Origin of the sequence: Methylocystis sp. SB2 (assembly GCF_049817085.1) — a bacterium.
Classification (GTDB): Bacteria; Pseudomonadota; Alphaproteobacteria; order Rhizobiales; family Beijerinckiaceae; genus Methylocystis; species Methylocystis rosea.
In genome coordinates this window covers 2,245,544-2,303,214 of record NZ_CP187401.1, presented here as the reverse complement: position 1 = coordinate 2,303,214, position 57,671 = coordinate 2,245,544, and the positions used below count along the sequence as shown (strand labels likewise).

Here is a 57,671-nt window from a genome sequence, read left to right as displayed (position 1 = left end):
GACGCTTGCGGAGCTGGAAGGACGACGCCGGAGTGTTGCGGTCGAGTCATTGGCGCAAATCTAACCCGCGCGACGCGAAATTTCATCCGCGCCGGCGAGGGCGCGCGAAAGATACGCGACCATGAAGGCAGGCAGGCGCGGGTCGGAAAGCGACGTCAAGCTCGAAACCATATGCGCGTCCGCGAGTTCGGGCGCGCTTTCGGTCGCGATAAAGGCCTTCACCCTGGCGAGGAGGGCGTGCGACGGCGCATCGAAATCCAGCCTCCTGACGCAGGCGACGTGCTGGCGATCGAATATCGCCGTCCAGCCGGCCGACGCGTGCGCCTCCGAAGCGGCGAGGCCCGTCTCTTCAGCGAGTTCGCGCACAAGACTGCCGGCAAGATCGACGCGACCGCCCGAGACGACGTCGGAAGGGTCGGGGGTTCCGCAGGGAAAATAGAGCTGACCGGCGAATGAGTGGCTTGGCCCCATTTCACCGAGGAGATAGGCGCCGTCCGTCGCGCGCGCCGCCGGCATCGAGAAGCAATTGTATACGGCTTCGTCCGGCCAGCCGAATTCTCGCCAGGCAAGAAAGCTCGAGAAAGGCGTCTCGAAGAACGCCATGCGCAAGATGCGCGCGCCGTCTTCGCCGATCGCCCGCTCGACGCGACAGGCGAGCAGCACCGAGCCGTCGTAGAGCGCCGGATTGGCGCGGCGACGCTCCTCCCAATGGCGCTCGATGTCGACGGCGCGCTCCTCAACGAAGCCCCAGCGATGGTCGACAAAGCGACACTCGAGCCGATCGAAATCCACAATTTCGAGAGTCACGGGCGGACCGCTCCTTGGCCGCAACGACGCGCCGGGCCGTCACATCCGTACTCGACGCGACGGCGAGCGATGATCGCCGGATGTCGATTGGACTGACTGAATCGCATCGCACACGTCACGCGCTTTGTTACGCCTGCATCTGCAAAAGCGCCGTGCTGTCGCGAAATTCGACGATCTCGACAATGCGGCCGTCCTCGAAGCGCACGAAGTCGGCAAGCTGAACTTGGCCGCAACGGCCTGTGCCGCGATGTCGCCATTCGACGATCCGGCGCGCAGCGGCGGCGCCGCCATCGACGATGACCTCGGGCATGGCGAGTCCGAGTTGCTCGAACTCGACCTCGATGCTGCGCACGATGTTGATCAGCGCCTCTATGCCGCGATGTCGCCCGGCGTGCGAAACCGCCGCGCGGTCGCCAACGAATTCGCACACGACGTCAGGCGAACACAGCTCACGGAACAGGGCGATGTCGGGCGCGCATGAGAAACTGCCCATGGCGATCAACCGGCGCGCCATTTCATCGCGCGGCAGTCCCGGGCCGCGGGGATTGAGAATGTCGTCGAGGCTTTGCGGCAGGAAATCGGCGCCGCGGGCGACGCAACGATGATCCCGGAACTCGTACATTTCCGAAACGAGTCCATTCCGCCAGCGCAGAAAATGCGCCATGTCCATGCTGTGGATATGGCCGGTGGCGCGGTGGCGCCACCGGCTGATCCATCGCACCACGGTATTGTCGCCTTCGACAAGAACCGAGAGAACTTCCGCGTCGAGCGGTTCATAATCGACGTCGACGCGACGCAAATGGGCGCGCAGCGCATCGCGCCCGCGCCATTGTCCCGGCGGAAGCACGCCAAGTCGGGAGCAGCTGTAGTTCAACTCGACGTCTTCGACGAAATGTTCGATCAATGTCGAGACGTCGTACGTCATGCGGCTCCGTACAATCTCATGTACGCGCCGACGCGTTTCGCTCTCGATAACATGACTCGACCGCCCGCCCGGCCCGTGCATTCATCCCCCGCTATGGCGATGCATTTGTCGATGCGTGATGCGCCGACTGCGCCTCGGCGACGCCCCAAACCCGAGTGCGCGCTCGCCTTTTTGGGAAATCATTATGCGCTAATTGCGGTCCTTGTCGACCAACTTATTCTTGCCGATCCAGGGCATCATGCCGCGCAAGCGAAGGCCGACCTCTTCGATTGGATGCGCGTTATTACGCGCGCGAGTGGCCTTAAAGGAGGTCTGGCCGACTTTGTTCTCCAGCATCCAATCGCGCGTGAATTTGCCCGCTTGAATATCGTCAAGCACACGCTTCATCTCCGCCTTGGTGTCCTTGGTGATGATGCGCGGACCGGTGACATATTCGCCATACTCGGCCGTGTTCGAAACCGAATAGTTCATGTTGGCGATGCCGCCCTCATAGATGAGGTCGACGATCAGCTTCACTTCATGAAGACATTCAAAATACGCCATTTCCGGCGCATAGCCGGCCTCGACCAGCGTCTCGAATCCGGCGCGGATCAATTCCACGAGACCGCCGCAGAGCACGACCTGCTCGCCGAAAAGATCGGTTTCGCATTCTTCGCGAAAGGTCGTCTCGATGATGCCGGCGCGGCCGCCGCCGATCGCCGCCGCATAGGACAGCGCAATCTGCTTGGCGTTGCCGGAAGCGTCCTGATGCACCGCGATTAGGCAGGGCACGCCGCCGCCCTTGAGATATTCGCCGCGCACCGTATGGCCCGGGCCTTTCGGCGCGATCATGGCGACGTCGATATCCTTGCGCGGCTCAATCAGGTTGAAATGGATGTTGAGGCCGTGGGCGAAGAGCAGCAGCGCGCCCGGCTTCAGGTTCGGCGCCATCTCATTGGCGTAGATCTCGCCCTGAAGCTCGTCGGGCGTCAGCATCATGATGACGTCGGCCCATTTGGAGGCCTCGGCGACGGTCATGACCTTGAGGCCGGCGCCTTCAGCCTTGGCGGCCGAGGCGGAGCCGGGGCGCAGCGCGACCGCGACCCCCGCGACGCCGGACTCCTTGAGATTGAGCGCATGCGCGAAGCCCTGGCTGCCGTAGCCGACGATGGCGACTTTCTTGCCTTTGATCAGATTGATGTCGGCGTCCCGATCGTAATAAACGCGCATGTGCTCTGCTTCCTTGATGTGCGTGCGCTCTTGGGGAACGGCGCGCCCCGCGCGCCGTTGAATTCGCTGGCGGGCTCCTTCTACGCGGGCCGCCCGGCAAGGTCAAAATTCTCGAGCCTTAGATTGGATCGGGCCCGCGCGAGATGGCGGCGACGCCTGTGCGGGAGACCTCGACGAGCCCGATCGGACGCATCAGGTCGATAAATTCATCGATCTTGTGCGGTTTGCCGGTCAATTCGAAAATGAAGCTCTCAGTCGTCGCGTCGACGATGCGGGCGCGAAAGGCCTCGGCGAGCTGTAGCGCGAAGGTGCGGTGCTCGCCGCGACCTTTGACTTTGACCATGGCGAGTTCGCGTTCGAGCGAGCGCATCGACATGGTGAGGTCGGTCACCTGATGCACGGGGACGAGTCGCTCGAGCTGATGATGGATCTGGTCGATCGTCTCCGGCGCGCCGGAGGTCAATATGGTGATGCGCGAGAGGTGCTCGGCGTGGGCGACTTCGGCGACCGTGAGGCTCTCGATATTGTAGCCGCGGCCGGAAAACAGGCCGACGACGCGCGCCAAGACGCCCGGCTCATTGTCGACGAGCACGGACAGCGTATGCGACTCGACCTTGGCGTTCGGCGCGGCCGCGGAATAGGGAGACGGCGGAGAAGCAGGAGCGTTCATCTTTTTTCCTGGGCGGTCGGCAAATCGGCGGTCGGCGGTCGATTGCAGCGCTGCGACTGCCGATCGCCGAAACCCGACCGCCTAAACAAGCATCTTGCCTTTTTCGTCGATGACCGCGCCGATCTCTATCCCAGCGTCATCGGAAAGATCGGCGAGCAGCATGTCGTTATGCGCCTTGCCGGAGGGGATCATCGGGAAGCAATTCTCGACCTTGTCGACGACGCAATCGAAGATCACCGGCCCATCATAGTCGAGCATCTCCTGGATCGCGGCGTCGAGCGAGGCGGGATCTGAACAGCGGATGCCCTTGGCGCCGAACGCCTCCGCAAGCTTGACGAAATCGGGCAGCGCCTCGGAGTAGCTATGGGAATAGCGCCCGCCATGCAGCAGCTCCTGCCACTGGCGAACCATGCCCATATATTCGTTGTTGAGGATGAAGATCTTCACCGGCAGGCGATATTGGATCGCCGTCGACATTTCCTGAATGCACATCAGAATGGAGGCTTCGCCGGCGATGTCGATCACCAGCGAACCGGGATGCGCGAGCTGCGCGCCGATCGCCGCCGGCAGGCCGTAGCCCATGGTGCCGAGTCCGCCCGAGGTCATCCAGCGGTTCGGCTCTTCGAAATGATAATGCTGGGCGGCCCACATCTGATGCTGCCCGACCTCGGTGGTGACATAGACGTCGCGATCCTTGGTCAGCGCATAGAGCCGCTGCACCGCATGCTGCGGCTTGATCGCGGCGTCCGAATTGCGGAACGCCAGTGACTTGCGCGCACGCCACTCGTTGATCTTCGCCCACCAATCGTCGAGCGGCTGCTTGTCGGCGCTCATCGCCTCGGCGCGCCACAGGCGCACCATGGCTTCAAGCACATGGGCGCAATCGCCGACGATGGCGAGGTCGACCTTGACGTTCTTGTTGATGGAGGAACGATCGATGTCGATGTGGATCTTTTTCGAGCCCGGCGAAAAGGCGTCGAGACGTCCGGTGATGCGGTCGTCGAAACGCGCGCCGACCGCGATCATCAGATCGCAGTCATGCATGGCGTGATTGGCTTCCCAGGTGCCGTGCATGCCGAGCATGCCAAGCCAGTTTTCGCCGGACCCCGGATAGGCGCCGAGCCCCATCAGCGTCGAGGTGATGGGAAAGCCCGTCAGGCCGACGAGTTCGCGCAGCAGGGTCGAGGCTGCGGGTCCGGAATTGATGACGCCGCCGCCGGTGTAAAAGATCGGACGCTTCGCCGCCGCCATCATGCGCACGGCCTGCTGCATCGCCTCCATGTCGGCGTCGAGCTTGGGATGATAGGTCTTGTGCGCGGCGCTGCGCGGCGGGGCGTAGACGCCGCGCGCAAACTGCACGTCCTTGGGGATGTCGATGACCACCGGTCCCGGCCGGCCGGACGAAGCCACATAAAAGGCTTCATGCAGCACGCGCGGCAGATCGGCGATATTCTTGACGAGATAATTGTGCTTCGTGCAGTGGCGAGTGATGCCGACCGTGTCGCATTCCTGAAAGGCGTCGGAGCCGATGAGATGCGTCGGCACCTGCCCGGTGATGCAGACAAGCGGGATCGAATCCATCAGCGCGTCGGTGAGGCCCGTCACCGTATTGGTGGCGCCCGGTCCCGAGGTGACGAGCAATACGCCGACCTTGCCCGAGGAGCGCGCATAGCCCTCCGCGGCATGGGCGGCCCCCTGTTCATGGCGCACGAGAATGTGCTGCACCTTCTCCTGCTGGAAGAGCACGTCATAGATCGGAAGAACGGCGCCGCCCGGATAGCCGAAAAGAATTTCCACGCCCTGATCCTTCAGGGCTTCGACCACCATTTCGGCGCCGGACATTTCCTTCGACATCATCATTTTCCGTCTTGCTTCTCGCGGCGGGCGACTAGGATGTTTTTTGTCTTCGGGCAACAAAAAAGGCCCTCTTGGGGCCTTGGGTCAAGCGCCATTGGCGGAGGCCGGGCCTAGCCCAGCTCCATCCTTGGCGCTTCAAATACGAGAATTGCGCGCATTCCGCGTTCCGCCCTTTTGTTCACAGCCGACGTTACGGGAGGCGCGGCGGAGAATCAAGGGCGGAGAGCGACTCTTCAGCGGGCGATCCATCCGCCGTCGACAACGAGGAGGTGGCCAACGATGAAGCGCGCCTGTTCGGAGCACAGGAACAGCACGGCCTCGGTCAGCTCTTCGGCCTTGCCCATCCGCTCGATCGGAAACAGCTTCCCGGCCTGCTCGGGGCTGATGTGCTCCTTCTCCATCCATTGGTGGAAGACGTCGCCCGGCGCGTCGATCCCGCAGGCGCAAATGGCGTTGACGCTGATATTGTCCTTGGCGACCTCGAGCGCGACCGTCTTGGTCAGGCCGTCGACGCCGCCCTTGGAGGCGGCATAGGCGCCCTCTGCAGGGTTACCGGTGAGGCTGCCGGTGATCGACGACTGGTTGACGATGGCGCCGCCGCCGTTTTGGCGCATCTGCCGGATCTCGTGCTTCATGCAGAAGAACACGCCGCGCAGATTGACGTCGATGTGGAAATTGAAACCCTCTTCCGTTTCCTCGGCGATGGGCTTGAAGCGCACGACGCCGGCGTTGTTCACCGCACAGTCGAGGCGGCCGTATGCGTCGACGGTCTTCGCGACCATGGCTTCGACGTCCCGCTCGATCCGCATGTCGGCTGGCGTGAAGAGCCCCTCGCCGCCCGCCGCGCGGATCATGTCGAGTGTCTCGCGCCCGCCAGCCTCGTCGATGTCGGCAAGCGCGACCCTCGCCCCCTCGCGGGCGAAGGCGAGCGCCGTGACTCGGCCAAGACCTCTCGCCGCGCCCGTAACGAGCGCAACTTTCCCATCAAATCGAGCCATGAGCCTCTCCCAAGCCTGAGCGGAAGCTTTCACCCGCCGCCGTCGCGGTCAAGCTCGTGAGAGGATGTTGATCGAAGCGGTTAAGCCCCTTCCGCCGCCAGGACGCGCTTTACGCCTTCGTCCGCCGCCATCATGTCATGGTGTTTCTGAATGTTGGGGTATTTCGACAGCCCGTCCTCCAGCAGCGACGCGCCCCAGCGCTCCATCGGGAAAACATAGGCGTCGAGATAGCTCAATTTGTCGCCGACCAAGAAGCGGCGACCCGCAAGATGCGCGTCGACAATATCGAATTTCTTGCGCACCAGCGCCTTTGCGGCTTCGCGCACATTGTCGAACGCCTCCTTCTCCCGGGCGCGCGTATAGCGGTCCGGCAAAAACAACGGGAAAAAGGCCGGGTGGAGATCGCCGGTGATGAAGGAGGACCAGCGATCGGCCTCGGCCTCGTCGCGCGGCGACCCGTCGGGGGCGATCCCCGCCTGCGGGAAGCGGTCCGCGAGATAGCGCAGCACGGCCGCGGCCTGGGTCAGGATCCAGCCTTCGCCGGTGTCGAGCGCGGGCACCGCCCCCGCCGGATTGATCTTCAAATATTCCTTGTCGCCGAACTCGACCGCCTTGGTCTCGTAGGGTTCGCCAATCCATTCAAGGACAATATGCGGGGCAAGGGAGCAAGCGCCTGTATGGTAATAGAGCGTGAACATGGGGGCCTCCGGTTGTGGTGGTCGCTCTTAGAATAGGGCGGCGGCCCGCGTGAGGGTCGCGTCTACCCCTCGCCGCAGTCGAGAATCCAGGTTTTGTCGCAGAAGGCGACATAGAGGCGCTCCTGCCCGAGCGCCGCCCCGAGCTCGCCGGCCAGTTCGTTCAGCATCGCCTCGATCTGCGCGTCGGGAAGGCCGCCGAGATAGGCGTGCACCGCTTCGCCGGTGAGGATCGCGACCGGCTCGCGGTCGGAACCGACCGTGCCGTCGTCCTTGGGCCAGGCGTAGGTCACCTCGCCGCGGGTGAACATGCCTGAGAGCGCGGGCTGGCCCGCTTCGACGCGGCGGCGCATCCAGGCGTGCGCGCAGCGCACCGCTTCGGAAACGTCATAGACACGGCCCTCCGCCTCCCAACCCTCGCGCAGTCCGACGGTGATCCGGAAATCCCGCCGTGGCCCGCGTGAGCCGTCAACGAGGCGATAGACGCGCTTGTTCATGAGCGGAAGGTAAGGCGCCGGATGCGCGCAAGAAAGGCTGGCGAACCGAGATAACGCCGGGCGCCTATGGGTCTTCGAGAGCGCCCGTGGGCGATGTCGAACGCGATTTACCCTTTGTCGAGGTCGCGTGGGCGCGATGGCTGGTCAGCGCTTGCCCGTCCATGTGGACGCAAGCTTTTGCAGAGCCTTATCCGCTTCCTGCTCAGCCTCGCGCTTGGTCGCGTAGGAATGCGGGGAACGCAGATGAATCTGTGACCCCTCGCAGACAGTCCAACGGAACCGCTCAGCGTAGAGCGGGTCAGGCTCAATTCTGGATGTAAACAGATCTGTTTCGCGCATGGCTACATTATGCGCGCGGCCGCCTGTTTATTCCAGAGCGCTCACGAATGTCATAATCAAACTGTTCGGACGATCGCCGAGATCTCCCCGCCCTAACGCGCGCATTCTCTCCACGGAAGGCTCAAGGAGGCTCCAATGCCCATCCCCGTCTGGGTCCTGCTCGGTTTCGCGCTTTGGACGCTACTGTTGCTTTTTACGACCGTCGGCGTTTATCGCTGGAGCCGGATCTTGACCGGTCGCACGGCGATCTCCGACTGGCGCGCCGACGAGCCGCAAGGCGGCGAATGGTATCGCCGCGCTGTGCGCGCCCATATGAACTGCGTTGAGAACCTGCCCGTGTACGGCGCGATTGTCGTCGCGATGCTCGCCGCGCACGTCGCGAGCCCGATCCTCGATGCGCTGGCGATCATCATCCTTATCGCGAGGATCTGCCATAGCGCGGTTCATCTGCTCTTCGAGCAGACGAATGTCGTCGCCGCGATCCGCTTCGCCTTTTACTTCGCGCAGGCGATCTCAATGCTCGCCATGGGCGCGTTGATCGCGATTTTGGCGCAGGGGTGACGAGAAGCTTCAGTCTCTGAGCCGGAAGTTCATGAGAGCACGTGGGCGACAAGCGCAGGCATGACGCGGAGAAGTTGCGCTTCTTCGATTCAGTCGTCGCGCTTTTAGTTTATGGGCTCCGCCCCTCGTCGGCGCTCTTTGCGCCCTACTGCGCCGCCACCGGCGTGTGTCGCGTCTCGTCGCCGCGGCCGGCGAGCAATCCTTCGATGGAGATATCCTCGTCGAGTTCGTCCCAGTGCAGCCCTTTGCGGCTGATCTCGTAAGCGAGGCGCTGCGCCAGTGTCGCGTGCAGAAGACGGGGGAACCAAACGAGCGGCACGCCGAGCGTGCGCCCGTCGGACAGTTCAACCCACATGCTGTCGTCGTCAAAGCGCAGGGACTTAGCCGAAATGCTCATGCCAGGCCCTTTCTCTGAAGTGGCGCGATACTGTCGCCGCTACCCCTCCAGCAGCCGCCGCGCAATGACCTGCGCCTGAATCTCCGCCGCGCCTTCGAAAATATTAAGGATGCGGGCGTCGCAGAGCACGCGCGAGACCGGATATTCGAGCGCGAAGCCGTTGCCGCCATGAATCTGCAGGGCGTTGTCCGCCGCCGCCCAGGCGACGCGCGCGCCAAGCAGCTTCGCCATCCCTGCCTCGAGATCGCAGCGCTTGCCCTCGTCCTTCTCGCGCGCGGCGAAATAGGTGATCTGGCGGGCGACATGGATCTCGATCGCCATCGACACGATCTTGTTGAAGACGCGCGGGAAGGAGAACAGCGGCTTGCCGAACTGAATCCGCTCCTTGGCGTATTTCAATCCGAGGTCGAGGGCGCATTGGGCGACGCCAAGCGCGCGCGCCGCCGTCTGGATGCGGGCCGACTCGAAGGTCTCCATGAGCTGCTTGAAGCCCTTGCCCTCTTCGCCGCCGAGAAGGTTTTCGGCCGGCACTTCGAAATTGTCGAAGCCGATTTCGAACTCCTTCATGCCGCGATAGCCGAGCACTTCGATCTCGCCGCCGGTCATGCCCTTGGCGGGGAACGGGTTCTCGTCGGTGCCGCGCGGCTTTTCCGCGAGCAGCATGGAGAGGCCCTTATAGCCCTTCTCGTTCGGATTGGTGCGCACGAGCAGCGTCATGACATCGGCGCGCACCGGATGGGTGATCCAGGTCTTGTTGCCGAAGACCTTGTAGACGCCGCCCTCGAGCGTCGCGCGGGTGCGCAGGCCGGCAAGGTCGGAGCCGTTGTTGGGCTCGGTGAAAACCGCGGTCGGAAGGATTTCGCCCGCGGCGATCTTGGGGAGATATTTCTCCTTCTGCGCCTCTGTCCCGCCGACCAGGATCAATTCCGCCGCAATTTCCGAACGCGTGCCGAGCGAACCGACGCCGATGTAAGCGCGCGACAATTCCTCGGAGACGACGCACATGGCGATCTTGCCCATGCCGGAGCCGCCATATTCCTCGGGGATCGTCAGGCCGAAGACGCCGAGTTCGGCGAGGCCGGAGATGACGTCGAGCGGGATGTAGTCATTTTTCGAATGCCAGTCGTGCGCATAGGGCGTGACATTGGCGGAAGCGAATTTGCGCATCTCGCTGCGGATCGCCTCCAGCGTCTCGTCGAGGCCGGAGGCGCCGATGGTTTCGGCCGCCGCGTGGTGATCGATGAGTTCGGCGAGGCGGGCGCGGTTCGCCGGCGTGTTTCCGGAGAGGATCAGCCGGTCGACCGAGGCGGGACGGCGCGAAGCGATCTGCTGGCTTGAAAGCCCGAAATCGCTGAGCCGGACGATCTCGCCCTGGCTCATCGGAATGCCGCCATAGACCTGGGCGAGGAATTCGGCGAAGCCGATCTGGTTCAAAAGCTCTTCGGTTTCGCTATATGCGCCTTCCGCCGAGAGGCGTTCGGCATAGTCGATGAGTTCGCGCAGGCCCTGCACATAGGTCGCGAGCCAGGCGAGCCCGTGGGCCGCGTGCTGATCGGCCTCGAACAGATCATTGGCGATCTTGCCGTCGCGGGAATCGCGGGCGCGCACGCTGGCGAGCGCATCCCTGTAAAGCGCCTCGACGGCGGCGAGCGCCTCTTTCGCGTCACTCGTCCAATCGGCGGCTTCAAGTTTCGTCGCGACGGCTGCGGTCATTCTCTCTTTCCGGAAGTCAAGGCGCCCGTAGGCGCTGGGCGAATTTGCGCCTTACATGCCGCCATTTGGCCGGAGACGCAACCGGTCTGGCGGACGGCGGCGTCTCAGTCTAAGTTCGGCTTTGGATGGACACCGGAAGTTTTTGCGGACGGGATGCCACCTCGCGCCACACGCGGACCTTCAGGAAATGGCCGGGGTAGCGAGTCAACGCGAATATTTGACCTCGTCGAAAACATTCTCTCTGAACGCAATATCGATCGGACCGAGGGCGGCGGATGGGAATTGTCTGTAGTTTTCGCATTTTTTCGTTTGCACTGGCTTTAAGCATGGGCCCTGCGCTTTCGAGGGAAGCGGACTATGCCCGCCCTCAGCGCGAGGCGCGGGCCGTGTTCGCTGTCCTAGGTGTGAAACTCGAAACAACGACGAGATGTGAAATTGCGAAGGACTGGGAGCGAGAAAGCATTTCTCTAGACCTCGCGCGGAAATACCTGAAAGCGCAAACGACCTTGCATGCGGAGTTCATCGCTCCCGATTTTCCACTGAAAACAAATTCGATCCTGGACCCTAACAACGAATATGCGTCCGCCTTTTGCACGGCTGACGAGATACGTGAATTTTCCGCTACAACAAAACAGGAGATTGCATCATCTGAGATCGGCGCGCGGGGCACCGTCAATTCCAAAAAATACAGCTTCCCAGTCTTTGACTCCAAGTTTCAGCGGGCCGTTCTCATCGTAACAAGTGGAGGAACCAGCTATAAAAGAACTCCGACTGGTTTGTGGAGCTCAGGCTGGGAAGGGCATTCCGAGGCGATGGTTTTCGAAAAAACTCATGGACAGTGGCGGCTTGTTACAAATGCGCTGCTATGGACAAGGTAATTTTTCCCGAAGTAGCTTCCTACATTGCGCTGAGAATCGTTCGGGCGTGTATCATTCGGCTCAGTGGTACTGCTCTACAAGTCTGCGTAATTAACGCCCATGACAAAAAAACCCCTCGTATCTCTGTTTGGCGTTTTGACCAGGCTTACGCGCGATATGCTTGCCATCCGGGGACGTAACATCGGCACCCGGAAGACGACGATTTATCGCGGCGCGGCCCGGCGATAGCCGCGCAGGGCGAGCGCGGCGAGCAGCAAGGCCGGCAGCGCGACGCCGATGAGCGCGCCGGCATGTCCAGTCGGCGCGGGCCCCATCAACTCTTCATCCGCCTGCGTAAATTTCGGCATGGCCGCGTAATCCTGCGCCGTCAGCGCGGCGCCGGCCTTGGCGCGCGAAAGGAAGAACTCCCGCCAGTCGACGTGAAAGGCGCGGATGCGATCGAGAAAGGCGCGGTAGCGCGTCTCCCCCGAGCCGGCGACGTCCGCCATCGCCTGATAGGTCAGATAGGCCGGCGAGAGATAGCCGAGCCGGTCGGCCATATCGCGCTGGCGCGCAAGCTGCGCGTCATGCTCGGCGACGATCGCTTCGACGCGCTGAAACGCCGCCTCCTGCGTCGCCAGACGCCGCAACGTCGCCTCCTGCGGACCGCCGGCTGGCTTTTCCGCGTCGCCATGTTCCTGGGCGTAGCGCGCGAGCGAGGCGTCGCGGGCGCGGTCGGCGTCGATCGAGGCCGCCCGGGCCGCGAGCACCATGTCGGTTCGCGAGGGCGCGGGATGCGCGAAGGCGGCGATACTGTTGATCGCCGCCGGCAGGATCATGGTGATAGCCACCCAGGCGCCGATCAGCGTCAGCGCGTTGAAGGCGGAGCTCCGGCCGATCCCGTCGACCGCGGCGGCGAGCGCCGCCCAGAAGAGACCATAGAGCAGCACGACAACGAACAGCACTGCGAAGCCGGGCGAAGCGAGCCGCTCCCATCCCGCGAACATCCAGACGCCCGCCGCCACCGCCAGCAGCGTCACGGCGATCGGCGCGGCGACGCGCGCCGTCAGCTTGCCGGCGAGCGCGGCGCTGGGCCGGCGCGCCGAGGCCAGATTCATCGCCAGCGTTCCCTGCTCGCGCTCGCCGGCGAGCAGATTGAAGGCCATCGCCAGAACAACCAGCGGATAGACAAAGACGACGACGAAGGCGAGATCGGTCGCGCCCGACATCAGATTCGCCGGATTGTCGATCTCGTCGGCGAAGAGAAAACTGTCCTTCGAGCCGGTCGTCACCCGGACGGCGGGCGGCAGTAGATCGCTCTGACCGGTGGCGACGAGCGCCAAAGGCGCGGGCGCGAGCGCGGCGACCGCCGCGGCGGGGCCTCCGCCCATGAAGGCGGCGTTGCGCGGATCGCGATAGGGGGGCGGCTCCGGCGCGGGCTTTCCCTGCGTCTCACCCTGCTGCAATTGCGCGAGCGTCTTCTGGAGGTTTGTCAGGCGCTGCGTCTCGTCGGCGCGGGCGCCCGCGATCGCCGCCTGTTGCGCCGCAACGCGCGAGGCGCCCATGGCCAGCGCAAAAAGCGCGACGCCCGCCAAGGCGATGAGCGCGAACCAGATGGCGCCGTCGCGGCGCATCATGCGCGCCTCGAACCGCAAGCCTGCGAGAAAAGCGGAAGACATGGGCGCGCTCATACCGGCCGCAGACGCCGCGCCGCGAAGAGCGCGAAAGCGCAAGCGAGCGCGAGCCAGGCGAACAGGCCGATAATGGGGAGCGCGCTGTAGCCGAGGGCGAAGACCGCGCCGGGCGCGCGATAGGCGAAGGAGGCGATCTTTCGCCACAGCTCGGGTCCGGCGACGTAGCTATTGTCGTGGGCGAAATGGATGAGGTTGTCGCTGACCTGATTTTGGATGTCGCGCCGGTGCGCCTCGGCCGCCGTGGCGAAATCGAACTGGCTGCGGCTGTCGACGCCGGCGAAGGCCATCGAGATCGGCCGCAGCGCGAGCAGCGGGAACAGGAAGCCGGGCGCGGCGCGCAGCGCGTCCTGACGGTCGAAGGCCGACTGCAGCGCGCCGAAGTGGCGATCGAAGATCGCATAGCCGGCCTCGTCGTCCTTGCGCAGCGCGAGGCCGCGGAAGCTGACCGGCAAATCCTCGACGCGCGACACGCCGTATTTTTTGAGCGTCTCGTCGCGGAAAGCGACGAAGGCGGGATGGCTCTCGTCATGGCCGAATGTCTTCGCCTTGTCCTGCGCGATGGCGGCGCGAAATTCTTGCCATGTCGGCGTCGGCGCGAAGGCGCGCGCGGCGTCCGTGGCGAGGCGCGGCGCGAGAAAGGAATTGACGAGCCAGAAGGCGAGCAGCGTCACAAGCGCCGCGCGGGAGTTTCTCGCCAAAGCCGAAACGCCGAGCGCCAGAAAGGCGAAGCCCGCGAGATAGGCGGCATAGGCGGCGCCGAGCGCTGCGAGCCTAAGGAATTGATCGGCGAGCGACAGGCGTTCACGATCGACGAAGAAGACGAGCGCGAGCGCCGCGCCAACGAAGGCCGGCGCGAGCAGCGCGAAAATGGCACCGATGAGCGCCATCGCCTTGCCGGCGAGAATGTCGCGCGGCCTGGCGCCGACGCTGAGCAATTGTTTCAGCGTCCCGCTTTCGCGCTCGCCGGAGAAGCTTGCAAAGCCCATGAGAATAACGATGAGCGGCGCAATCGTCTGCAGGATGAAGGCGAGCGACAGCGAACCGAGCCGCGCGCCAACGCCGCCGTCGCGCGCCTGTTTGAACTGGGTTTCGTTCTGCTTATGCGCCTCGAGCCACACCGCGGAGCCGACATAGGCGTCGACGCCGGGATCGGCGAGCGCCAGCGGGCTTAAGGGCTTAAAGGCGTATTGGCCAAAATGCGCCGCCGCGTGCGGATTCTTGGCGCTCTGTCCGACCCAAAGCTCGCGATCGGCTTGCGCCGCCGCGTCGCGCTCGCGCAGGATGCGGGCGTTTTCGACATAGCCGAAGGCGAGCGCGGCGAGCATCAGCGCGACGACGAAGGCGCAGAGCCAGACGAGGCGCCGGTCGCGGAACAGCTCCAACCATTCCTTGGCGGCGACGGCGCGCACGACGCGCCAGCGGCTCTTCGCCGGCGCAGTCGCGGCGAGCGGGGCGAGAGCGAGATCGCTCACGCCGCCCTCGCGAAGAGATCGAGATAGGCGCGTTCCAGCCCGAGATGGTCGACGTCGTCGGCGCCAAAAACGGATGCAAGACGCCCCTGCGCCATGATGCCGATCTTCGTGCCGCATTGCTTGGCGAGGAAAAGGTCATGCGTGACCATCAGCACCGCCATACCGTCCTTGCGCAGCCGCTCGATCAGCGCGGCGAACTCATTGGCCGCGAGCGGATCGAGGCCGGAGGTTGGCTCATCAAGCACCAGCGCCTGCGCGCGCCTTGCGAGCGCGATGGCGACGCCGACCTTCTGGCGCATGCCCTTGGAATAGCCGCGCACGGGACGATCGAAGGCGTCGCTCGGCAGGCCGGCGGCGGCGAGCAGCAAGAGAAGCTCATCGCGCGGCGCCTCGGCCCCAGAGATTTCGGTGAAATATTGCAGATTTTCGAGGCCGGTGAGCGCGCCGTAGAGCATCACCTGTTCGGGGATATAGGCGAGACGCGCGCGCGCCGCGGAGGGATCAACCGCGGCGTCAATCCCGCAGACGAGCGCCTGACCTGCGGTCGGCGCGATGAAATTCAAGAAGAGATTGACCGTCGTCGTCTTGCCGGCGCCGTTGGGGCCCAGCAGGCAAAACACCTCGCCCGCCGGCACGGTCAAATTCAAACGATCGAGCGCCGGAGAGTCCGCGCCTTCGTAACGCTTGGTGAGATTGCGCGCTTCCAGCATCGCCGCTCCGCCTTGCAGCCCCCGACACACGGCGCGCGTGGCCCGCGCCTGCATCGAGTATGATCTCTGGGTCGAGACTGCATCTTTGCATCAGAGCCGTCAAGCAACGCAGGCCGCGCAATTGACTTGAACCGTCGCTGTCGCCCCCTCATCCTGCGTCGGAGTCAATCTACAAATAAGTCGGATCGGCGGCCGCGTTTTCGCAAGTCCAGATGAGAGAAGACTGATATGCATTCGCTCCTCCTCTTGCCGATCGACTATTTTCTTGCCGCATGGTTTGCGATGACCGCCGCCTGCACGCTCTACGTCGCCATCGACGGCTACAAGAATCCCGAACCGGTCGTGATGAAGTGGGGGTTCATTCTCGTCACGCTCTATACGGGACCTTTCGGCCTTCTGCTTTATGTCATCGCCGACAAGGAGCCGCGGCCCGGGGCGCATGAGCAATTCGTGCGGCCGCTGTGGAAGCAGGGCGTCGGCTCGACGATCCATTGCGTCGCCGGCGACGCGACAGGCATCATTCTGGCCGCCGTCATCGTCGCCTGGATGGGCCTGCCGATGTGGCTCGATCTCATCGTCGAATATCTCGCCGGATTCGCTTTCGGCCTCTTCATCTTTCAGTCGCTGTTCATGAAGGAAATGATGGGCGGCTCCTATTGGGAGAATGTGCGGCGCAGCTTTTTTCCTGAATTCATCAGCATGAATTTCATGATGGCCGGCATGGCCCCGGTCATGAGCTTCCTGATGATGGGGCATGACATGCGCGCCATGGTTCCCACCGAACTCATCTTCTGGGGAGTCATGTCGCTTGGCGTGATGGCGGGCTTCGCCACAGCCTATCCCTCGAACGTCTGGATGGTCGCGCAAGGGATGAAGCATGGGCTGATGACGGAGCGAAAGGCCGGCATTCAACCTGAGAAGAGTGAGAGCGCCGAGTCGACCGAACGCGGCGCCCGTCATCCGCATCACGATCACAATGGGCATGCGGACGCGGCCGAAGAGACAGCGCCGAGTCACGCGATCGCTTCACATGCTGTCGGTCACGCGGCCTCCATGCATATGCATGCAACGCCGGAGGCGACAAGCGCTCAGATCGCAGCTTTCAGCCTGACGTCACTCGTTCTTCTCGCCACCGGCATGCTCGCGCCCGCCAATTGGGTGAACATGGGGCTATCTGCGCATGAGGTGGGCGGTCTGATCATGCCGCCCGGAATGCTCATGTTTCGAGACACAACCGCGGAAGCGATGCGCGAGATGAGCTTCGCGGATTCGCGGCTCGTGCGCGCGCGTTTTCCAATTGACGTCCGCGGCGATCGGGAGCTGCCTTTCACGATGGACGACGGCGTTAAGGTCTTCGAACTCACCGCGTCCGTCATCCGCTGGAGCATCCTCCCCAACGTCGCCGTCGACGCCTATGCGTATAACCAGCAGATACCCGGACCACGCATCCATATTCGTGAGGGCGACCGGGTCCGAATAAGGGTGCGCAACGACTTGCCGGAAGGCACGACCGTTCACTGGCACGGGCTCATTCTGCCGAACGCCATGGACGGGCCGAGCGAAATCACGCAACCGCCGATTCCGCCGGGCGGATATTTCGACTACGCGTTCACGGCGCATCAGCATGGAACTTATTTTTATCATCCGCACGCAGAACCGGATCGAAGCCAGGCTCTCGGCCTCTATGGCGCGCTCATCATCGACCCCGCAACGCCCGCCAAGGAGGTCGCCGCCGACCAGGAATATGTCATGCAGCTGCAGGAATGGCTGTGGCGCGAAGGCCTGACTTTTCCGGCGATGCCAATGGACGGCATGCAGCCGAATTACTTCACCATTAACGGCAAGTCATTTCCGTCGACGGACACGATCCGCATGAAGCTCGGAGAGACGCTCAAAGTGCGCTTCGTCGGCACCAACAACGGCTTCATCCACCCGATGCATATTCACGGGGGACCATTTGAAGTGGTGGCGCGCGACGGCGAGACGCTTGCCGAAAGCGCGCGCTATCTCGCCGACACGGTCAATGTCGGCCCCGGTCAGCGCTATGACGTCATCTGGACGGCGCGGCGACGAGGGAAGTGGCTGATCCATTGCCACATCCCTCATCACACCAGCAATGACAACACCGAGACGAAAGGCGGCGGCGGGCTGATGGCGATCATCGAGGTCGAGTAGCTCATCGACCGCCGCAGCGCTCTACTTCTGCTTATAGGCGTCCGTCACATCCTCGACCGTGCGCAAGCCCGGCTTTGGCGACATCACCAGCACCGCCATATTGCCCGGCGCATGTTCGTTCTTCCACATCTTGGTGTGGGCGAGAGGAATCTTCTCCCAGGAGAAGACTTCCGACATGCAGGGGTCGACGCGCCGGTCCAGGACGAAGCGATTGGCGGCCGACGCCTGCTTCAGATGCGCGAAATGCGAGCCCTGGATGCGCTTCTGGCGCATCCACACATAGCGGGCGTCGAAGGTGAGGTTGAAGCCGGTCGTGCCGGCGCAGAACACCACCATGCCGCCGCGCTTCACCACGAGGCAGGAGACTGGGAACGTCTGTTCGCCCGGATGTTCGAAGACGATGTCGACGTCCTTCTTGCCGGTGATGTCCCAGATCGCCTTGCCGAAGGCGCGGGCGTTCTTGGTCCATTCATTGAACTCGGGCGTGTTGACCTTCGGCAACTGGCCCCAGCACTTGAAGTCCTTGCGGTTGATGACGCCCTTGGCGCCGAGCGACAGCACGTAGTCGCGCTTGCTCTCGTCCGAGATGACGCCGATGGCGTTGGCGCCCGACGCGGCGCAGAGCTGCACGGCGAACACGCCGAGCCCGCCGGAGGCGCCCCACACCAGCACATTGTCGCCGGGCTTCAATTGATGCGGCGCATGGCCAAAGAGCATGCGATAGGCGGTCGCGAGCGTCAGCGTGTAACAGGCCGCCTCCTCCCAGGTGAGGTGCTTCGGGCGCTCCATGAGCTGGCGGTCCTGGACGCGGCAGAACTGGGCGAAGGAGCCGTCCGGCGTCTCATAGCCCCAGATGCGCTGCGAGGGGGAGAACATCGGATCGCCGCCGTTGCACTCCTCGTCGTCCCCATCATCCTGGTTGCAATGGATGATGACCTCGTCGCCGACCTTCCAGCGCTTCACCTTGGAGCCGACCGCCCAGACGATGCCCGAGGCGTCGGAGCCGGCGACGTGATAGGGATTCTTGTGGACGTCGAGGGTCGACACCGGCTCGCCGAGCGACGCCCAGACGCCGTTGTAATTGACCCCGGCCGCCATCACGAGCACCAGCACGTCGTGGCTGTCGAGCTCCCAGGTCGGCAAGACCTCGAGCTGCATGGCGGTTTCCGGCGGCCCATGCCGCTCCTTGCGGATCGCCCAGGCGTACATGTTCATGGGAACATGCCCGAGCGGCGGAATCTCGCCCATCTCATAGAGGTCTTTCTTCTCGCTCAAGGTTTCGTTCCCTCCGACTTTGAATCTTGCGCCGATAAAGTTCCGGCGGAGCTTATAATAGGGCGAACGCGCGCTTCATAGCGCGAAATTCCTATGGATCGGCAAGTGTTTCCGATAGCTGCAGGAAGCCTTTCAGCGCCGGCGCATTATTTATCTGCGCTTGGGGGCAGAAAGAGACACGATGGAAACCGCGCCCGAGATCGATTTCATCGACATGGAGCCGCGCCCGGAGTTGGGCGCCAAGATCGTCGCCAAGCTGGCGCAGCTGGAGAAGGTTTATGGGCGCATGACCGCCTGCCGCGTCGTCGCCAAGGGGCCGAGCGGCCATCATCGGACGGGCGGCCAACATCATTTCACGATCTACATCGCGCTCCCCGACGGTCGGGAAGTGTCAGTCGAGCGCACGCCCGACGCCGACGAGCGCTTCATGGACGCCGAGTTCGCCCTCAACGACGCCTTCAGGCGGGCGCGGCGGCAATTGCGCGATCAGTCGCGCCAGATACGCGGCAAGATCAAGCATCACGAGACGGCGCCGACGGCCGTGGTGAAAAGCGTCTTTCGCGCCGACGGCTTCGGCTTCCTCGAAAGCGAGGATGGACGCGAGATTTATTTTCACCGCAACAGCGTGGCCGAACCCGGCTTTGACGCGCTCGAAATCGGCGAGCGGGTCGAGTTCCTGGAAGGCCAAGGCCGGGAGGGGCCGCAGGCCAGGCGCGTGCAGTCGCTGAACGAGATGGCGCCGCGCCCGACCTCGCAATAGGCGCGGCCCCTAGGACCTGAAACTCAGGAAGGCCGGGTAAGCGGGGTTCTCTGGCCGGAGGCAGCGCCATGCCGCATAAGTTCAAGCCCGGCGATCCTGTCAGCTGGAAGACATCCCAGGGAGTGACGACCGGCAAGGTCGTCAAGAAGGTCACGGCGCGGGCGCGCGTGAAAGGCCATGTCGCCGAGGCGAGCCCGGACGAGCCACAATATCTGGTCGAAAGCGGCAAGACGGGCGCCCGCGCGATCCACAAGCCAAAAGCGCTGAAGAAAGATGAGCGCTGACTCGACGCGTGCGTCAACTTACTCAAGCCGCCATATCACTCAATGGCTAAGTAAAATATCGGGCGGGCGGCCGCTGGGATTTCGGAGGGCTTACCGCCAATTGCGCCCGTCTTCCTCCGGCGCTGGCCGCATGCTAAGCGCAACGGCGGAGGAGAGGCTATATGAACGACATGTCCGCCCCGCGCCGCGACAAGCCCTGGATGTTTCGCACTTACGCCGGCCATTCGACGGCCAGCGAGTCCAATAAGCTCTATCGCTCCAATCTCGCCAAGGGCCAGACGGGTCTCTCCATCGCCTTCGATCTGCCGACGCAGACGGGCTACGACTGCGACCACATTCTCTCGCGCGGCGAGGTCGGCAAGGTCGGTGTGCCGGTCTCGCATCTTGGCGACATGCGCGCGCTCTTCGACGGCATTCCGATCGGCGAGATGAACACGTCGATGACCATCAACGCCACCGCCGTGTGGCTGATGGCGCTCTATATCGCCGCCGCCGAGGAACAGGGCGCGCCGCGCGCAAAGCTGCAGGGCACGACCCAAAACGACATCATCAAGGAATATCTGTCGCGCGGCTCCTACGTGTTTCCGCCGACGCAGTCGCTGCGCCTCACGCAGGACCTCATTCTCTTCACCACGAAGGAATGCCCCAAGTTCAATCCGATGAACGTCTGCTCCTACCATCTGCAGGAAGCGGGCGCGACGCCGTCGCAGGAATTGGCCTATGCGCTCGCGACCGCCGTCGCCATTCTCGACGGCGTGAAAGCCGCGGGAATGCCCGAGGAAGACTTCGCGCAGGTCGTCGGCCGCATCTCCTTCTTCGTCAACGCCGGCATGCGCTTCGTCACCGAACTATGCAAAATGCGGGCGTTCGCGGAGCTTTGGGAAGAGATCACGCGCGAGCGCTATGGCGTGAAGGACGAAAAGCTCCGCCGCTTCCGTTACGGCGTGCAGGTCAATTCGCTCGGACTGACCGAGCAGCAGCCCGAAAACAACGTCTACCGCATATTGATCGAGATGCTCGCCGTCGTTCTCTCCAAGAACGCACGCGCCCGCGCCGTGCAGCTGCCGGCCTGGAACGAAGCGCTCGGCCTGCCCCGCCCCTTCGATCAGCAATGGTCACTGCGCATGCAGCAGATCATGGCCTATGAAACCGACCTCCTGGAATATGGCGACATTTTCGACGGCAATCCCGAGATCGCCCGTAAGGTCGCCGAACTAAAGGCCGAAGCGAAAGCCGAACTCAAGAAAATCGAAGAACTCGGCGGCGCGGCGGCGGCGGTCGAGATCGGCTATATGAAGGGCAAGCTCGTCGAAGCTAACACCGCGCGTCTCGAGTCGATCGAAGCCGGCGAGCAGATCGTCGTCGGGGTCAACAAATTCACCGGCGGCGAGCCGTCGCCGCTCGCCTCGGGCGACGACCAGATCATGGTCGTGCCCGAACATGTCGAAGCCGAGCAGATTGCGCGGCTGAAGGCCTGGCGCGAAGCCCGCGACCAGAAGGCCGCCCAGGCCGCGATCGAAGAGTTGGCGCGCGCCGCCAAGGAAGGCCGCAACATGGTCGAGCCGTCCATCGCCGCGGCGAAGGCGGGCGTGACCACCGGCGAATGGGGCAATGTTTTACGCGGGGTGTTTGGGGAATACCGCGCGCCGACGGGCGTCTCCTCGACGGCGCGTCAGGTCGGCGGCGCGCTCGACGCCGTGCGCGGCGAGGTCGAACGCGTGTCGCAAAAGCTCGGCAAGCGGGCGAAATTCCTGGTCGGCAAGCCGGGCCTCGATGGCCATTCCAACGGCGCCGAGCAGATCGCAGTGCGCGCCCGCGACGCGGGCTTTGACGTGATCTACGCCGGCATCCGCTCGACGCCGGCCGAACTCGTCGAGGCGGCGAAGAAGGAAGGCGCGCATTGCATCGGCCTCTCCATTCTTTCAGGCTCGCATGTGACGCTCGCGCATGAAGTGATCAAGCTGATGAAGCAGGAGGGCGTCGACGCGCCGCTGGTCGTCGGCGGCATCATCCCGCCGGCCGACGAAAAGCTTCTGCGCGAAGCGGGCGTCGCGGCGGTGTATACGCCGAAGAACTACGACCTCAACGCCATCATGACCGACCTCGCCCACATCATCGAGAAGGCGGCGGTATGAGCAGGCGCTTACCTTTCCGCGTCATGCCCGCGCTTGTCGCGGGCATCCACGCTCCCCCATTTGGTCGGGCTACCGCATAAGCGCGGTCAACTTCGTGGATGGCCGGGACAAGCCCGGCCATGACGCGCGCATTGATGGGCCCCGGCGGATTGCTTTGGGCAGCCCCGGACTTGTGCCGCGCGCTGCGCTTGCGCAATAACCGACTTACAAGAACTAGCCCGGAAGTTTAATGACCGCCGCCGCCATCGCCCGAACCGATTTTTTCAGCCGGGAGCGAACTGTCGCCGCGCCGACATTCAATCGCTGGCTCGTGCCGCCGGCGGCGCTCGCCATTCATCTCTGCATCGGCATGGCCTATGGCTTTTCCGTCTTCTGGCTGCCGCTGTCGCGGATCATAGGGGGCGCGCAGCCGAAGGAATGCCCCGAGACGCTCGGTCTTTTCGCGACGCTCGTCGCCACTGACTGCGACTGGAAGATCAGCTGGCTCGGGTGGACGTTCACGCTGTTTTTCATGTTTCTGGGCTCCTCGGCGGCGGTCTTCGGCCATTGGCTGGAGACGGCCGGACCTCGCAAGGCCGGACTCGCGGCGGCCTGCTGCTGGTGCGGCGGCCTGCTGATCTCGGCGCTCGGGGTCTATCTGCATCAGATCTGGATGCTCTGGATCGGCTCCGGCGTGATCGGCGGCATCGGCTTGGGGCTTGGATATATCTCGCCCGTCTCGACGCTCATCAAATGGTTTCCCGACCGGCGCGGCCTCGCGACCGGTCTCGCCATCATGGGCTTTGGCGGCGGCGCGATGATCGGCGCGCCTCTCGCCGACCGGCTGATGGAATTCTATGCGACGCCAGCTTCGCCCGGCGTCTGGCAGACCTTCGTCACGCTCGCGGCGATTTATTTCGCCTTCATGGTCGCCGGCGCGCTCAGCTATCGGGTGCCGCCCGAAGGTTGGGCGCCGGAAGGATTCACGCCGCCCACGGCGGCCAAGAACGCCATGGTGACGCATCGTCATGTGCATCTTGACGTCGCATGGAAGACGCCGCAATTCTGGCTGCTCTGGGCCGTGCTCTGTCTCAACGTCTCCGCCGGCATCGGCGTTCTGGGCATGGCCTCGCCGATGCTGCAGGAAGTCTTCGGCGGCAGGCTGATCGGCCTCGACATGGGGTTCGATCAGCTCAACGCCGATCAGAAAAAGCAGATCGCGGCGATTGCGGCGGGCTTCACCGGCCTCTTGAGCCTGTGCAACATCGGCGGGCGCATCGGCTGGGCCTCGGCCTCCGATAAGTTCGGCCGCAAGATCACTTACGCGATCTTTTTTGTCGTCGGCATCGTGCTGTATTCGGCCGAGCCCTTCGCAGCTAAGGGCGGCATGGTCGGCGTCTTCGTCCTGCTCTTTGCGGTCATCATCACCATGTATGGCGGCGGCTTTTCCACGATCCCCGCCTATCTCGCCGACATTTTCGGCACGCATCATGTCGGCGCCATCCACGGCCGGCTTCTGACCGCCTGGTCGACGGCGGGCGTGCTCGGACCCGTGCTTGTCAATTACATTCGCGAATATCAGCTGAGCGTCGGCGCGCCGCGCGAGGCCGCCTATAATCAGACGATGTATGTGCTCGCGGGCCTGCTGCTCTGCGGTCTTGTCTGCAATCTGCTCGTGCGGCCCTGCGCCGAGAAATATTATATGAGCGATGAAGAGGTCGCGGCGCAGAAACACGTCACGGTCGCAGAGGTCGTCAAGGAAGAAGACGAGACCCACGCAGACTTCGAAGATTTTGTCGAAGAAGGGTTGGACCCCGCCCCGACCGACGTCGATCCGCCGGTCGCCGGGCGCGCGCCGCCCGGCTCAAAGGGCGGGCCGTTGCTGCTGGTTTTCGCCTGGGCCGCGGTCGGCGTCCCCCTCGCCTGGGGCGTCTGGATCACCCTGCTCAAAACCGCCACGCTGTTTCACTGATCTGGTGAAGGCGCGCGAAATACCTTCCCCTTGCGGGGAGGTCGGCGGGCGCAGCCCGCCGGGTGGGGGCTTGGCGTCCCAGATCGAGTGGATCTGACCCCACCCGCCCCCGCTTCGCGGGGCCACCCTCCCCGTAAAGGGGAGGGATACGCAAACGCACAGGCGTCGCGCGATTGCCTGCGCCGCGCCTTGATCGGGGCCGGCTTGTTTGCCAAAAGTCGGAGTCGCTTGGCGCCTTCGTGATTCGTTGCGGGGCCGACAAACGAGACGAGGGCCTCTATGGCGACCGCTTGCACGAATGGGCTCGACACCGGTTTTGTCGATCTCGGCTATATGAAAGTCGCCGTTCTTGGCGTGGTGCAGGGCATCACCGAGCTTCTGCCGATCTCCTCCACCGCGCATATGCGCATCGTGCCGGCGCTGCTCGGCTGGAAGGACCCGGGCTCCGCCTTCTCCGCGGCGATGCAGCTCGCGGCGCTCGCCGCCGTCGTCAGCTATTTCTGGAGCGACATTCGCGCCCTCGCCGAAGGGTCGGTACGGGCGCTCGTAAGGCGCGATTTCAACGACTGGACGTTTCGCTTCGTGGTCTGGATCGCGCTCGCGACCGTCCCGATCGGCATCGCCGGCCTCGCGCTGTCCCATACGCTCAACACCTGCGGCTCGCCACTACGCACGCTGCCGGTGATCGGCATTTCCTGCATCGTGATGGCGGCGCTGCTCGCCATCGCCGAACTCTATTGCAATCACAAGCGCACGCTCGAACATGTCAGCCTGAAGGACGCGATGATCGTCGGATTCGCGCAGGTGGGCGCGCTCATTCCGGGCGTCTCGCGCTCGGGCTCGACTCTAACGGCGGCGATGTTTCTCGACCTGAAGCGGGAGGAAGCGGCGCGCTTTTCCTTCCTGCTTGGCCTGCCGGCGATCGCCCTTGCGGGACTGAAGGAGCTGTGGGAGCTGCATAAGGCGCAGCTCGATTTCCATGGCTGGGCGGTGCTGACGCTCGGGCTTTTCGTCGCCTCGATCTCCGCCTTTGTCGCAATCTGGGGCTTGCTGCGGATTCTCGAGCGCTTCTCGGCCTGGCCCTTCGTCTTCTACCGCGCCTTCATCGGAATCGTGCTGCTCGTCGGCTTCTACGCAGGCTTTTTGGTCTAATACGAATTCCGTCGACCCCTGCACTGGGTGTCATTCCCGACAGGCCGAAGGCCTGATCGGGAATCCAGAGCCGATACAGGAGTGCTGGTCTGCTCTGGATTCCCGATCGCGCTTCGCGCGTCGGGAATGACGTGAGAAGGTTCAGAACGAAATAGTTTGAGGCGCCCTTCCTCATGGAAGAGAGCAGGTCACTCCGCCGCGATGCGCAAACGCTCGCGCGCCTCTGCCCGCAGATCGTCGATCGGCGTAAGCCGGCCCTTGGCGTCATAGTGCCAGAAGGTCCAGCCGTTGCAGGCCGGCAGGCCTTGCGCCAGCGCTCCGGTCTTATGGATCGAGCCGACGAAGCCCGAAAGCGACAGCGCGCCGTCGGCGCGCACCACCGCGCGATGGCGACGCTTCGCGTCAACGAGCGTCGCGCCTGGCGCGATGAGTCCTGCTTCAACGAGGCTAGCAAACGCGATGCGCGGCTCCGCGCGCTTCGACGGGGCCGTCGCGAGCGTTTCATGCGGCAAGGGTTCGATCGCCGCGATCCGCGCGCGCGCCGCAGCTCTGTAGTCGCCGTCGCGCTCGATGCCGAGCCAATCGCGGCCTAAGCGCTTGGCGACGGCCCCGGTCGTCCCCGTGCCAAAGAAGGGATCAAGCACCAGATCGCCTGGCTTCGAAGCGGCGAGAATGACACGCGCGAGCAGCGCTTCCGGCTTTTGCGTCGGATGGGTCTTGCGGCCCGCGTCATCCTTGAGACGCTCGGTCCCGCCGCAGATCGGCAGGAGCCAGTCGGACCGCATCTGGCAATCTTCGTTCGCCGCCTTCAGCGCCTCGTAATTGAAGGTGTAGTTCTTGGCGCTTTGGTCCCGCGCCGCCCAGATCATCGTCTCATGGGCGTTGGTGAAGCGACGGCCGCGAAAGTTCGGCATCGGATTATTTTTGCGCCAGACGATGTCGTTCAGGATCCAGAACCCGAGATCCTGCATGATCGCGCCGACGCGAAAAATATTGTGGTAGGAGCCGATCACGAAAATCGTCGCCGACGGCTTCATCACCCGGCGCGCCTGCGCAAGCCAGCCGCGCGTGAAGGCGTCATAGGCGGCGAAATTCGCGAATTTGTCCCAGTCATTGTCGACCGCATCGACGAGACTTTGATCCGGGCGATGCAAACGATTGGCGAGCTGCAGATTATAGGGCGGATCGGCGAAGACGAGATCGACGCTCTCCTGCGCCAGTCGCTCCATCGATGCGACGCAGTCGCCGCACAGGATTTCGTTGCGCGCCGTCGCGCGGAGCGGCCCTTCATTTGTGCGCCCGATACGCGTGACCTGATTTCGGGCTTTGAGGCGAGCCGCCCCGACGCGCGCGCTACGCATGAACTGAACACCATCAACGCAACCAACATGCGAGATAGTGAAGCAGGGAGGTAAAGGGGGCGTTTAGATTGGCAAAATGCAGACGTCTCTTTTTCGAACGGAAGTCTTAAAGAAGTAAAAAGGTTATCGAATAGTTGACGAGGCCTCACGCCTCGCGGACGGGCGCGAAGCTGACGCGGTGCGCCGGGCTCGCGCCGTGCAGCGCCAGCGCATCGAGGTGACGCTGCACGGCGTAGCCGACATTGGTCTCAAAACCATAGTGCGGATAGTGGACGGCGAGGCGGCGCATCATGGCGTCGCGCGCCACCTTGGCGACGATGGAGGCGGCGGCGATGCTGAGCGCCGTCGCGTCGCCCTTGATGATCAGCTGGCAAGGACAGTTGACCGGCGGCCGGTCGTTGCCGTCGATGAGAAGATAGGCCGGCGTCTGGGAGAGGCCGGCGACGGCCCGCGCCATCGCCGCGAGCGTCGCCTGGCGGATATTGATGCGGTCGATCTCGGCGGGGGCGACGAAGGCGACGCTCACGGCGAGCGCGCTGGCCATGATGCGCTCAAACGCTTCTTCGCGCTGCGCCTGGTTCAGCGCCTTCGAATCATCGAGGCCCCGCGGCCGTCGTTCGGGATCGAGAATCACCGCCGCCGCCGCCACCGGACCCGCGAGCGGCCCGCGTCCGACTTCGTCGACGCCGGCGATCGGCCAGACGCCTTTGCGGCGCAGCTGGGCTTCCAGTCGAAAATGGGGCCCCTTGGCCGTCACCAACGCTCCCCCCGGGGCGACTCGCTAGGGTTCTGCGCGACAGTGGCGTCAGCGCAGGACCGCGCAGCGAATAAAGCGCGGCGGGCGGGCGGCTGGCAACCGGAAAGACGGCGTTTGCGGCGGCGTCCAAAGAATTCTCGGCCCGCGAGAGTGCGATAAGCTCGCCGGAGACCAGCCTAAGATGGGCTCAGAAGAGGTTGAGCTGCTGCGGCGCGCGTCGGGGCGGCTCGAACAGATCCGTTCGCAATCTTGTTTTCTGCGCAAAACCGAGCCGGGCGGCCGCGAGCTCAAAACGCCGGCCGATCATCCAGGCGTAGGGCCCCTCGCCTTTCATGCGGGTCCCGAAGGACGCATCGTAAAGCTTGCCGTCCCGCGTCGAGCGCACGAGCGCGAGGGCTCGGCGGGCCCGGTCAGGAAAATGCGTCGCCAGCCATTCGGTGAAGAGATCGCGCAATTCGAGCGGCAGCCGCAGCATCACATAGCCCGCTTCCCGAGCGCCGGCGGCGTGCGCACGCGTCAAGATCCGCTCGATCTCGTCGTCATTGATGGCGGGAATGATCGGCGCCGTCATCACCGCCGTCGGCACGCCGGCGGCGCTGAGCTTCTCCAGCGCATCAAGCCGCAGTTCCGGCGTTGCGGCGCGCGGCTCCATCAGGCGCGCGAGCTTGCGTTCGAGCGTCGTCACCGAGATCGCGACCTTCGCGAGGCCCTTGGCCGCCATTGGCGCGAGCAGATCGAGGTCCCGCAGCACCAGCGCGGATTTCGTCACGATGCCGACCGGATGATTGGCGCGCGCCAGCACTTCGAGGATCGAACGCATGATTCGATGGCTCTTCTCGGCGGGCTGATAGGGATCGGTGTTGGTGCCGATGGCGATCGTCTTGGGGACATAGCGCGGCGCCGATAATTCGCGTTCGAGAAGCTGCGCCGCGCCTTCCTTGACGAAGATCTCGGTCTCGAAGTCGAGGCCCGGCGAAAAGCCCATATAGGCGTGCGTCGGCCGCGCGAAACAATAGACGCAGCCATGCTCGCAGCCGCGATAGGGATTGATCGAGCGGTCGAACGAAATGTCCGGCGAATCGTTCCTGGTGATGATCGTGCGCGGCTTCTCGACGTGGAAATTGGTCTTGAGCGCCGCAAGGCTCTCCAGCGAGCCCCAGCCGTCGTCGGCCTCCTCGCGGGTCTCCTTTTCGAAACGGCCGCTGCGCTTCGACAGCGCGCCGCGTCCGCGCCGGCGATCGGCGTCGATGAGGGCCGCAGCGTCGATCGGCTGCGGCGCGCCTTTGATTTCTACCGATGCCTGAGCCGCACGCCCCATGTTCGCAACCTTTGCCCGCCGCTGTCGCGAGCTTCGCCGTAGTAGAAGGCTAACCACAAAGAACATATACAGAACATTTGAGGGTCCGCAATAGTATGTTCGAGCCGGGTGGTTATGCCCCAGCTCGAGCCTTGAACCAGTCGGCAGGTAGGCTTGATTTATTCGATTCACTCCTAGTATCATATATAGTATTATGGATCGCAAGAAGCTGGACAAGCTTTGGCAGGAACTGAGCGCTGCTAAAAGTTCTCCGCAAACCGCGGACGATCTTCAGCGTCTCGCGCTGAGGCTCGGTCGCCGTGAGCGAACTGGAGGTAGACACGGATCAATGTGGGTCACTGATCATTTCCCTCATCGGCCGTTTCCTATTCCAACCCACGGAAACAAAGCGGTGTCGATTGGCGTTCGAAAAGTGGTGCTAAACGCTCTAGAGGCAGACGCCGCAGCTTGGGAGGACGCTCTGACGAATGAGGAAGAAGAAGATAAGAATGGAGCGTAAAATGGAGCCGCATGATCTTCTAAAAAAACCGTATGCGCGCGTTGTTGTGCCGGAGGCTGACGGTTCCTTCACGGCCGAAATTATCGAGTTTCCCGGCTGTGTAGCCACTGGTGACACTGCGGCAGAAGCTGTTGCCAACGTAGAAGAAGTCGCTCTCGACTGGATCGACGCTACTCTTGAACAGGGGCAGGACATTCCAGAGCCTCTGGATCGCGCGAACTACAGCGGAAAACTGGTAGTACGCATGTCGAAGGGACTGCATAAGCGTGCCGCCCTTGCGGCTGAGCGTGATGGAGTGAGCCTAAACCAATTCATTGTTACCTGCATCGCCGAACAAGTTGGGACGCGGGCAAGACCCGTTGTGGTGTACACGCAGCCGCAAATATTCGCCTTTCACGTAGGTACCGCGCCTGCGCTCACCGCGACGCCGGGTGCAGTTGCGACCTGCGGTCAATTGGTACCTCAACAGATGGCCGCAACTACGGGCCAGCAACTAATAAACTTGCCGATTCAAAATCGCCGGGAGAGGGAACAGGCCCATGCCTGAGGTCACTCAGTACACTTTTAAGTACCCGGAGGTACTTGAGGCCCTGATAAAGAAAGCTGGACTTCGTGAAGGTCGATGGCAGCTCATCATGACGTTCGGTTTGGCGGGCGTAAACGTCGGGCCTACCCCAGAAGAAATGGTTCCGGGAGCCGCAATCGCAGTCGCCAGCATTGGACTTACGAAGGCAACGCCGGAGTCCCCGGAGGCGCTGGTGTTGGATGCTTCGGTTGTTAATCCCGCCTCCAAATAGCTTTGCTGCTGGGGATCGCGACATCGAGATTCGCTAAGTTCCAGTGAACCTTGACAGGCTAAGCAAGGCAAGGATTCGCAGACGATCCAGAAAACTCGAACTGATCCGCTATCCACGAACGGAGAAAGCGCGCCTCGGCGCGTTCCCTCGGGGCGCTCAGGCGCGTCCACGCCCTCATCGCACCAGAATGTTTTTGAACTGCCACGGATCGCTCTCGTCGATGTCTTCCGGGAACAGCCCGGGACGCCCCTCGAGCGGCGTCCAATCCGTGTAGTAGCCCTTCACCGGGCCGAGATAAGGCAGCTGCACTTCGAGGCAGCGCTTGTAGTCGACCTCGTCGGCTTCGACGATTCCCGCCTGCGGATTTTCCAGCGCCCAGACCATGCCGGCGAGCGCGGCGGAGGACACCTGAAGCCCCGTGGCGTTCTGATAGGGCGCGAGATCGCGCGTCTCCTCGATCGAGAGCTGCGACCCGTACCAATAGGCGTTCTTGGCGTGGCCATAGAGCAGCACGCCGAGCTCGTCGATTCCATCGACGATTTCATGCTCGTCAAGAATCTTCCAGCTCTCCTGCATCTTGCCGGCGGCGCCGAACATCTCGTGCAGAGAAAGCACGGCGTCGTCGGCGGGATGATAGGCGTAGTGACAGGTCGGACGATAGATCGCCTGACCCTTATCGTCGCGCAGGGTGAGATAATCCGCGATCGAGATCGACTCATTGTGCGTGACGAGGAAGCCATATTGCGGCCCCGGCGTCGGGCACCATGAGCGCACGCGCGTATTGGCGCCGGGCGACAGCAGATAGATCGCCGCGCCGCAGCCGGAGGGATGCGTGCGGCCGATGTCGGGCAAAGATTTCTCATGCGTGCCCCAGCCGAGTTCGGCGGGCTGCAGACCCTCGGAAACGAAGCCTTCGACCGACCAGGTGTTGACGAAAACATTTCGCGGCTTCGGATCGCGCGCGCGCTGGGTGTCGCGTTCGGCGATGTGAACGCCCTTGACCCCGAGCTTTTGGGCGAGCACGCCCCATTCGGCGCGCGTCGCCGGCTCCTTGTCGAGCGCGCCCGTGTCGCGCGCGATATCGACGAGCGCCTGCTTCACGAACCAGGAGACCATGCCGGGATTGGCGCCGACGCAGGAAACCGCCGTCGATCCGCCGGGATTTTTGCGGCGCTCTTCGAGCACCGTCTCGCGCAGGGCATAATTGGTGCGCGCTTCATTGGACATGGTCTTGTCGAAGTAGAAGCCCGGCCATGGCTCCACCACCGTGTCGACGCACAGCGCGTTCAATTCGCGCGCGAGTTTGATGATCGCGAGCGAGGAAACGTCGACCGAGAGATTGACGATAAAGCCCTGGCCTTCGCCCTTGGTCAGCAGCGGGGTCAAGACTTCGCGATAGTTCTCCGGAGTCAGCCTGGTTTTGAGAAAAGCGATGCCGCGCTCGTCGAGCAGACGGCGATGCGTATCGACCGGGTCGATGACGGTGAAGCGCGATTTGTCGAAATCGAAATGGCGCTCGATCAGCGGCAAAATGCCTCGGCCGATGGAGCCGAAACCGATCAGCACGATCGGACCAGTGATTTTGCCGTAGTTTGGCCAAGTCGACATGAGGCGCAGCTCCCGAGAAAGTTATTGCGCTGCGATAAAGCAAGCGTGGACGTATTAATCAAGAGCTTGAGCGAGCGCCGGCGGCGCGCTTAATGTGGCGCCGCCCGGGCCGGGCCCTAGTTTGAGATAAATCTGCAGTAGAGCGTCTGTATGGAGCGTTCGACAGAACCAGCGAGAACATCCGCGCGCGACAGCGCGCAGGAGTCCGCTTCCGCCAATGCGCCAGCGGCGATCAAGGCGAAGCCAATCGAGTTCTCGGACGATGAAACGCTCGAGGACGCCGCGGTAGAAATTTTCTCCGCTTCGCTCGAACATTTCCTTGCCAATGTTCCGCTTTTGCAAACTTCAAGCGCGCTTGAAAGCGTGCACCAGATGCGCGTCGCCTTGCGACGCCTGCGGGCGGCGATCGGCCTGTTGCGGCCGGCGCTCGCCGGGCCTTCGCTCGAAACTGCGGGCGAACGCGCCAAAACTCTTGCGTCCGTCCTCGGTGGGGCGCGCGATTGGGACGTCTTCGCCGCGGCCTTGAACGCCGATCCACGAGAGGCGCTTGGCGACGATCCGAGCTTTCATGCGCTAACGACTCCGTCGGGGCGTTTCGCGACAAGGCCTATCGCGCGGCGCATGAAGCGGTGTCTTCGGACGCGACGGCGCAGTTCATTGAAGACTTGCGCCTGACGCTCGAACGGCGCGACTGGGAGGTCCAGCCTGAGATGCGCGCGCGGGGCTCCGCATGCACATTCGCCGCGCATGCCTTGACTCGGCTGCGGAAGCGGCTGTTGAAGAAAAGCAAAGGTCTTGCGACGCTCTCGGCCGAAGAGCGGCATAAAGTCCGCATCGCGCTGAAGAAGGCGCGCTATGGCGCAGACTTTTTTCGAAGGCCTTTTTGAAGAACGCAAAGCCGCCCGCGCTTATTTGCGCGCGCTCGGCGACATGCAGGACCAGCTGGGCGTCTTCAACGACATGGAGGTCGCCAACGGCCTGCTCGACCGCATCGACGCGGAGAATCCGGCGGCCGCCCGAGCTTCGGGCTTTATTCGCGGCTGGGTGGCGCACGGGGCGCGCCAAGGCGGCGATCACGCCAAAAAGAGCGAGAAGCGGCTCAAGAAGCTCACGCCGTTTTGGACAACATAGTTTTTCATGATCCATCGGCCCCTCGTCCTTCGAGACGGCCTCTTCGAGGCCTCCTCAGGATGAGGGGCCTTGGGGTTCTGGCGTCTTGGATAATGCAAACGACATGTTGGGTAAGCGGTCCTCATCCTGAGGAGCCGCCGAATGGCGGCGTCTCGAAGGACGAGGGCCGCGACGCCAAAGCGCGCTCCCCCATTATCTCGACGGTGGTGGCGCGGCCACACTTCAAACCAAGATCGCGGCGTTTCCGTCGATGCGTCCCTGCAGGCCGTTGGGCAGGCGCGGATTGGGCAGAATGTAGCGCCCGCGCTCGCGCACCATTTTTGTCACCGCCGCGAAATCGAGCTTGCCGGAGCCCAGAAGCGGCACATGCTCGACGATCATGACCTCTGCCGGAATCATCAGGTCGGATGCGCCCTTCGATTTGGCGTAGGCCTGGAAATCGGCGCGCGTCGCGTCCTTCTGCTGCGTGATGAGAGTGATCCTCTCGCCCTTGCGCGGATCGATCTCGGTCGCCGCCGCCGACAGCGCGTTTGGCCAAAGTTCCGCCGCCAGCTGTTCGATCGCCGCGAGCGACACCATCTCGCCGCCGACCTTGGCGAAGCGCTTGGCGCGACCCTTGATCGTCACATAGCCCTGCGCGTCGATGGTGACGATATCGCCCGTGTCATGCCAGCCGTTCTCCGTCGGCTGCACCACCCCGGGCTTGTCGATCTTGAGATAGCCCATCATCACATTCGGCCCCCGCACCAAGAGCCTGCCGCCGTCTTCCACGCCGGGAACGGGCTCGAGCCGATGTTCGATCCCCGGCATCAGGCGTCCGACAGAGCCGAATCTGTTGAACATCGGCGTGTTGAGCGCGAGGACCGGCGACGCTTCCGTCACGCCATAGCCTTCAAGGATGCGTACGCCGAACTTCTCCATCCATAGATCGCGCGTCGATTGCTTCACCGGCTCGGCGCCGGCGACGACATAACGGATCGACCGGAAGTCATAAGCGTGCGCGGGGCGCGCGTAACCGGCGAGAAAAGTGTCCGTCCCGAAAAGAATCGTGGCGTTTGAGCCGTAAACGAGTTCCGGCACGATGCGATAGTGCAAGGGCGAGGGATACAGATAGATCGGAACGCCGGAGGTGAGCGGCAGCGTGAAGCCGACCGTCAGACCGAAGGAATGGAACATCGGCAGCACGTTGAAGACCTTATCCGTGCGTCCGAAGTCGATGCGCGCCGCGGCTTGGGCGGCATTGGCGAGCATGTTTCGATGCGACAGCGCCACGCCCTTCGGCGCGCCTTCCGAACCCGAGGTGAAAAGGATCGCCGCCATCTCCTCAGCCTTGCGCGGGGCGACGGGTTTGCGGAGCCGCCTGAAGGCGTCCAGCCTGTCGGCGAAGGAGATGCGCGTGCGAATATCTTCGAGATAGACGAGCGCAACTTTCTCTTCGAGCGCAGCGACGAGCTTTTCGAGCTTGGCTTTCTCGATGAAGCCGCGCGACGTCAGAATCGTCCTCGCCTGCGCCGCCTCGCAGCCCGCCAGAATATTGGCGGCGCCGGCGGTGAAGTTGATCATCGCCGGCGTGCGGCCGGCCGAAATGACCGCGAGGAAAGCCACTCCCGCGCCATTGGCGTTCGGCAGCATCAGTCCGATCGCATCGCCCGTCCTCCCGATCGCGGCGATCTTGCCGGCGAGCGCGCGCGTCCCGATCAGCAGCCTGCGATAGCTGAGCTTGCCGGCGATCGGGTCTTCGAGAGCGACGCGCGACAGCCCGTGCGTGCGCGCGGCTTCAACGACGGCTTCAAAAAGCGTGCGGTCGGCGTTGGTCGCGCGGAAGACGAGATCCGACATGATCTGATAAAGCGCCGCGCCGGCCGCCATCCGCCGCGCCTTGCCTTTCAGCGCGTCATCGACCGTCAGGCGGATCGGTTCGAGCACGGTGAGCGTGAATTTCGGAAACCAGCGCCGGCGCGCCTGTTCGCGCGTCAGCCGCGAGAACATCGTCGCCTCGGCGCCGTCGATGTGCACCGGGACGACCATCGCGCCCGATTTCTCCGCGATCAGCCCCGCCCCGTCATAGACTTTCATCAGACTGCCGGTGACCGTAAGCCGGCCTTCCGGGAAGATGACAAGCGGGTTTCCGTCCTTGACCGCATTGATGAGCGCGCGCGCGCCAAGCGGATTGGCTGGATCGAGCGGGATCACGCGCATGAATTTCAAAAACGGCTTCGCCCACCATGTCTTCGAGATCGCGCGGTCAACGGCGAAGACCGGCTGCTTTGGCATGACGGCGAAAATCGCCGCGGCGTCGAGAAAGCTCACATGGTTGAGCGCGACGATCGGATTGGGTCCCGCCTTCTCGAAATTCTCGAGTCCCTTAACCTCGAGACGGTAGAAGGCGCGAAAATAGATCGAGAGCAGATCCTGCAAAGGCGACGCGACGACCGCCTTGAGGATCCAGATCGAAGCGACGAGCGCGACGACGGCCAGGCCAATCAGCAGCGCCGCGAAAGAGACGCCCAAGCTCTGCAGACCCGCAACCCCCACGCCGCCGAGCGCCATGAAGGCGGCGTTCTGCACATTCACGGCGGCGATGGTGCGGGCGCGCTGCTGAGGCGCGCTCTGCGCCTGAATGGCGGCGAAGGACGGAACGATCATCAGCCCGCCCGCGAGCGCGAGCAGTGAAAGATCGATCGCGGCGCGCCAGGCGAGCGGTTGAGCGAAATAGGCCTGCGGCGACAGCGCCGTAGCGGCGGCGGGCGCATTCGAAAGCAGCAGCGCGAGGCCAAGGTCCGCGGACGTAAAAGCGACGAGCGCCGCGCCGACGGCGGAGGGCAGCAGCACGATCTTGCCCTTGAGCAGGAAGGCGGCGAGCCCCGATCCGATGGCGATGCCCACGGCGAACAGCGCCAGATGAATGCTGACGAGAATCTCCGCGCCATGCAGCGTCTGGGTGATGAGCGAGGGCGTCAACGACATGGCGACGGAGCCGAACAGCCAGAAGAGGCTCGTCACCACGGCCAGCCGCCGCAGTTCTTTTTGACCACGCAGATGCCGCAGCAATTTGAAGGTTGAGCGGAAGACGTTGGCGTCGATCGCAAGATCGGGATCAGCGCGCCGCGTTGGGGGAATCAGCCACGCCGCGCCAAGAGCCAGCGCCGCGACGCCCATGACTCCCGCGGCGAGGATCACCCCGTCGCCGACATGCAACGCCATGCCGCCGGCGACCGTGCCGCTGAGAATGGCGAAAAAGGTCGCGCTCTCGACGAGCGCATTGCCCGCCGGAAGTTCCTCGCGCGTCAGATGGTCGGGCAAGATGCCGTATTTGACGGGACCGAACAGCGCGCCGGTGACGCCGAAAAGAATGAGCGCGCCAAAGAGCGTGGGGATATTGGCGAACAGAAAACCGGTCGCGGACAATGCCGCCACGGCGATCTCCGCGACGCTGAGCCAGCGCACGACGCGCGCCTTGTCATATTTGTCGGCGAATTCGCCGCCGATCGCCGACAGAAGAAAGAACGGCGCGATGAAGGCCGCGCCGGCGAGCGTAACGAGCGACGCGCCGCTCTCGGCCGCATGCGCCAGGATCAAGAGAACCAGGGCGTTCTTCAGGAAATTGTCGTTGAAGGCGGCGAAGAACTGACGCCAGAACAATGGCGCGAAACGCCGAGAAGCGAGAAGCGAATGCGTCATGTCGAAGCTTCCGGGAGGTGCGTCGTGACTTTCGCCGATCACCCTTAAGGATCGGTCAAACCGGACGCGTTGCAATGGGCGTGGCGATCGGCGTTGCAATCGGGTCGAAGGTCAGCCTTTCGCCATGAACTATGTTCAATATGGAGAATGCAGCGCTTTCGCTCTGCCGTCAACAAGAAAATGAACGGTGTTCACGCCGAATTGGGAGACGCCCTTGAACGAGAAGAACGCCGACGCGGGAGCCGACCGCCGGACGCTATTGCGTGACCGGCTTATCGACATCGCGCAGGAAACAGTGGCGGCGCAGGGCCTCGACGGACTTAAAGCGCGCGATCTCGCCGCCGCGGCCGGTTGCGCCCTCGGCGCGATCTATACCGCTTTTCATGACCTCGACGAGCTGATCCTGCGGGTCAACGCGCGCACGCTGGCGCGCCTGGAGCTCGCGCTCGACGCGGCCTTCGTGGACGCAGAGGCGGAGCAGGCGCTCGACGCCATGGCGCGGGCCTATCTGAGCTTTGCGAGAAAAGAGGAGCCGAGCTGGCGCGCGCTGTTCGAGCACCGATTGCCCCCTGGCGCACCCGTGCCGGCCTGGTATGCGGACGACCGCAACCGCCTGTTCAGCCGGCTGGACGCGCCACTTGCGCAACTGCTGCCAGGCAAGGACGCGACGGCGCGCGCCGCGCTCGCGCGCACACTGTTTTCGGCCGTGCATGGAGTCATCGCGCTAGGACTCGAGGAGAAGATCGCTGAGACCCCGCCAAAGTTGCTGGATGAGCAGCTCGGCGTGCTGATACGACTTCTCGCAGCGGGACTGATGATGGAGTCGGCCCGCTTGATTTGAGCCGCGCGAGCTGACATAGGCGCGCATGGCTTTCATTCTGCTGTTTGCGGTAGCGACCTGGGCGGGCGCGCAGAATGCGCTTGCCGGCGGCGGCTCGTTCCTCACGCTTCCGGCCCTGATGTTCACAGGCATGGACGCGCTGGCCGCCAATATCACGTCATGCGCGGCGCTGTTTCCGGCGCAGGTCGCGACCGGCTGGACCGGCCGCAAACTGGCGAGGGGCGCCAACGGGCTTTCGCTGCGCACGCTGTTCGTCATCAGCATCGTCGGCGGCGCCGTCGGCGCGGCGGTGTTGCTCGGCACGCCGCGCGGACTCTTCGCGCGTCTCGTGCCATGGCTCGTGCTCTTTGCGACGGTGGTCTTCGCCTGGGGCAGTTTCTTCCGCAAGCCCGTCGAAACGCATAGCCATCTCGGCACGCCGCGCGCAGCCCTCGCGCAATTTCTGATTTCGGTTTACGGCGGCTATTTTGGCGGCGGCATCGGCTTCCTCATGGTCGCCGCGCTGACTATGGCCGGACAGGGCGTGCGCGTCGCCAGCGCAACGAAAAATGTTCTGGCCGGCGTCATGAACGCCTCCGCCGTCGCGATCTTCCTGTTCTCGCCGGATCTGCACTGGCCGCAGGCGCTGGTGACGAGCGTGGGCGCGACGATCGGCGGCGTCGCCGGCGCCCGCCTGATCCATCACATCGACGAAAAAATCCTGCGCATCTTCATCGTCGTGGTCGGCGCGGCGCTGACCGTCGGGCTCTTCCTCAGAGCGCCATAATCCCGGGCGCCCGACGCGTTCAGCGCGTCGTGGCCGCCCCGCCCGCCATCGCCTTTTCGATCTCGGGAATGAGCGTCGTCGCAATGGCGGAAGGCGTCAGCGGTCCGACGAATTTATAGGCGATCGTTCCGTCGCCCTTGATCACGAAGGTCTCGGGCACGCCGTAGACGCCAAAGTCGATCGCCGTGCGGCCGGCAGGGTCGACGCCGACGCGCGCGAAAGGATTGCCGCCCTCCTCAAGGAAACCTAAGGCCTTGGTCGTTTCATCCTTGTAGGAGAGCCCGTAAAGCTCGACGCCTTTGGCCTTGAGCGCTTGATCGCCAGCGATCGCCATGAGCGCCGAATGCTCCTGTCGGCAGGGTCCGCACCAGCTCGCGAAGACATTGACAAGACTCACGTGACCCTTGCGCAAATCTTCGGTCGAGAGACCGGGAACGCCAGCCAGTCCTTCAAGCGCCGGCAGATCGAAATCGGGCGCCGGCTTGCCGATCAGCGCCGAGGGAATGCGCGAAGCGTCGCCGGAGAAGAGCCGCACAAGGAAGACGAGGGCCAGCAACGCGAAGAGCGCCAGCGGCAGAAAGCGCAGCGCCGAGCGCGGCGCGACGGCGTCGCTCACGCGCCTTCTCCTTCATCGCGCGCCCCAGCCGCGCCAAAGCGCGCCAGCGCCGCGCGCAGGCGGCGATAATCGAGGACGATGCGCAAGGTCACGACGCCGAGCGTCGCGGCCGTCACGCCATAGGCGGCGGCGATATAGAACCCGTGGCCGCTCATTCCGCCGCCTCCATGCTTTCGTCTCCGGCGACTTCGCCGGCGCGGACGGCCTGCATCGACAAGCGCGCGAGGCGCCGGCGCAAGATTTCATTGCGGACCGCCATGATATGCAGCGTCGAGAACAACAGCGTCGCGGCGAGCGCCATGACGATCAGTGGCCAAAGCATCGATCCGGAGATCGCCGGTCCGTCGATGCGAAACACCGAGGCCGGTTGGTGCAAGGTGTTCCACCAGTCGACCGAATATTTGATGATCGGAATGTCGATGGCGCCGACGAGCGTCATGATGGCGGCGATGCGCGCGCCCCGCGGCGTGTCGTCCATCGTCTGCCTGACGGCGATGAGACCGAGATAGAGAAGAAACAGAACCAGCATCGAGGTGAGGCGCGCGTCCCACACCCAGAACGTCCCCCACATCGGCTTGCCCCACAGCGAGCCCGTCACGAGGCAGATGAAGGTGAAAGCGGCGCCGAGGCTCGCGGCGGTTTTCTGCGCCGCGTCGGCGAGGGGATGACGCCACACTAGAACGCCGAGCGACGCCGAGGTCATCACGATATAGGCGAAGATCGCCAGCCAGGCGGACGGAACATGGATGTACATGATCCGCACGGTTTCGCCCTGCTGATAATCGGGCGGCGCCGTGAAGGCGCCGTAGAGCCCGATCGCGAGCAGCAGCGCCGTGGCGCTTGAGAGCCACGGCAACGCGCGTTCTGCGAAACGCAGAAAGCGCGTTGGATTAGCGTAAGTGGACAGAAAGCTCATCGACCGCCGGAAACTCCCGCCGACCGTCTAAGCCCCACGGCCATCACCGTCAATTGGCGGCCTTTGACGGCGGCTTGGTCGTGTCCTTGGCGACTTCCTTGGACTGTTCGGCGAGGATCTGCGCCCTCGGCTTGCCGTGCAGAAGCTCGACCGCGGCCGTGAGCTGCTTGTCCTTCGCTTCATCCGGCGGGACATAGGCCTGCGAGCCGGTCTTTTCCTCGTCGCCCGTCTTGAGATGGCCCTTCAGCGACGCTTCGCCCTTGGTGTCGTCCTTGCCCTTGAGCTCGTCCGGCACGTCCTGCAGGATGATCATGTCGGGATCAATGCCCTTGGCCTGGATCGTGCGGCCGGACGGCGTGTAATAGCGCGCTGTCGTCAGCCGCAGCGCGCCGCTCGAGCCGCCGAGCGGGATAATCGTCTGCACCGAGCCCTTGCCGAACGAACGCGTCCCGATCAGCGTCGCGCGCTTGTGATCCTGCAAAGCGCCGGCGACGATCTCGGACGCCGAGGCCGAGCCGCCGTTGATCAGCACGACGACGGGCTTGCCCTTCGACAGATCGCCGGAGCCGCGGGCGTTGTAGCGCTGGGTTTCATCGGCGTTGCGGCCGCGCGTCGACACGATCTCGCCCTTGTCGATGAAGGAGTTGACGACTTGGATCGACTGGTCCAGCAGGCCGCCCGGATTGTTGCGCAGATCGAGGATGTAGCCCTTGAACTTATCCGCCGGGATCTCCTGCTGCGCCTTCGCCATGGCGGCGCGCAGGCCTTCCGCGGTCTCTTCATTGAACTGGGAAATGCGGACATAGGCGATGTCGTCGCCCTGTTTACGCGAGCGCACGGATTTGATGTGGATCTCGGCGCGAACCAGTTTGACCTCGACCTTGTCCTTGTTCTTGCCGCGGAACAGCGTCAGCTTGACAGGCGTGTTGATCGCGCCGCGCATTTTGTCGACGGCCTGATTGAGGGTCATGCCCTGCACGGTCTCGTCGTCGATGGCGCCGATGAGATCGCCGGACATGATCCCGGCGCGAGACGCCGGCGTGTCGTCGATCGGCGTGACGACCTTCACGAGCCCGTCTTCCTGCGTGACCTCGATGCCGAGGCCGCCGAACTTGCCCTCGGTCTGCGTCCGCATGTCCTTGAAGGCCTTGGCGTCAAGGTAGCTCGAATGCGGATCGAGCGAGGTCAGCATGCCGTTGATGGCGTTTTCGACGAGCTTCTGCTCATCGGGCTTTTCGACATAGTCGGCGCGCACCTTGTCGAACACGTCGCCAAACAGGCTGAGGTTCTTATAGGTGTCGGCGGAAGCGGCTTGAGCCGGAGCGCCGATGACGGCGCGCGCCTGCTGGCCAAGCGTGGCGCATCCCGCTCCAATTGCTATTCCTGTGGCGATAAGGGCTGTTTTGCGAATCATCCGCCGACCTTCCGACTGTCTGACTTTGCCCACCATGGGCCCGAGTCGATTGACGCTCCGTCCTTGCGGAACTCAACATAAAGAATGGGTTGTTTCGCGCCGATTGCGATGGTCGCCGCGGTTTGCGCGGCTCCGTCTCCCATGCTGGCTATCGGCTCACCTGCGAGAACGAACTGTCCCACGTTCACATTGGTGCGACTCATGCCGGCCAGGACCACATAATAACCGCCGCCGGCGTTAATGATCAAGAGTTGTCCATAACTTCGGTAAGGCCCTGAAAAAGCGATCCATCCGTCGCAGGGGGCGATAACCACCCCATTCTCGCGCGCCGCGATCGACAGGCCCTTCTCCTTGCCGCCAAAACCGTCGGGCGCGCCGAAACGCCGCACCACCGATCCCGCCGCCGGGGCCGGCAGGCGGCCTTTAAGATCAATGAAAGCGACGGCGGGCGCAAGTCGCGCCGGATCTTTGAACGGCGCAGACAACGCTTTCAGCCGCTCTCGCTCTGAAAGCATCGCTTGAGCTTTGGCGCGCTCGTCGTCGGCCTTGCGCGCCGCCTCCGCCGCGCGCCGCGCCGCCGCGCTGTCCGCCTCCATGCGCGAGATCAGGTCCTTGAGGCTTGTGGCGCGCTGCGCCAGCGTGCGCGCGCGCTCCGTCTCCGCCTGCAGGGCGCTTTGCGCGGTGGAAAGCGCCTCCTGACGTTCCCCGATCATCGGCGCGAGCCTTTCGCGCTGAGCGGTGAGACTCGCCTGCTGCTCCGCGAGGCGTTCGCGCTCACGCCGAACGCCATCGCGCACCTGCTCGAGTTCCGAAAGATCGTGCTGCAGCTGGCGCGCTTCAGCGCGCATTTGCGGCAACAGGGCGCCGAGCGCGAGCGATGCCCGGACGGCCTCGAGAATCTCGTTCGGGCGCGCGATCAGCGCCGGCGGCGGCTTACGGCCCATCCGCTGAAGGACGGTTAGGATCTCCATGATCAATCCGCGGCGGCTCTCGAGCGAAGAGACGATCTTGCGCTCATTCTCGGTGAGGGCCGAAAGCCGCTCTTCGATTTCAGCCGCGCGCCCTTCCGTCTCCTGCAGCCGCAGCGTCGATTCGATGAGCGCGCCATTCAGTCGTTCGCGCGCGGCGGCGTGATCGACAAGCTGCTCTTCAAGTCGACGCGCGCGCTCCTGTGCGGCGCCCATCGTGTCTTCGACGCCGCGCAATTCTTGTTGCTTCGACGAGATGTCCTTGGCGTCCGGACCTTGTTGTTCGGCATGCGCGGAAAATGCGACAGAAATCGCAAAGAGCGCCGCAGAGATGAGCCCGCGCTCCGTGGCTTCGTTACCCGCCATGCTCGAAACGCTCATGTCCGTCCGCGGCATCAATTTCGCCCGGAGGCCGATATGCGCCGGGAATCGCGTCCACATTGCGGCAAAGCCCGGCGAGGATCGCGCCGGCGCGGCGCGAATCAAAGAGCGCGTCGACCGATTCTGGCAGTCTGCGGCGCCAGTTCAAGCGTTCGCGATCGGTGCCGGGCAAGTTGATCGCCTGCGTTTCGCCCGCAAGGTCATCGAGTTGCGCCATGGCGAGTAAGGACGGCGTGCGCGCGATGAACGCATGAAGCGCCCGAGCCAAGGCGTCGTCGAAGTCGCTTAATGCGTGATGCGCGCCGTCGATCAGCGCCTGTGCGCAAAGCGCGTCGAGAAGCGCGTCCTTTTCCGCGCGGCGCGCGGCGCGGGCGGCTTCGGCCGTGTCGGGCGCGATCAGCCCCAGGGCTTCCTTCTCGGCGATGTCCGCCGCCGCCCACCAGCCTTCGAGCGTCGGCAAGTCATGCGTTGAAACGCAGGCCATGGCTTTCTTCGGATAGTGCGTCGGCGACGCGAAGCCCTCGCCCGAACGTTCGAACCATAGAACCCGGTAGCTCAGCACGTCGGCGTGTTCGATCCGCTCGCGGAAGCCCCATGGCGCCGTGCCGAGATCTTCGCCGACGACGACGCATTGCGCGCGTTGGCTTTCCAGCGCGAGCTGACCCATCAAGGTCTCGAACGGATAGCTGAGATAGGCGCCGGCGGCGGGCTTTTCGCCGCCCGGTACGACGAAAAGCCGCGCGAGGCCCATGACGTGGTCGATGCGCAGCGCGCCCGCATGGCGCATGTTGGCGCGCAGCAGCTCCGCGAAATCGGCGCCGCCGTTTTTTTCCATTTCGATCGGATTTGGCGGCGGCAAGCCCCAATTCTGGCCCTCCCGACTGAAGGCGTCGGGCGGCGCGCCGATCGAGAAGCCGTCGACGAAACTTCCCGCGCGGCTCCAGCTCTCGGCACCGTCGGGCGCCGCGCCGATGGCGAGGTCGCGGCAAAAGCCGAGCGACAGGCCGGCCGCGCGCGCGTCCTGCACAGCACGCGCAAATTGCGCGTCGGCGAGCCATTGCAGAAATTGGTGAAATTGGACGCGCGTCGTATGTTCGCTGGCGAAAGAAAATAACGCCGCGGCGCTCGCCTCGCGAAGCGCCTGCGGCCAATTCCGCCAGCTTTGGCCGTTGCGCGCCTCGCTGATCGCCTCAAAGACGCAGAAGCGCGCGAGCGCCGCGCCGCCCTCGGCGACAAAGCGCGCGAATGAGGCGACCGGCGCGGCGTCAGGCTGGCGGCGCGAGAGATCAAGGAAGATTGCGAAGGCGCGTTCGAGCGCCGCCATCTTCAGCGCATGCACACCCGAATAGTCGACATCGGCGGCGGCGCTGAGAGCGGCCGCGGTCCTCTCGTCGAAATCGATCGGCGCGCCGAGCATGCGCCCCAATCCGGAGACATCAATATAGAGCGAATCGAGGAACCGCCGGTCGGACGGATAATACGGACTGACGCGCGTGCGATCTTGCGCAAACAAGGCGTGCAACGGATTGATCGCGATGAGCGCAGCGCCCGCCTTGGCGCCGGCGCGCGCGAGTTCGCTAAGCGTCGAGAAGTCGCCAATTCCCTGATCGCCCTCGCGGCGCACGGAATAAAGCTGCGCGGAAAGACCAAATTCGCGGCGCGCGTCGTGAGGCAAAAAGCAGCCCGGCGGCGCGACAGTGAGCGCACAGTCTTCGCCGCTCTCGAGCGCTATTCGATGACGACCAGCGGGAAGCGGCGGCAGACGCGCCTCGACGCCGTCGCACCGCCGTCCATCCAATCCGCGCCATGTGACCGGCGCCGCGTTTTCCGCACGCAGGGCGATGCGCGAACAGCTTCCGTCTTTGTGCGTGACGACGATCCAGCCTGGCGTGCGTCCGTTGCATGCGGCGAGCCGAAGCGTGAAAGGCTCGCCCTCCCTAGCCGACAAACTTGCTGGAAGGGCCCGTCTGTCGCGAAAGTCGGAAAGCCGCGCCAGACTCTCGCGCGCGTCGCTGAGGGTGCCGGCCGGAAAGCCGAGTTGCGCCAGCAGCGCGCAGATCGTCTCGCGCGGGACGTCGTGCAGCGCGCCTTCGACGTCGCGCCATTGTCGTTCAACGCCGGTCGCCTCGGCGAGACGGGAGAGGATGTCTTCCGATGCGGGGGCAGACGACCAGCGCGATATCCGACTTTCCTCGACGAGAAGCGCAACCGAGCGCGGCGCGACAGAGATGCCTCCTTCGACGTCTTCATCCGCGTCGTCCTTCGCCGAATTAAACGCCAATTTCCAGCCGTGATTGTCGCGCGCGGACGGCGGGCGCACGATGATCTCGTCTGGACCACGATGCAGAATGATGAGAACACGATCGCCTTCGGCATAGAGCGCCGCGACAAGCGTTTGCGCCTCGTTGTCACGCCAGTCCTCTTCGCGCAGCATCGCGCCGTCAGGACGCAACCATTCGACGTCGGGGATGAGCGAAGCGTCATGCGGCGCGCCCTCGAGAAATCGATCTTCGCGCAAGGCTGCATGTCGCTTGCGCAGCGCGATGAGCTTCGCCGTCGTCTCGATCAGGTCTTCGTCGGCGCGCGCCCAATCAATCCATGAGAGGGCATTGTCCTGCGCATAGGCGTTGTTGTTGCCGGACTGCGTTTTCCCAAGTTCTGAACCCATCGCAAGCATCGGCGTCCCGCGAGAGAACAGCAACGTCGCGAGCAGATTGCGCGCATCCCGCGCGCGCGCCGCATGGATCGCGGCGTCTTCGCTCTCGCCTTCGACGCCATTGTTCCAAGAAAGATTGTGGTTTGCGCCGTCGCGGTTCTCTTCGCCATTCGCTTCATTGTGCTTATGCGCGTAGGAAACGAGATCCCGCAACGTGAAGCCGTCATGCGCCGTGATGAAATTGACGCTGCGTGACGGGCGCCTGCGCGCAAACACATCCTGCGAACCGGAAAAGCGCGTCGCGAGCGCGGCGACGCCGCAGGGTTCCCCGCGCCAGAAGCCGCGTGCGCTGTCGCGATAGCGATCGTTCCATTCGGCGAAAGGCTCGGGAAAGTCGCCGAGCCGATAGCCGCCTTGGCCCATGTCCCAGGGTTCGGCGATGAGCTTTAAATCTCGCAGCACGGGGTCTTGCAGGAGCGCCGACAGCAATGGCGCGTCGCGATCAAACCCCGAGCGGCGACGCGCGAGCGTCGTCGCCAGATCAAAGCGAAAGCCGTCGACGCCGCCATAGACCGCCCAGGCGCGCAGCGCGTCCATGATGAGCCGCACGACAGGCGCGCGCGCGCAGTCGAGAATATTGCCGCAGCCGGAGTCGTTCACATAGCGCGCGCGGTCGTCGGCGAGCCGGTAATAGCTGGCGTTGTCCAATCCTCGAAACGAGATGGTCGGCCCGAATTCGTCGCTTTCGCCGGTATGGTTGAAGACGACGTCGACAATGACTTCGAGCCCGGCGTCGTGGAGCCTGGCGACGGCTTCGCGAACTTCACGCCAACCGCCCGGCGCGAGGCGCGGGTCGGGCGCCATCATGGCGATGGGATTGTAGCCCCAGTAATTGGAAAGGCCGAGTGGCGGCAAATGACGCTCGTCGATCCACGCCGCGCAAGGCAAAAGCTCCAGCGTCGTAACGCCGAGCCGCGTCAGATGCGCGATCGCAGCGTCATGCGCGAGACCGGCGAAGGTCCCGCGCAGATGTTGCGGAATGTCGGGATGGGTGGCGGTGAAGCCCTTGACGTGAAGCTCGTAGATGATCGTATCGCGCCAGGGATGCTTTGGCCGCAGCGACTCCGCAGGGACTGGCTTCGTGACAATGGCTTTCGGCACATGCAGGGCGCTGTCGGCGCGCGCCGTCTCGCCATAGGCGAAGAGCGACGGATGAAGGGAGAAGGCGCGATCGAGCGCCAGCGCATAAGGATCGACGAGCAGTTTCGCCGGACTGAAGCGATGGCCCGCCTCCGGCGCATCAGGTCCGTAAGCGCGAAAGCCATAGCGCTGGCCTTCTTTGAGGCCCTCGATATGGCCATGAAAAACGTCGCCGCTGCGCGCGGGCAATTTTATACGGGCGATCTCCTCGTCGGCGTCATCGAAGAGACAAAGCTCGATCGCCTCGGCATGAGCGGAAAACACCGCGACATTCGCGCCGCTCGCGTCCGGCGTGACGCCGAGCGGTTCTGGCGCGCCATCGATGAGGCGACCGATCATGTGACTCGGTTCCTGCCCGGTTCGTCATGCCCGCGCTTGTCGCGGGCATCCACGCGGTTCGATTGGGCGATCTCACTAGAGGCATTTCGCAAACTTGCGTCATTGCGCGGGATTAAGGCGTGGATGGCCGGCACAAGGCCGGCCATGACGGGGAATTTGTGAGGCGTCACCCGACCTTCGCGGCGACCGCGTCCTCAAAAAGCTTCGCGTAGCGGCGCGCCGGATTGCGCCAGGAGACGTCCGTCCTCATGCCATTGATCTGAATCTTGCGCCACGTCTCGGCGTCCTCGAAAAGGCCTTCGGCTTCGCGCAGCGCGAGGGCGAGCGCCTCGGCCGTCGTCGGCGAAAATTGCAGGCCGGTCGCGACGTCGGCCTGCAGGGCCATCTCATTGGCGTCGACGATCGTATCTTTCAGTCCGCCGACACGCGAAACGATCGGCACGGCGCCGTAGCGCAGCGCATAAAGCTGCGTCAGTCCGCATGGCTCGAAGCGCGACGGCACGAGGAAGGCGTCGGCGCCCGCCTGGATCATATGCGCAAGCTCTTCGCTATAGCCGATATGAACGCCCACATGGCCCGGATGCGCCGCCTCTGCAGCGACAAATCCTTCTTCAAGCGTCTTGTCGCCAGCGCCGAGCAGCGCGAGTTGCGCGCGTCCGCGCATCAGCTGCGGCAAGACGTCGAGCAGCAGGTCGAGCCCCTTCTGCCAGGACAGCCGGCTGACGACGCCGAGGAGAAAGGCGTCGGGATCGACGCGCAGTCGCAGACGTTTCTGCAAAGCCGCCTTGTTCCTCGCGCGCGACGGCAGGCTCCAATGATCGTAGCGCGTTCCAAGATGCGCGTCGGTCGCCGGATCCCACGTCTCTTCATCGACGCCGTTCAATATGCCGCTCACGCGATCCGCGCGGGCGCGCAACAGGCCCTCGAGGCCCATGCCGAACTCCGGCGTCTCGATCTCGCGCGCATAGCTTGGCGACACCGTGGTGATGCGGTCGGCGAGCTGCAGGCCAGCCTTCAAGAAGCCGATCGCGCCATAATATTCGACGCCGTCGATATCGAACGCGCGCGGCGGCAGTCGCAAAGGCTCGAGCAGCTCCTTGGAAAACTGCCCCTGGAACGCGATGTTGTGGATGCTGACGATCGTCGCCGGCCGCGGCCGCTCTGCATAATGCATATAGGCCGGCGCGAGCGCCGCCTGCCAGTCATGCGCATGCACGACGTCGGGCGTAAATCCATCGAGCGCGCCGAGCCCGATCTGCGCGCCGGCCCAGGCGAGCGCGGCGAAGCGGAAGGCGTTGTCGGGATAATCGGCGCCATCCGGTCCCGTATAGAGTCCGCCTTCGCGCGCATAAAGATGCGGCGCGATCAGCGTATAGATCGCGGCTCCGTTATGGCGCGCCGCGTGAATCCAGGCCTGGCCGCCAAAGAGATCATCGAACTCAAGAACCGTTTCGCCCCCGCGCAACGTGGCGAGTACTTCGGGATAGCCCGGAATGAGCGTGCGCAGCTCGACGTTTTCAGCGGCGAGCGCATGCGGCAGCGCGCCGACGACATCGGCGAGTCCGCCGGTCTTCACCAAAGGCGCCATCTCCGAAGCGATGGCGAGCGCGCGCAGCGCACTCATGCGCCGAGCCTGTCGATCATCGGCTGGGTGATGAGACAGACGCCGCCCTCGGTGCGGCGGAAACGCGCGGCGTCGAACGCCGGGTCCTCCCCGACGACGAGGCCCTGCGGAATCTGCACGCCGCGGTCGACGACGACATTGGTGAGCCGCGCCGAGCGGCCGACGTCGACATAGGGCAGGACCACGGCGTTCTCGACGGTCGCGTAGGAATTCACGCGCACGCCGGTAAAGAGCAGCGTTCGGCGCAGCGTCGAACCGGAAACGATACAGCCGCCTGAGACGAGCGAGGACAGCGCCTGTCCGCGCCGTCCGACCTGATCGTGCACGAATTTCGCTGGCGGGGTGATTTCGGCATATGTCCAGATCGGCCAGTTGCGATCGTAAAGATCGAGCTGCGGCGTGAAGTCGGTGAGATCGATATTGGCCGCCCAATAGGCGTCGACCGTGCCGACGTCGCGCCAATAGGCGTTGGGCTCGCTCGCCGCGCGCACGCAGGAGCGCTCGAAATGATGCGCGACGGCTTTGCCATGCGAGACGATGTAGGGGATCAAATCCTTGCCGAAATCATGCGTCGAGAGCGTCTCAGCGGCGTCGCGGCGCAATTGTTCGTAGAGAAACTTCGCCTCGAAAACATAGATGCCCATGCTGACGAGGGCCCGGTCCGGATGTCCCGGCATCGCCGGCGGATCGCGCGGCTTTTCGATGAAGGAGATGATGCGGTCGTTGTCGTCGACATGCATGACGCCGAAACTGGACGCCTCTGCGCGCAGCACCTCAAAACAGCCGATCGTCACATCGGCGCCGGAGTCCACATGCTGCTGCAGCATGGGCTCGTAATCCATCTTGTAGACGTGATCGCCCGCGAGCAGCACGATATATTTGGGATCATAGCTCTCGACGATGTCGAGGTTCTGATAGACGGCGTCCGCCGTGCCGAGATACCAGTGGTCTTCAGACACGCGCTGACTCGCCGGCAGAATGTCGAAGCTCTCGTTTCGTTCGGTGCGAAAGAAGCTCCAGCCGCGCTGCAAATGGCGGATGAGGCTATGCGCCTTGTACTGCGTCGCGACGCAGATGCGCCTGATGCCGGAATTCAGCGCATTGGAGAGCGCGAAGTCGATGATGCGCGACTTGCCGCCGAAATAAACCGCGGGCTTCGCGCGCCTGTCGGTCAATTCCATCAGCCGCGCGCCGCGGCCGCCGGCGAGCACATAGGCCATGGCGTGGCGCGCGAGGGGCGGATTTTCAAAGGCGGACATCGCCAGTTCCCATCAGATCGGTGACGCGGTGATCGCGCGAATGGGGCGCCTTCGCCCTCATGCTGAGGAGCCTGCGCAGCAGGCGTCTCGAAGCGCGAGGGCGAGGAACGTCGCTCCTAAGGGTTGCCTCGTCCTTCGAGACGGCCATTTCGGGCCTCTTCAGGATGAGGAAACCCCTGCCCCGATCTCTTGAAGCGGACATCTTCATCGCCCTGCTCGATTCGATCTTCATTCTAATTCATCGCTTTCGAATGCGAAGAAGAGAGTCGAAAGCGGCGGCAGAAGAATATCGGCGCTCGCGGGAAAGTCGCGGAACGCCTCGGCGCGCGCGTGAATGGCGCCGAGATTGCCAAGTCCCGAGCCGCCATAGATCGCCGCGTCGGAATTGACGAGTTCGCGCCAGCGTCCCGCCCGCGGCAAGCCGAGCCTATAGGCGCTGCGCGTCACCGGCGTGAAATTCGATACGACGACGATCGCACGGGAACGATCCGCGCCAAAACGCGCGAAGGCGAATACTGAACTCTCCGCGTCGTCCGCGACGATCCACTGGAAGCCTTCCGCCTCGCAGTCGCGCGCATAGAGCGCCTCGTGATCGCGATAGAGGCGGTTGAGATCGCGAATGAACGCCTGAAGTCCGCGATGCGGCGGAAAATCGAGCAACCACCAATCGAGGCTGCCCGCGAAATTCCACTCGCCTGTCTGACCAAACTCCTGTCCCATGAACAAGAGCTTCTTGCCGGGATGGCCCCACATGAATCCGTAATAGGCGCGCGCTGTTGCGAAACGGCGCCATTCGTCGCCGGGAATTTTGCCGACGACCGCGCCCTTGCCGTGCACGACCTCGTCATGAGAGATCGGCAACACGAAGTTTTCGGTGAAGGCGTAGAGCAGGCCGAAGGTCAGCTCGCTATGGCGCCATTTGCGATGGACGGGCTCGGATGAGAGATAGCGCAGCGTATCGTTCATCCACCCCATGTTCCATTTGAAGCCGAAGCCGAGTCCACCCGCATATGTCGGCCGCGTCACGCCGCCCCAGGCGGTGGATTCTTCGGCGATCGTCACGACGCCAGGATAAAGCGCGTAGACGCGTTCATTGAACCTTTGAAGAAAGGCGACGGCGTCGCGATTGTCGTTGGAGCCGTCGGGATTGGGCGACCATTCGCCCGGCTTTCGCGAATAATCGAGATAGAGCATGGAGGCGACGGCGTCGACGCGCAGCCCGTCGATGTGGAAGCGGTCGAGCCAATAGAGCGCGCTGGCGGTGAGAAAATTCGCCACCTCGCGACGCCCATAATCATAGATCGCGGTATTCCAGTCGGGATGAAAACCGCGCTTGGGATCAGAATGCTCATAGAGCGGCCCCCCGTCGAATTGCGCGAGGCCATGTTCGTCGGTGGGAAAATGCGCCGGAACCCAGTCGAGAATGACGCTCAAGCCGGCCTGATGCGCGCGATCGACGAAACGGCGAAAGCCATAGGAGTCGCCGTGCCGCCGCGTCGGCGCAAAGAGCCCGATCGGCTGATAGCCCCAGGAGGCGTCGAGCGGATGCTCGTTGATCGGCATCAGCTCGATATGGGTGAAGCCGAGATCGGCGACATAGGGCACGAGCTGATCGGCGAGTTCGTCATAGGTCAGAAAGCGCCCATCCTCGCCGCGCCGCCACGACGGCAGATGCACTTCATAGACCGACATGGGCGAACGTCGCGGGTCAACTTCAGCGCGCGCGCGCATGTGAATCTCGTCGCCCCAGTGATAGGGCGCGTTCGAGGCGACGACGGACGCCGTCGAGGGGCGCAGCTCCGCCTCGAAGCCGAGCGGGTCGGCTTTGAGCGGCAAGAGCTCGCCATGCCGCCCGATGATTTCGTATTTGTAATTCGCGCCCGCCCCAACGCCGGGAACGAAGATCTCCCAGACGCCGCTGTCGATCCGCTTGCGCATCTGCGCGCGGCGCCCGTCCCACTGGTTGAAGTCGCCGACGACGGAGACGCGCTTGGCGTTCGGCGCCCAGACGGCGAAATGCGTTCCCTCGACGCTCTCATGCGTCAGCACATGCGCGCCGAGCTTGTCATAGAGCTTCTGATGGGCGCCCTCGACGAGAAGATGGTCGTCTGTGGGACCGAGCACCGGGGAAAAGGCGTAAGGGTCGGCGAATTCCCATCGCGCCGCGTCGTTCGAGGCGACAAGGCGATACGGCGCACGCGCCTTCAGCGGCGTCAGTCCTTCGAAGAAGCCATCGGCGTGAACGCGACCCAGCGGCGCAATCATGGCGCCGTCCGGCGCAACCGCCTCCACGCGCGTCGCGCCTGGAACGAACGCGCGGATCGCATAGCCCGCGGGCGTTTCATGCAGGCCGAGCGCGGCGAAGGGATCGCCATGACGCGCGCCGAGGATGGCGTCGATGTCGTCCGCGGAAGCGCGCCAGTCGGCTTTTGTCACTCTCACGTCCTTAAAGCAGCATCGTCATTGCGAGGAGCGAAGCGACGAAGCAATCCAGATATGATCGAGCGACGCTGGATTGCTTCACTTCGCTCGCAATGACGCAGTCTTACTCACAGGGCGACATTCCAAATCTCTTGCGCATATTCGCGGATCGTGCGGTCGGAGGAAAACCACGCCACCCGCGCCGTGTTGAGAATGCTCGACCGCCGCCATGCTTTCTGGTCCCGCCAGCGGGCGTCGACGCGGCGCTGCGCCTCCCAATAGGCGTCGAAGTCCTTCGCGACCAGAAAGTGATCGTAATAGGTCAGCGTATCGACAAGCTGCGCGTAGCGATGCGGATCGTCGGGCGAAAAAACGCCGGCGGCGATGGCCCGCAGCGCCTCGGCGAGACGGGGACTCGCGGCGATCGTCTCGCGCGCGTCGATGCCCTTCGCGCGGCTTTGCTCCACCTCCTGCGCCGTGAGGCCGAAGATGAAAATATTATCGTCGCCGACGCGCTCCCTGATTTCGACATTGGCGCCGTCCAGCGTGCCGATGGTGAGCGCGCCATTGAGCGCGAATTTCATATTGCCGGTGCCCGACGCCTCCATGCCGGCGGTCGAAATCTGCTCGGAAAGATCGGCCGCCGGAATGATCGTCTCGGCGAGGCTCACATTGTAGTTCGGCAGGAACACGATCTTCAAAAGCTCGCGCGTCGCCGGATCGGCGTTCACGACCTTCGCCACATCGTTCGCGAGCTTGATGATGAGCTTCGCCTGATGATAGCTCGCCGCCGCCTTGCCGGCGAAGATCTTCACCCGCGGCGCAAATTCGCGGGCGGGCTGCGCGATGATGTCCTGATAGAGCGCGACGGCTTCAAGCACGTTCAAAAGCTGGCGCTTATATTCGTGAATGCGCTTGATCTGCGCGTCGAAGAGCGCGGCAGGATCGACTCTGACGCCGACGCGCTCGAAGACCGTGGTTGCGAGACGCGCCTTGTTTTCGCGCTTGGCCGCCGCAAACCGGCTCTGGAACTCGACGTCGTCGGCGAATTTCTCGAGCTCGATCAGTCGTTCCGGCTCATCGAAGACGCCGGCGCCGATCGTGTCGGCGAGCAATCGCGACAGCGGCGGATTGGCCTCGAGCAGCCAGCGGCGGAAGGTGACGCCGTTGGTCTTGTTGACGATGCGATCGGGATAGAGCCGATGGAAATCCTTGAACACCGTCTCCTTGACCAGCGCGCTATGCAGCGCCGAGACGCCATTCACCTTGTGCGAACCCAGAAACGCCAGATGGCCCATGCGCACGTGCCGTCCGTTACGTTCGTCGATGAGCGACACCGAGGAGAGCGTCGCGGGGTCGCTCTCGCCCTTCGCACGCAACGCATCGAGGTGCATGGCGTTGATGAGATAGATAATCTGCATGTGGCGCGGCAGCAGCCGCTCCATCAGCTGCACCGGCCAGGTTTCCAGCGCTTCCGGCAAGAGCGTGTGATTGGTGTAGGAGAAGGTCGCCTGGGTGATGCGCCAGGCCTCCTTCCATTCAACGCCGTGAACGTCGACGAGAAGGCGCATCAGTTCGGCGACGCCGATCGCCGGATGCGTGTCGTTGAGCTGGATCGCCACCTTGTCGGCGAGCTTGTGGATATCGCCGGTCTGCCTCAGGTGACGGCGGATCAAATCCTGCAGCGAGGCCGAGGCGAAGAAATATTCCTGCCGCAGCCGCAGCTCCTGTCCCGCGGGCGTCGAGTCGCTTGGATAAAGAACTTTGGAGATCGCTTCGGCGCGCGCCTGCTCCGATTGCGCGCCGACGTGATCGCCCTGATTGAAGGCGTCGAGGCGCAGCGCGTCAGGCGCCCGCGCCGACCACAGGCGCAGCGTGTTGACGTGCTTGCCGCGCCACCCGACGACGGGCGTGTCATAGGCGACCGCGACGATGGTTTCGCCCGGCCGCCACACATGCGCCAACATGCCGTCGGCGAGGCGCGAGCTTTCGACATGGCCGAAAAAGCCGACGTCATAGGTGATTTCCGGCCGCGGGAACTGCCAGGAATTGCCAAAGGACAGCCAGTCTTCGGGATATTCATGCTGCCAGCCGTCCTTGAGCGTCTGGCGAAACAGGCCGTGGTCGTAGCGAATGCCATATCCCATGGCGGCGATTTCGAGAGTCGCCATGCTGTCCATGAAACAGGCGGCGAGGCGGCCGAGCCCGCCATTGCCGAGCGCCGCATCCGGCTCCAGGACGCGCAGCATATCGAGATCGACGCCAAGTTCGGCGAGCGCGTCGCGCATCGCCTGCGTCAGGCCGAGATTGGTCAGCGTGTCGATGAGCAGACGGCCGATCAGAAATTCAAGCGAGAGATAATAAACGCGACGCCGGTCTTCCTGATAATTGCGCTTCGTCGACGCGAGCCAAGAAGGAACGAGCCGATCGCGGGTCGCAAGCGCGGTCGCAACGAACCAGTCGCGCGGGCTGGCGTCGGCGTTGTCCTTGCCGACCGTATAAGTGAGACGCCGCTGCACGTCGTCGCGCAGCGCGGCGACGACGGCTTTATGGGCGGCCTTGGGCGGATCAAAAGCGTTCAAGGCGATCCTTTCGCGACGGACGGGGCTCCCGGCAGACAGTCTTAGAGGCCGCTGTTTTAAGTAGAATTGGAATTTGGCGCCACCGGGCCGCGCCGGCGCCTGAAGTTGCGGCGCCGAGCGCTGCTCATCGAACCTCAAAGGTGAGGGCGCGGTTTTCCGCCTGATCCGCTTCGCCGGGGGATGCGACGAGGCGGCGCCCGCCGACGCCCTGACCCTCGATATAGCCCGTCGCCGCCTCCGCCCGCCTCTGCGCCAGCGCGTCATTGGACGCTTTTGCGCGCGAACCGCGAACATGGCCCCTGACCGCGATCGTCGCGTTTTCCGGGCACCGGCGAATGACCGCCGCCGCCTTGTCGAGCGCGCGCGTTGCCGACGGCGTGAGTTGCGCGCTGCCTTTGCGAAAGACCAGCACGCCGGGCGTCGAAGAGGCTTCAAGCGCCGTCTGGCAGTCGACGAGCGTCATGCCGCCGGATACGGCCGCGGCTGACGCGCTCGGCCCTTGCGCGTGGACAGGCGATATGGTCGCGCCGGCGGTGGGTGTTTCGTCGGCAGGCGGCGACGTCGCGGGCGGCATGTCGGCGCCCGCGCTTTTTGTCGACGCGGCAAAGCGGCGACCCTCTTCGCCGTCGGACTGGCCGATCACGACCGCTCCAACCCAAAGGAGCGAGGCGGCGACCAGCCCTACGGCCCAGCCCTCATGCGCCCAAATCGACCGATGCCGCGCCAAGGCGCCGAGGGCGGCGCCGATAATCAAGACGGCATAGGCCGCGAGCGCGCCCTCGACCAAAGGCGCGGCGGCGTCGAGCGCGCCGAGCCGGACGAGAAGGAGGCCGACGCCGAAAGCGAGCGCGGTCCACACCAGCCAGCGGGCGACGATGCCGTTTTCAGGCGCGCGCCGGGTCAATGCCCCGGCGGCGGCGCCGATGGCGAAACAGGCGAGAAGCCACGGCCAGAGGCGAGGGAATTCAACAAGCACGCGCCGACCCTAACGGGCCGGAGGCGTCTCTCCAAGACCTAAAGGCGTCGGCGAGACTTAAACGCGCATTGGCATCAAGACGTAGAGCGCAGTGGCCCCGTCACGGTCCTGCACCAGCGTCGGCGAGCCGGGGTCGGCGAGCTTGAAGAGCGCCGTGTCGCTGTCGAGCTGCTGGGTGATGTCCAGGAGGTAGCGGGCGTTGAAGCCGATATCGAGCGGCGGCCCGTCATAGTCGGCTTCGAGTTCTTCGACCGCCGAGCCCTGGTCTGGATTGGTGACGGACAGCACGAGCTTGCTGTCGGAGAGCGAGAGTTTGACGGCGCGGCCGCGCTCGGAGGAGATCGTCGAAACGCGATCGACCGCCTTGGCGAAGACGTCGCGCTCGACAGTGAGCCGCTTGTCGTTGCCGGCGGGAATGACGCGCCCGTAATCGGGGAACGTGCCGTCGATCAGTTTCGTCGTCAGCAGCGCGTCGCCGAAGGTGAAGCGCATCTTGTTGATCGAAAGCTCGACTGAAACTTCGCCTTGCGCGTCCTCGATCAGGCGCATCACTTCCGTGACGGCCTTGCGCGGCAGGATGACGCCCGGCATGCCGGCGCTGCCTTCGGGCGCGGGAAGCTCCAGCCGCGCCAGACGATGGCCGTCGGTCGCGACGGCCCGGAGCATCGGCCGGCCCTCAACATCAAGCGTATGGAGATAGATGCCGTTGAGGTAGTAGCGCGTCTCTTCGGAAGAAATCGCGAACTGGGTCTTTTCGATGAGCCGCTTGAGATCCGCCGGCGCGAGCGCGAACTTATGGCTGAAGTCGCCGGAGGTCACGTCGGGAAAGTCGCTCTCGGGAAGACTCGAGAGGTTGAAGCGCGAACGCCCCGAACGCAGCGTCAGCTGTCCGGCGTCTCCGGTGGCTTCCAGAGAGACCTGCGCGCCTTCCGGCAGTTTGCGGACGATGTCGTAGAGCGTATGCGCCGGCAGCGTCGTCGCGCCAGGTTGGGAGACCTCCGCCGCGGTCTTCTCGGTAATCTCAAGATCGAGATCGGTAGCCTTGAGCGTCAGCGCGCCGTCCTTGGCGGACAGCAGCACATTCGCCAGGATCGGAATGGTCGTGCGTCGCTCCACCACGCGGTGAACATGGCCGAGCGCCCGCAACAGCGCCGCTCTCTCGATGGTGACCTTCATCGCCGGAAAATCCGCATATGATTGCGGCGCGGCAGGCCGCCGCGCCGGGGGCGAAGACTTTGGCGCGGCAGGACGCGAAGCGCAAGGGCGGGCCGATATTCTAAATCAGCGATTGTGCATAAGTGTCCCCACCCTTGCTGCGGTAGGAGATGGAAGATTTGAAGGGATGAAAACGATGAATATTTTTCAAGTTCTTTTGGCATGCGTGTTTTGGGCGGATCTCGCTTGCGCGGAGATAATTAAGATAGAAAGCTCTTCCGTGCCGGCCGCCCACGGGATGTATGTGAAAAGCCAAAGCGAGATCTGGCTTGCCGATACCTATAATAAACGGAACGCGGGAAGCCAGGTCTACGATTTGAGCGGGAACGTCGTGAAGCGCGCAGCCCGCGGCGATAGCATCGCGGGTATCGCCAAGCACCCTCGCCAAGAAATCTATTCCTTCTGCGACGTCATGGGCTCGCAGGTGTATTGGCTAGATTCAAATGGCGATAAGGTTCGCGTTCTGGCCATTCCGAATCCGTGGAACGCAAGGTGGACCTCCTCGGGCGACACGATGTTCGTCGTGACTTATGGGGGTTCCGTTCTGCGCGTCTCGGAAGAAGGCAAAAGCGATGTAATCATTCATGGGCTAGACACGCCTTTCGATATCGCCCCCGTAGGGGAAACTACACTTTGGGTCAGTGAACAAGGCAAGTCCGGCAAGGGACGCGTCTGCTTATATGATAAAACAACTTCCGCCGGAGCTTACGAAAGGATCATTTGTAATCAAGGGATTGAGCTGGACAACCCTGAAGGGCTCTGGCCTTTAAGCGATGGATCTGTCGCGGCCGTCGATACCGACAGGGGAACTCTCTTAAAAATAAATAGGAATGGCTCCGCGATCGTCCTGGCGAACGATCTTGGCCTTCCGATTCTTGTCCAGCTTATGGAGGAAGGTCGGTGGGTGGTCTTCACCAATCGGTCGAAGGTTGGCCCCGCCTTAATCTTTGGACGATCAAAAGAGCTGCTTTAGAAAACGCTTGTGAGTTGACCGAAACCTGGTCTAGCCGCCCCTTAACCGGCCCTTAAACGGCCTTCGTTACGCTGCAACAGGCATTTTCAGGCCTTGTGGCGGCGACAGGCGAGTATCCGATGGCGCGCAGCGATAAGCGTCGCGAACCGCGGTTCGACGACGACGATGACGGCGAATTGCGCGCCGAGCGCCGTCCGCCGCCCCGCCCGCGCGCCCGCAAAACGCCGCGCCGCTCGCGC

Annotated in this window: 46 protein-coding genes and 1 pseudogene (2 of these 47 running past the window's edge); 15 read left to right on the top strand and 32 right to left on the bottom strand. The window is 63.7% G+C overall.

From position 1 onward, the window contains the following. From aroB to ACPS74_RS11205, 9 genes are all read right to left on the bottom strand, one after another. Positions 1-50 carry the 5' end (the start) of a 3-dehydroquinate synthase gene (aroB, locus tag ACPS74_RS11245; protein ID WP_083481315.1) on the bottom strand. It extends 1,759 nt beyond the left edge of the window, so only the first 50 of its 1,809 coding nucleotides appear in the window; the start codon lies at positions 48-50; its stop codon lies beyond the left edge, outside the window. 10 nt (positions 51-60) lie between these two features. Further along, a complete protein-coding gene (locus tag ACPS74_RS11240; protein ID WP_029649006.1) occupies positions 61-807 on the bottom strand; it encodes an NUDIX hydrolase in 747 nt (248 codons plus the stop codon). Positions 808-934: 127 nt separating this feature from the next. Continuing rightward, positions 935-1,732: a nuclear transport factor 2 family protein gene (locus ACPS74_RS11235; protein ID WP_036241504.1), complete on the bottom strand. Its 798-nt coding sequence runs from the start codon at positions 1,730-1,732 to the stop codon at positions 935-937. Between the two features lie 189 nt (positions 1,733-1,921). Continuing rightward, positions 1,922-2,941 carry a ketol-acid reductoisomerase gene (gene ilvC, locus ACPS74_RS11230; RefSeq protein ID WP_029649004.1) on the bottom strand — a complete coding sequence of 340 codons (1,020 nt, stop codon included), beginning with the start codon at positions 2,939-2,941 and terminating at the stop codon, positions 1,922-1,924. Between the two features lie 118 nt (positions 2,942-3,059). Next, positions 3,060-3,611, bottom strand: coding sequence for an acetolactate synthase small subunit (gene ilvN, locus ACPS74_RS11225; protein ID WP_029649003.1), 552 nt, complete (start codon positions 3,609-3,611; stop codon positions 3,060-3,062). 81 nt (positions 3,612-3,692) lie between these two features. Then, positions 3,693-5,465, bottom strand: coding sequence for an acetolactate synthase 3 large subunit (locus ACPS74_RS11220; protein ID WP_029649002.1), 1,773 nt, complete (start codon positions 5,463-5,465; stop codon positions 3,693-3,695). Positions 5,466-5,701: 236 nt separating this feature from the next. After that, complete coding sequence (locus ACPS74_RS11215) at positions 5,702-6,466, bottom strand: glucose 1-dehydrogenase (RefSeq protein WP_029649001.1); 765 nt, start codon at positions 6,464-6,466, stop codon at positions 5,702-5,704. Positions 6,467-6,546: 80 nt separating this feature from the next. Beyond that, the gene (locus ACPS74_RS11210) at positions 6,547-7,164 is read right to left on the bottom strand and encodes a glutathione S-transferase family protein (protein ID WP_029649000.1); all 618 of its coding nucleotides are present in this window, start codon (positions 7,162-7,164) and stop codon (positions 6,547-6,549) included. A 62-nt stretch (positions 7,165-7,226) separates the two neighbouring features. Then, positions 7,227-7,658 carry a hypothetical protein gene (locus ACPS74_RS11205; protein ID WP_029648999.1) on the bottom strand — a complete coding sequence of 144 codons (432 nt, stop codon included), beginning with the start codon at positions 7,656-7,658 and terminating at the stop codon, positions 7,227-7,229. Between the two features lie 474 nt (positions 7,659-8,132). Here ACPS74_RS11205 and ACPS74_RS11200 point away from each other — a divergent pair, with 474 nt between their 5' ends. Continuing rightward, positions 8,133-8,558: an MAPEG family protein gene (locus ACPS74_RS11200; RefSeq protein ID WP_029648997.1), complete on the top strand. Its 426-nt coding sequence runs from the start codon at positions 8,133-8,135 to the stop codon at positions 8,556-8,558. Between the two features lie 145 nt (positions 8,559-8,703). Here the strand turns inward: ACPS74_RS11200 and ACPS74_RS11195 are convergent, their stop codons facing one another. Beyond that, positions 8,704-8,955 (bottom strand): DUF2442 domain-containing protein, encoded by a 252-nt coding sequence (locus ACPS74_RS11195; RefSeq protein ID WP_029648996.1) that lies wholly within the window; start codon positions 8,953-8,955, stop codon positions 8,704-8,706. A gap of 39 nt (positions 8,956-8,994) precedes the next feature. After that, positions 8,995-10,668: an acyl-CoA dehydrogenase family protein gene (locus ACPS74_RS11190; protein ID WP_029648995.1), complete on the bottom strand. Its 1,674-nt coding sequence runs from the start codon at positions 10,666-10,668 to the stop codon at positions 8,995-8,997. A gap of 326 nt (positions 10,669-10,994) precedes the next feature. Here ACPS74_RS11190 and ACPS74_RS11185 point away from each other — a divergent pair, with 326 nt between their 5' ends. Continuing rightward, complete coding sequence (locus ACPS74_RS11185; RefSeq protein ID WP_029648994.1) at positions 10,995-11,546, top strand: hypothetical protein; 552 nt, start codon at positions 10,995-10,997, stop codon at positions 11,544-11,546. 203 nt (positions 11,547-11,749) lie between these two features. Here the strand turns inward: ACPS74_RS11185 and ACPS74_RS11180 are convergent, their stop codons facing one another. From ACPS74_RS11180 to ACPS74_RS11170, 3 genes are read right to left on the bottom strand one after another with little or no spacing between them, the layout of a single operon-like run. Next, positions 11,750-13,204, bottom strand: coding sequence for a DUF3526 domain-containing protein (locus tag ACPS74_RS11180; protein ID WP_239753654.1), 1,455 nt, complete (start codon positions 13,202-13,204; stop codon positions 11,750-11,752). An 8-nt stretch (positions 13,205-13,212) separates the two neighbouring features. Beyond that, positions 13,213-14,691: a DUF3526 domain-containing protein gene (locus tag ACPS74_RS11175; RefSeq protein WP_029648992.1), complete on the bottom strand. Its 1,479-nt coding sequence runs from the start codon at positions 14,689-14,691 to the stop codon at positions 13,213-13,215. Further along, positions 14,688-15,401 carry an ABC transporter ATP-binding protein gene (locus tag ACPS74_RS11170; RefSeq protein ID WP_029648991.1) on the bottom strand — a complete coding sequence of 238 codons (714 nt, stop codon included), beginning with the start codon at positions 15,399-15,401 and terminating at the stop codon, positions 14,688-14,690. The genes ACPS74_RS11175 and ACPS74_RS11170 overlap by 4 nt, the downstream gene beginning before the upstream one ends. Positions 15,402-15,629: 228 nt before the next feature. Here ACPS74_RS11170 and ACPS74_RS11165 point away from each other — a divergent pair, with 228 nt between their 5' ends. Then, complete coding sequence (locus tag ACPS74_RS11165) at positions 15,630-17,576, top strand: DUF4396 domain-containing protein (protein WP_029648990.1); 1,947 nt, start codon at positions 15,630-15,632, stop codon at positions 17,574-17,576. A gap of 21 nt (positions 17,577-17,597) precedes the next feature. Here the strand turns inward: ACPS74_RS11165 and ccrA are convergent, their stop codons facing one another. Then, on the bottom strand, positions 17,598-18,851 hold the full coding sequence (gene ccrA, locus ACPS74_RS11160) for a crotonyl-CoA carboxylase/reductase (protein ID WP_029648989.1): 1,254 nt from the start codon (positions 18,849-18,851) through the stop codon (positions 17,598-17,600). Between the two features lie 181 nt (positions 18,852-19,032). Between ccrA and ACPS74_RS11155 the strand changes: the two genes are divergently transcribed. From ACPS74_RS11155 to uppP, 5 genes are all read left to right on the top strand, one after another. Further along, positions 19,033-19,611, top strand: coding sequence for an HPF/RaiA family ribosome-associated protein (locus ACPS74_RS11155; protein WP_029648988.1), 579 nt, complete (start codon positions 19,033-19,035; stop codon positions 19,609-19,611). Positions 19,612-19,679: 68 nt separating this feature from the next. Then, positions 19,680-19,895, top strand: coding sequence for a DUF2945 domain-containing protein (locus ACPS74_RS11150; protein ID WP_029648987.1), 216 nt, complete (start codon positions 19,680-19,682; stop codon positions 19,893-19,895). 161 nt (positions 19,896-20,056) lie between these two features. Beyond that, entirely contained in the window at positions 20,057-22,030 is a 1,974-nt protein-coding gene (locus ACPS74_RS11145; RefSeq protein ID WP_029648986.1) for a protein meaA, read from the top strand. A 229-nt stretch (positions 22,031-22,259) separates the two neighbouring features. Next, positions 22,260-23,981, top strand: coding sequence for an OFA family MFS transporter (locus ACPS74_RS11140; RefSeq protein WP_029648985.1), 1,722 nt, complete (start codon positions 22,260-22,262; stop codon positions 23,979-23,981). 279 nt (positions 23,982-24,260) lie between these two features. After that, on the top strand, positions 24,261-25,133 hold the full coding sequence (uppP, locus tag ACPS74_RS11135) for an undecaprenyl-diphosphatase UppP (protein WP_029651089.1): 873 nt from the start codon (positions 24,261-24,263) through the stop codon (positions 25,131-25,133). A gap of 188 nt (positions 25,134-25,321) precedes the next feature. On the opposite strand, the gene ACPS74_RS11130 is transcribed toward uppP, so the two are convergent. The 3 genes from ACPS74_RS11130 to ACPS74_RS11120 all read right to left on the bottom strand — a co-directional run bounded on the left by ACPS74_RS11130 (position 25,322) and on the right by ACPS74_RS11120 (position 28,569). Continuing rightward, positions 25,322-26,494 (bottom strand): site-specific DNA-methyltransferase, encoded by a 1,173-nt coding sequence (locus tag ACPS74_RS11130; protein WP_029649096.1) that lies wholly within the window; start codon positions 26,492-26,494, stop codon positions 25,322-25,324. Between the two features lie 145 nt (positions 26,495-26,639). Continuing rightward, complete coding sequence (locus ACPS74_RS11125) at positions 26,640-27,251, bottom strand: ribonuclease HII (RefSeq protein ID WP_193392179.1); 612 nt, start codon at positions 27,249-27,251, stop codon at positions 26,640-26,642. A gap of 187 nt (positions 27,252-27,438) precedes the next feature. After that, the gene (locus tag ACPS74_RS11120; RefSeq protein ID WP_029649098.1) at positions 27,439-28,569 is read right to left on the bottom strand and encodes a PA0069 family radical SAM protein; all 1,131 of its coding nucleotides are present in this window, start codon (positions 28,567-28,569) and stop codon (positions 27,439-27,441) included. 488 nt (positions 28,570-29,057) lie between these two features. Between ACPS74_RS11120 and ACPS74_RS11115 the strand changes: the two genes are divergently transcribed. Further along, positions 29,058-29,615 (top strand): type II toxin-antitoxin system HicB family antitoxin, encoded by a 558-nt coding sequence (locus tag ACPS74_RS11115; RefSeq protein WP_162231964.1) that lies wholly within the window; start codon positions 29,058-29,060, stop codon positions 29,613-29,615. Positions 29,616-30,039: 424 nt separating this feature from the next. Here ACPS74_RS11115 and ACPS74_RS11110 read toward each other — a convergent pair whose 3' ends face one another. Continuing rightward, positions 30,040-31,473, bottom strand: a complete 1,434-nt coding sequence (locus tag ACPS74_RS11110) for a homospermidine synthase (protein ID WP_029649101.1) — start codon at positions 31,471-31,473, stop codon at positions 30,040-30,042. Positions 31,474-31,623: 150 nt separating this feature from the next. On the opposite strand from ACPS74_RS11110, the pseudogene ACPS74_RS11105 reads away from it, so the two are divergent. Both ACPS74_RS11105 and ACPS74_RS11100 read left to right on the top strand, forming a co-directional pair. Further along, positions 31,624-32,360: pseudogene (locus ACPS74_RS11105) on the top strand (CHAD domain-containing protein). Next, positions 32,329-32,604 carry a CHAD domain-containing protein gene (locus tag ACPS74_RS11100; RefSeq protein WP_051381720.1) on the top strand — a complete coding sequence of 92 codons (276 nt, stop codon included), beginning with the start codon at positions 32,329-32,331 and terminating at the stop codon, positions 32,602-32,604. The pseudogene ACPS74_RS11105 and the gene ACPS74_RS11100 overlap by 32 nt, the downstream one beginning before the upstream one ends. A 222-nt stretch (positions 32,605-32,826) precedes the next feature. On the opposite strand, the gene ACPS74_RS11095 is transcribed toward ACPS74_RS11100, so the two are convergent. Then, positions 32,827-36,285, bottom strand: a complete 3,459-nt coding sequence (locus ACPS74_RS11095) for an acyl-[ACP]--phospholipid O-acyltransferase (protein ID WP_029649102.1) — start codon at positions 36,283-36,285, stop codon at positions 32,827-32,829. A 214-nt stretch (positions 36,286-36,499) separates the two neighbouring features. Between ACPS74_RS11095 and ACPS74_RS11090 the strand changes: the two genes are divergently transcribed. Both ACPS74_RS11090 and ACPS74_RS11085 read left to right on the top strand, forming a co-directional pair. Further along, the gene (locus tag ACPS74_RS11090; RefSeq protein ID WP_036241548.1) at positions 36,500-37,126 is read left to right on the top strand and encodes a TetR/AcrR family transcriptional regulator; all 627 of its coding nucleotides are present in this window, start codon (positions 36,500-36,502) and stop codon (positions 37,124-37,126) included. Between the two features lie 25 nt (positions 37,127-37,151). Next, the gene (locus ACPS74_RS11085) at positions 37,152-37,892 is read left to right on the top strand and encodes a sulfite exporter TauE/SafE family protein (protein WP_029649104.1); all 741 of its coding nucleotides are present in this window, start codon (positions 37,152-37,154) and stop codon (positions 37,890-37,892) included. Positions 37,893-37,911: 19 nt separating this feature from the next. On the opposite strand, the gene ACPS74_RS11080 is transcribed toward ACPS74_RS11085, so the two are convergent. From ACPS74_RS11080 to dnaN, 12 genes are all read right to left on the bottom strand, one after another. After that, positions 37,912-38,508: a DsbE family thiol:disulfide interchange protein gene (locus ACPS74_RS11080; protein WP_029649105.1), complete on the bottom strand. Its 597-nt coding sequence runs from the start codon at positions 38,506-38,508 to the stop codon at positions 37,912-37,914. Then, positions 38,505-38,663, bottom strand: coding sequence for a heme exporter protein CcmD (gene ccmD / locus ACPS74_RS11075; RefSeq protein ID WP_029649106.1), 159 nt, complete (start codon positions 38,661-38,663; stop codon positions 38,505-38,507). Before ccmD ends, ACPS74_RS11080 begins: the two co-directional genes overlap by 4 nt. Further along, positions 38,660-39,424 (bottom strand): heme ABC transporter permease, encoded by a 765-nt coding sequence (locus ACPS74_RS11070; protein WP_029649107.1) that lies wholly within the window; start codon positions 39,422-39,424, stop codon positions 38,660-38,662. The genes ccmD and ACPS74_RS11070 overlap by 4 nt, the downstream gene beginning before the upstream one ends. Before the next feature lie 49 nt (positions 39,425-39,473). Then, positions 39,474-40,838: a S41 family peptidase gene (locus ACPS74_RS11065; RefSeq protein ID WP_029649108.1), complete on the bottom strand. Its 1,365-nt coding sequence runs from the start codon at positions 40,836-40,838 to the stop codon at positions 39,474-39,476. Continuing rightward, positions 40,835-42,187, bottom strand: a complete 1,353-nt coding sequence (locus tag ACPS74_RS11060) for a murein hydrolase activator EnvC family protein (protein WP_239753657.1) — start codon at positions 42,185-42,187, stop codon at positions 40,835-40,837. Before ACPS74_RS11060 ends, ACPS74_RS11065 begins: the two co-directional genes overlap by 4 nt. After that, positions 42,162-46,382 (bottom strand): glycogen debranching protein GlgX, encoded by a 4,221-nt coding sequence (glgX, locus tag ACPS74_RS11055; protein ID WP_029649110.1) that lies wholly within the window; start codon positions 46,380-46,382, stop codon positions 42,162-42,164. The genes ACPS74_RS11060 and glgX overlap by 26 nt, the downstream gene beginning before the upstream one ends. Before the next feature lie 166 nt (positions 46,383-46,548). Further along, a complete protein-coding gene (gene glgA, locus ACPS74_RS11050; protein ID WP_029649111.1) occupies positions 46,549-48,006 on the bottom strand; it encodes a glycogen synthase GlgA in 1,458 nt (485 codons plus the stop codon). Continuing rightward, positions 48,003-49,265, bottom strand: coding sequence for a glucose-1-phosphate adenylyltransferase (gene glgC, locus ACPS74_RS11045; protein ID WP_029649112.1), 1,263 nt, complete (start codon positions 49,263-49,265; stop codon positions 48,003-48,005). The genes glgA and glgC overlap by 4 nt, the downstream gene beginning before the upstream one ends. Before the next feature lie 228 nt (positions 49,266-49,493). Beyond that, positions 49,494-51,701, bottom strand: a complete 2,208-nt coding sequence (glgB, locus tag ACPS74_RS11040) for a 1,4-alpha-glucan branching protein GlgB (protein WP_029649114.1) — start codon at positions 51,699-51,701, stop codon at positions 49,494-49,496. Between the two features lie 113 nt (positions 51,702-51,814). Further along, a complete protein-coding gene (locus ACPS74_RS11035) occupies positions 51,815-54,268 on the bottom strand; it encodes a glycogen/starch/alpha-glucan phosphorylase (protein WP_277995944.1) in 2,454 nt (817 codons plus the stop codon). Between the two features lie 124 nt (positions 54,269-54,392). Beyond that, on the bottom strand, positions 54,393-55,244 hold the full coding sequence (locus tag ACPS74_RS11030) for an OmpA family protein (protein WP_029649116.1): 852 nt from the start codon (positions 55,242-55,244) through the stop codon (positions 54,393-54,395). Between the two features lie 57 nt (positions 55,245-55,301). After that, on the bottom strand, positions 55,302-56,420 hold the full coding sequence (gene dnaN / locus ACPS74_RS11025; protein ID WP_029649117.1) for a DNA polymerase III subunit beta: 1,119 nt from the start codon (positions 56,418-56,420) through the stop codon (positions 55,302-55,304). Here dnaN and ACPS74_RS11020 point away from each other — a divergent pair. Next, positions 56,407-57,432 (top strand): hypothetical protein, encoded by a 1,026-nt coding sequence (locus ACPS74_RS11020; RefSeq protein ID WP_157055211.1) that lies wholly within the window; start codon positions 56,407-56,409, stop codon positions 57,430-57,432. The genes dnaN and ACPS74_RS11020 overlap by 14 nt on opposite strands. A 119-nt stretch (positions 57,433-57,551) precedes the next feature. Further along, a protein-coding gene (locus ACPS74_RS11015) for a transglycosylase domain-containing protein (RefSeq protein WP_029649119.1) crosses the window boundary here: on the top strand, positions 57,552-57,671 show its beginning. It continues 2,127 nt past the right edge of the window; only the first 120 of its 2,247 coding nucleotides appear in the window; its start codon is at positions 57,552-57,554; its stop codon lies beyond the right edge, outside the window.

Coding starts and splice junctions, on each gene's coding strand:
- ACPS74_RS11170 (WP_029648991.1), bottom strand. CDS start 15,401: ATGCTGGAAGCGCGCAATCTCACCAAGCGTTACGAAGGCGCGGACTCT.
- ACPS74_RS11095 (WP_029649102.1), bottom strand. CDS start 36,285: ATGACGCATTCGCTTCTCGCTTCTCGGCGTTTCGCGCCATTGTTCTGG.
- ACPS74_RS11070 (WP_029649107.1), bottom strand. CDS start 39,424: ATGAGCTTTCTGTCCACTTACGCTAATCCAACGCGCTTTCTGCGTTTC.
- ACPS74_RS11210 (WP_029649000.1), bottom strand. CDS start 7,164: ATGTTCACGCTCTATTACCATACAGGCGCTTGCTCCCTTGCCCCGCAT.
- ACPS74_RS11165 (WP_029648990.1), top strand. CDS start 15,630: ATGCATTCGCTCCTCCTCTTGCCGATCGACTATTTTCTTGCCGCATGG.
- ACPS74_RS11100 (WP_051381720.1), top strand. CDS start 32,329: ATGGCGCAGACTTTTTTCGAAGGCCTTTTTGAAGAACGCAAAGCCGCC.
- ACPS74_RS11195 (WP_029648996.1), bottom strand. CDS start 8,955: ATGAGCATTTCGGCTAAGTCCCTGCGCTTTGACGACGACAGCATGTGG.
- glgA (WP_029649111.1), bottom strand. CDS start 48,006: ATGAGTGCGCTGCGCGCGCTCGCCATCGCTTCGGAGATGGCGCCTTTG.
- ACPS74_RS11120 (WP_029649098.1), bottom strand. CDS start 28,569: ATGGGGCGTGCGGCTCAGGCATCGGTAGAAATCAAAGGCGCGCCGCAG.
- ACPS74_RS11215 (WP_029649001.1), bottom strand. CDS start 6,466: ATGGCTCGATTTGATGGGAAAGTTGCGCTCGTTACGGGCGCGGCGAGA.
- ACPS74_RS11200 (WP_029648997.1), top strand. CDS start 8,133: ATGCCCATCCCCGTCTGGGTCCTGCTCGGTTTCGCGCTTTGGACGCTA.
- ACPS74_RS11155 (WP_029648988.1), top strand. CDS start 19,033: ATGGAAACCGCGCCCGAGATCGATTTCATCGACATGGAGCCGCGCCCG.
- ACPS74_RS11130 (WP_029649096.1), bottom strand. CDS start 26,494: ATGCGTAGCGCGCGCGTCGGGGCGGCTCGCCTCAAAGCCCGAAATCAG.
- uppP (WP_029651089.1), top strand. CDS start 24,261: ATGGCGACCGCTTGCACGAATGGGCTCGACACCGGTTTTGTCGATCTC.
- ACPS74_RS11145 (WP_029648986.1), top strand. CDS start 20,057: ATGAACGACATGTCCGCCCCGCGCCGCGACAAGCCCTGGATGTTTCGC.
- dnaN (WP_029649117.1), bottom strand. CDS start 56,420: ATGAAGGTCACCATCGAGAGAGCGGCGCTGTTGCGGGCGCTCGGCCAT.
- ACPS74_RS11140 (WP_029648985.1), top strand. CDS start 22,260: ATGACCGCCGCCGCCATCGCCCGAACCGATTTTTTCAGCCGGGAGCGA.
- ilvC (WP_029649004.1), bottom strand. CDS start 2,941: ATGCGCGTTTATTACGATCGGGACGCCGACATCAATCTGATCAAAGGC.
- ACPS74_RS11065 (WP_029649108.1), bottom strand. CDS start 40,838: ATGATTCGCAAAACAGCCCTTATCGCCACAGGAATAGCAATTGGAGCG.
- glgC (WP_029649112.1), bottom strand. CDS start 49,265: ATGTCCGCCTTTGAAAATCCGCCCCTCGCGCGCCACGCCATGGCCTAT.
- ACPS74_RS11235 (WP_036241504.1), bottom strand. CDS start 1,732: ATGACGTACGACGTCTCGACATTGATCGAACATTTCGTCGAAGACGTC.
- ACPS74_RS11115 (WP_162231964.1), top strand. CDS start 29,058: ATGGAGCGTAAAATGGAGCCGCATGATCTTCTAAAAAAACCGTATGCG.
- ACPS74_RS11205 (WP_029648999.1), bottom strand. CDS start 7,658: ATGAACAAGCGCGTCTATCGCCTCGTTGACGGCTCACGCGGGCCACGG.
- glgX (WP_029649110.1), bottom strand. CDS start 46,382: ATGATCGGTCGCCTCATCGATGGCGCGCCAGAACCGCTCGGCGTCACG.
- ACPS74_RS11020 (WP_157055211.1), top strand. CDS start 56,407: ATGGTGACCTTCATCGCCGGAAAATCCGCATATGATTGCGGCGCGGCA.
- ACPS74_RS11110 (WP_029649101.1), bottom strand. CDS start 31,473: ATGTCGACTTGGCCAAACTACGGCAAAATCACTGGTCCGATCGTGCTG.
- ACPS74_RS11220 (WP_029649002.1), bottom strand. CDS start 5,465: ATGTCGAAGGAAATGTCCGGCGCCGAAATGGTGGTCGAAGCCCTGAAG.
- ilvN (WP_029649003.1), bottom strand. CDS start 3,611: ATGAACGCTCCTGCTTCTCCGCCGTCTCCCTATTCCGCGGCCGCGCCG.
- ccmD (WP_029649106.1), bottom strand. CDS start 38,663: ATGAGCGGCCACGGGTTCTATATCGCCGCCGCCTATGGCGTGACGGCC.
- ACPS74_RS11180 (WP_239753654.1), bottom strand. CDS start 13,204: ATGTCTTCCGCTTTTCTCGCAGGCTTGCGGTTCGAGGCGCGCATGATG.
- ACPS74_RS11185 (WP_029648994.1), top strand. CDS start 10,995: ATGGGCCCTGCGCTTTCGAGGGAAGCGGACTATGCCCGCCCTCAGCGC.
- ACPS74_RS11060 (WP_239753657.1), bottom strand. CDS start 42,187: ATGAGCGTTTCGAGCATGGCGGGTAACGAAGCCACGGAGCGCGGGCTC.
- ACPS74_RS11085 (WP_029649104.1), top strand. CDS start 37,152: ATGGCTTTCATTCTGCTGTTTGCGGTAGCGACCTGGGCGGGCGCGCAG.
- ACPS74_RS11150 (WP_029648987.1), top strand. CDS start 19,680: ATGCCGCATAAGTTCAAGCCCGGCGATCCTGTCAGCTGGAAGACATCC.
- ACPS74_RS11190 (WP_029648995.1), bottom strand. CDS start 10,668: ATGACCGCAGCCGTCGCGACGAAACTTGAAGCCGCCGATTGGACGAGT.